Origin of the sequence: Pseudomonas sp. B21-019, assembly GCF_024749225.1 — a bacterium.
GTDB lineage: Bacteria > Pseudomonadota > Gammaproteobacteria > Pseudomonadales > Pseudomonadaceae > Aquipseudomonas.
In genome coordinates this window covers 5,273,325-5,329,410 of sequence record NZ_CP087193.1, presented here as the reverse complement: position 1 = coordinate 5,329,410, position 56,086 = coordinate 5,273,325, and the positions used below count along the sequence as shown (strand labels likewise).

The 56,086-nt window shown below is 59.8% G+C and carries 51 protein-coding genes and 1 pseudogene (2 of these 52 only partly in view); 28 read left to right on the top strand and 24 right to left on the bottom strand.

The window, feature by feature from the left end; translation table 11 throughout:
- Positions 1-560: the 3' end of a histidinol dehydrogenase gene (gene hisD, locus LOY36_RS23845; protein WP_258671159.1), read on the top strand. 766 nt of this gene lie to the left of the window's left edge; the window shows 560 of its 1,326 coding nt (coding positions 767-1,326); the start codon falls outside the window, past its left edge; it ends in the stop codon at positions 558-560.
- Positions 561-562: 2 nt separating this feature from the next.
- Positions 563-1,615 (top strand): histidinol-phosphate transaminase, encoded by a 1,053-nt coding sequence (gene hisC / locus LOY36_RS23840; protein WP_258671158.1) that lies wholly within the window; start codon positions 563-565, stop codon positions 1,613-1,615.
- 49 nt (positions 1,616-1,664) lie between these two features.
- Here the strand turns inward: hisC and LOY36_RS23835 are convergent, their stop codons facing one another.
- From LOY36_RS23835 to algW, 3 genes are all read right to left on the bottom strand, one after another.
- On the bottom strand, positions 1,665-2,393 hold the full coding sequence (locus tag LOY36_RS23835) for a DUF4198 domain-containing protein (RefSeq protein ID WP_258671157.1): 729 nt from the start codon (positions 2,391-2,393) through the stop codon (positions 1,665-1,667).
- 14 nt (positions 2,394-2,407) lie between these two features.
- Positions 2,408-4,513, bottom strand: coding sequence for a TonB-dependent siderophore receptor (locus tag LOY36_RS23830; RefSeq protein ID WP_258671156.1), 2,106 nt, complete (start codon positions 4,511-4,513; stop codon positions 2,408-2,410).
- A gap of 143 nt (positions 4,514-4,656) precedes the next feature.
- Positions 4,657-5,817: a Do family serine endopeptidase AlgW gene (gene algW / locus LOY36_RS23825; protein ID WP_258671155.1), complete on the bottom strand. Its 1,161-nt coding sequence runs from the start codon at positions 5,815-5,817 to the stop codon at positions 4,657-4,659.
- A gap of 102 nt (positions 5,818-5,919) precedes the next feature.
- Here algW and LOY36_RS23820 point away from each other — a divergent pair, with 102 nt between their 5' ends.
- From LOY36_RS23820 to cysN, 3 genes are all read left to right on the top strand, one after another.
- The gene (locus tag LOY36_RS23820; protein ID WP_018927191.1) at positions 5,920-6,678 is read left to right on the top strand and encodes a Nif3-like dinuclear metal center hexameric protein; all 759 of its coding nucleotides are present in this window, start codon (positions 5,920-5,922) and stop codon (positions 6,676-6,678) included.
- 146 nt (positions 6,679-6,824) lie between these two features.
- The gene (gene cysD, locus LOY36_RS23815; protein WP_007941268.1) at positions 6,825-7,742 is read left to right on the top strand and encodes a sulfate adenylyltransferase subunit CysD; all 918 of its coding nucleotides are present in this window, start codon (positions 6,825-6,827) and stop codon (positions 7,740-7,742) included.
- Positions 7,743-7,751: 9 nt separating this feature from the next.
- Positions 7,752-9,650: a sulfate adenylyltransferase subunit CysN gene (gene cysN, locus LOY36_RS23810; protein WP_018927190.1), complete on the top strand. Its 1,899-nt coding sequence runs from the start codon at positions 7,752-7,754 to the stop codon at positions 9,648-9,650.
- A 175-nt stretch (positions 9,651-9,825) separates the two neighbouring features.
- Here cysN and LOY36_RS23805 read toward each other — a convergent pair whose 3' ends face one another.
- The 3 genes from LOY36_RS23805 to LOY36_RS23795 are packed head-to-tail and all read right to left on the bottom strand — an operon-like array spanning position 9,826 to position 13,227.
- Positions 9,826-10,728 (bottom strand): acyltransferase, encoded by a 903-nt coding sequence (locus tag LOY36_RS23805; RefSeq protein ID WP_258671154.1) that lies wholly within the window; start codon positions 10,726-10,728, stop codon positions 9,826-9,828.
- Positions 10,729-12,828, bottom strand: coding sequence for a phosphate acetyltransferase (pta, locus tag LOY36_RS23800; protein WP_258671153.1), 2,100 nt, complete (start codon positions 12,826-12,828; stop codon positions 10,729-10,731).
- A 60-nt stretch (positions 12,829-12,888) separates the two neighbouring features.
- Positions 12,889-13,227: a DUF3565 domain-containing protein gene (locus tag LOY36_RS23795; protein ID WP_258671152.1), complete on the bottom strand. Its 339-nt coding sequence runs from the start codon at positions 13,225-13,227 to the stop codon at positions 12,889-12,891.
- On the opposite strand from LOY36_RS23795, the gene LOY36_RS23790 reads away from it, so the two are divergent.
- The 3 genes from LOY36_RS23790 (at position 13,196) to LOY36_RS23780 (ending at position 15,577) form a co-directional block, all read left to right on the top strand.
- The gene (locus LOY36_RS23790; RefSeq protein ID WP_007942189.1) at positions 13,196-13,681 is read left to right on the top strand and encodes a peptidylprolyl isomerase; all 486 of its coding nucleotides are present in this window, start codon (positions 13,196-13,198) and stop codon (positions 13,679-13,681) included. The two genes, LOY36_RS23795 and LOY36_RS23790, sit on opposite strands and share 32 nt — an antisense overlap.
- 124 nt (positions 13,682-13,805) lie before the next feature.
- Positions 13,806-14,288 carry a glutathione peroxidase gene (locus LOY36_RS23785; RefSeq protein ID WP_018927186.1) on the top strand — a complete coding sequence of 161 codons (483 nt, stop codon included), beginning with the start codon at positions 13,806-13,808 and terminating at the stop codon, positions 14,286-14,288.
- A gap of 185 nt (positions 14,289-14,473) precedes the next feature.
- Positions 14,474-15,577 carry an NADH:flavin oxidoreductase gene (locus LOY36_RS23780; protein WP_258671151.1) on the top strand — a complete coding sequence of 368 codons (1,104 nt, stop codon included), beginning with the start codon at positions 14,474-14,476 and terminating at the stop codon, positions 15,575-15,577.
- A 104-nt stretch (positions 15,578-15,681) separates the two neighbouring features.
- Here the strand turns inward: LOY36_RS23780 and LOY36_RS23775 are convergent, their stop codons facing one another.
- The gene (locus tag LOY36_RS23775; RefSeq protein WP_019647667.1) at positions 15,682-16,908 is read right to left on the bottom strand and encodes a glycosyltransferase family 1 protein; all 1,227 of its coding nucleotides are present in this window, start codon (positions 16,906-16,908) and stop codon (positions 15,682-15,684) included.
- 40 nt (positions 16,909-16,948) lie between these two features.
- Positions 16,949-17,704 (bottom strand): sulfate transporter CysZ, encoded by a 756-nt coding sequence (gene cysZ, locus LOY36_RS23770; protein ID WP_258671150.1) that lies wholly within the window; start codon positions 17,702-17,704, stop codon positions 16,949-16,951.
- Positions 17,705-18,018: 314 nt separating this feature from the next.
- On the opposite strand from cysZ, the gene trxB reads away from it, so the two are divergent.
- The gene (trxB, locus tag LOY36_RS23765; RefSeq protein WP_007942183.1) at positions 18,019-18,981 is read left to right on the top strand and encodes a thioredoxin-disulfide reductase; all 963 of its coding nucleotides are present in this window, start codon (positions 18,019-18,021) and stop codon (positions 18,979-18,981) included.
- Positions 18,982-19,068: 87 nt separating this feature from the next.
- On the opposite strand, the gene LOY36_RS23760 is transcribed toward trxB, so the two are convergent.
- The 7 genes from LOY36_RS23760 to LOY36_RS23730 all read right to left on the bottom strand — a co-directional run bounded on the left by LOY36_RS23760 (position 19,069) and on the right by LOY36_RS23730 (position 23,587).
- A complete protein-coding gene (locus tag LOY36_RS23760; protein WP_258671149.1) occupies positions 19,069-20,319 on the bottom strand; it encodes an aspartate aminotransferase family protein in 1,251 nt (416 codons plus the stop codon).
- A 246-nt stretch (positions 20,320-20,565) separates the two neighbouring features.
- Positions 20,566-20,904, bottom strand: a complete 339-nt coding sequence (locus LOY36_RS23755; protein ID WP_258671148.1) for a HopJ type III effector protein — start codon at positions 20,902-20,904, stop codon at positions 20,566-20,568.
- The gene (locus LOY36_RS23750; protein WP_018927179.1) at positions 20,897-21,193 is read right to left on the bottom strand and encodes a DUF1244 domain-containing protein; all 297 of its coding nucleotides are present in this window, start codon (positions 21,191-21,193) and stop codon (positions 20,897-20,899) included. Before LOY36_RS23750 ends, LOY36_RS23755 begins: the two co-directional genes overlap by 8 nt.
- 68 nt (positions 21,194-21,261) lie before the next feature.
- Positions 21,262-21,633, bottom strand: a complete 372-nt coding sequence (folX, locus tag LOY36_RS23745; protein ID WP_007942179.1) for a dihydroneopterin triphosphate 2'-epimerase — start codon at positions 21,631-21,633, stop codon at positions 21,262-21,264.
- A 2-nt stretch (positions 21,634-21,635) separates the two neighbouring features.
- Positions 21,636-22,211: a GTP cyclohydrolase I FolE gene (gene folE, locus LOY36_RS23740; RefSeq protein ID WP_019647673.1), complete on the bottom strand. Its 576-nt coding sequence runs from the start codon at positions 22,209-22,211 to the stop codon at positions 21,636-21,638.
- Between the two features lie 23 nt (positions 22,212-22,234).
- Positions 22,235-22,945, bottom strand: coding sequence for a dihydromonapterin reductase (gene folM, locus LOY36_RS23735; RefSeq protein WP_028940304.1), 711 nt, complete (start codon positions 22,943-22,945; stop codon positions 22,235-22,237).
- Positions 22,946-23,017: 72 nt separating this feature from the next.
- A complete protein-coding gene (locus LOY36_RS23730) occupies positions 23,018-23,587 on the bottom strand; it encodes an antibiotic biosynthesis monooxygenase (protein ID WP_258671147.1) in 570 nt (189 codons plus the stop codon).
- A gap of 193 nt (positions 23,588-23,780) precedes the next feature.
- Here LOY36_RS23730 and LOY36_RS23725 point away from each other — a divergent pair, with 193 nt between their 5' ends.
- Positions 23,781-24,758, top strand: a complete 978-nt coding sequence (locus LOY36_RS23725) for a MerR family transcriptional regulator (protein ID WP_258671146.1) — start codon at positions 23,781-23,783, stop codon at positions 24,756-24,758.
- Positions 24,759-24,761: 3 nt separating this feature from the next.
- Here the strand turns inward: LOY36_RS23725 and LOY36_RS23720 are convergent, their stop codons facing one another.
- Together LOY36_RS23720 and LOY36_RS23715 are read right to left on the bottom strand one after the other, a co-directional pair.
- Entirely contained in the window at positions 24,762-25,367 is a 606-nt protein-coding gene (locus LOY36_RS23720; protein ID WP_018927173.1) for a hypothetical protein, read from the bottom strand.
- Positions 25,368-25,421: 54 nt separating this feature from the next.
- Entirely contained in the window at positions 25,422-25,898 is a 477-nt protein-coding gene (locus LOY36_RS23715) for a PAS domain-containing protein (RefSeq protein WP_258671145.1), read from the bottom strand.
- A 103-nt stretch (positions 25,899-26,001) separates the two neighbouring features.
- On the opposite strand from LOY36_RS23715, the gene LOY36_RS23710 reads away from it, so the two are divergent.
- The 8 genes from LOY36_RS23710 to LOY36_RS23675 all read left to right on the top strand — a co-directional run bounded on the left by LOY36_RS23710 (position 26,002) and on the right by LOY36_RS23675 (position 38,364).
- Positions 26,002-26,457: a flavodoxin gene (locus tag LOY36_RS23710; RefSeq protein WP_258671144.1), complete on the top strand. Its 456-nt coding sequence runs from the start codon at positions 26,002-26,004 to the stop codon at positions 26,455-26,457.
- Between the two features lie 172 nt (positions 26,458-26,629).
- On the top strand, positions 26,630-27,412 hold the full coding sequence (locus tag LOY36_RS23705) for a class II aldolase/adducin family protein (protein ID WP_258671143.1): 783 nt from the start codon (positions 26,630-26,632) through the stop codon (positions 27,410-27,412).
- Positions 27,413-28,315, top strand: a complete 903-nt coding sequence (locus tag LOY36_RS23700) for an alpha/beta fold hydrolase (protein WP_019647680.1) — start codon at positions 27,413-27,415, stop codon at positions 28,313-28,315.
- Positions 28,316-28,424: 109 nt separating this feature from the next.
- Positions 28,425-29,336, top strand: coding sequence for an SDR family oxidoreductase (locus tag LOY36_RS23695; RefSeq protein ID WP_258671142.1), 912 nt, complete (start codon positions 28,425-28,427; stop codon positions 29,334-29,336).
- Between the two features lie 580 nt (positions 29,337-29,916).
- Positions 29,917-31,710: a DUF1302 domain-containing protein gene (locus tag LOY36_RS23690; RefSeq protein WP_258671141.1), complete on the top strand. Its 1,794-nt coding sequence runs from the start codon at positions 29,917-29,919 to the stop codon at positions 31,708-31,710.
- 23 nt (positions 31,711-31,733) lie between these two features.
- Complete coding sequence (locus LOY36_RS23685; RefSeq protein WP_019647684.1) at positions 31,734-33,101, top strand: DUF1329 domain-containing protein; 1,368 nt, start codon at positions 31,734-31,736, stop codon at positions 33,099-33,101.
- Between the two features lie 140 nt (positions 33,102-33,241).
- Complete coding sequence (locus LOY36_RS23680) at positions 33,242-35,803, top strand: LuxR C-terminal-related transcriptional regulator (protein WP_258671140.1); 2,562 nt, start codon at positions 33,242-33,244, stop codon at positions 35,801-35,803.
- A 167-nt stretch (positions 35,804-35,970) separates the two neighbouring features.
- A complete protein-coding gene (locus LOY36_RS23675; protein WP_258671139.1) occupies positions 35,971-38,364 on the top strand; it encodes a dermonecrotic toxin domain-containing protein in 2,394 nt (797 codons plus the stop codon).
- Positions 38,365-38,397: 33 nt separating this feature from the next.
- Here LOY36_RS23675 and LOY36_RS23670 read toward each other — a convergent pair whose 3' ends face one another.
- Positions 38,398-39,192: an IclR family transcriptional regulator gene (locus tag LOY36_RS23670; RefSeq protein ID WP_258671138.1), complete on the bottom strand. Its 795-nt coding sequence runs from the start codon at positions 39,190-39,192 to the stop codon at positions 38,398-38,400.
- 163 nt (positions 39,193-39,355) lie between these two features.
- Here LOY36_RS23670 and hmgA point away from each other — a divergent pair, with 163 nt between their 5' ends.
- The 3 genes from hmgA to maiA are packed head-to-tail and all read left to right on the top strand — an operon-like array spanning position 39,356 to position 42,619.
- Positions 39,356-40,660: a homogentisate 1,2-dioxygenase gene (gene hmgA / locus LOY36_RS23665; protein ID WP_258671137.1), complete on the top strand. Its 1,305-nt coding sequence runs from the start codon at positions 39,356-39,358 to the stop codon at positions 40,658-40,660.
- Between the two features lie 3 nt (positions 40,661-40,663).
- Complete coding sequence (gene fahA / locus LOY36_RS23660; RefSeq protein ID WP_007936384.1) at positions 40,664-41,971, top strand: fumarylacetoacetase; 1,308 nt, start codon at positions 40,664-40,666, stop codon at positions 41,969-41,971.
- Positions 41,972-41,983: 12 nt separating this feature from the next.
- The gene (gene maiA / locus LOY36_RS23655; RefSeq protein WP_258671136.1) at positions 41,984-42,619 is read left to right on the top strand and encodes a maleylacetoacetate isomerase; all 636 of its coding nucleotides are present in this window, start codon (positions 41,984-41,986) and stop codon (positions 42,617-42,619) included.
- Between the two features lie 64 nt (positions 42,620-42,683).
- On the opposite strand, the gene LOY36_RS23650 is transcribed toward maiA, so the two are convergent.
- Entirely contained in the window at positions 42,684-43,487 is an 804-nt protein-coding gene (locus LOY36_RS23650; RefSeq protein ID WP_258671135.1) for a SirB1 family protein, read from the bottom strand.
- A gap of 183 nt (positions 43,488-43,670) precedes the next feature.
- Here LOY36_RS23650 and LOY36_RS23645 point away from each other — a divergent pair, with 183 nt between their 5' ends.
- From LOY36_RS23645 to LOY36_RS23630, 4 genes are all read left to right on the top strand, one after another.
- A complete protein-coding gene (locus tag LOY36_RS23645; RefSeq protein ID WP_018927157.1) occupies positions 43,671-44,690 on the top strand; it encodes a Glu/Leu/Phe/Val dehydrogenase dimerization domain-containing protein in 1,020 nt (339 codons plus the stop codon).
- Between the two features lie 116 nt (positions 44,691-44,806).
- The gene (gene pdhA, locus LOY36_RS23640) at positions 44,807-45,901 is read left to right on the top strand and encodes a pyruvate dehydrogenase (acetyl-transferring) E1 component subunit alpha (RefSeq protein ID WP_258671134.1); all 1,095 of its coding nucleotides are present in this window, start codon (positions 44,807-44,809) and stop codon (positions 45,899-45,901) included.
- Positions 45,894-46,880, top strand: coding sequence for an alpha-ketoacid dehydrogenase subunit beta (locus LOY36_RS23635; protein WP_258671133.1), 987 nt, complete (start codon positions 45,894-45,896; stop codon positions 46,878-46,880). Before pdhA ends, LOY36_RS23635 begins: the two co-directional genes overlap by 8 nt.
- Before the next feature lie 40 nt (positions 46,881-46,920).
- Positions 46,921-48,030 (top strand): dihydrolipoamide acetyltransferase family protein, encoded by a 1,110-nt coding sequence (locus LOY36_RS23630; RefSeq protein ID WP_258671132.1) that lies wholly within the window; start codon positions 46,921-46,923, stop codon positions 48,028-48,030.
- A gap of 167 nt (positions 48,031-48,197) precedes the next feature.
- Here the strand turns inward: LOY36_RS23630 and LOY36_RS23625 are convergent.
- Positions 48,198-48,452: pseudogene (locus LOY36_RS23625) on the bottom strand (YebG family protein); the annotation flags it as partial.
- 285 nt (positions 48,453-48,737) lie between these two features.
- On the opposite strand from LOY36_RS23625, the gene LOY36_RS23620 reads away from it, so the two are divergent.
- Positions 48,738-49,238: a phosphate-starvation-inducible protein PsiE gene (locus LOY36_RS23620; protein WP_018927152.1), complete on the top strand. Its 501-nt coding sequence runs from the start codon at positions 48,738-48,740 to the stop codon at positions 49,236-49,238.
- On the opposite strand, the gene LOY36_RS23615 is transcribed toward LOY36_RS23620, so the two are convergent.
- The 3 genes from LOY36_RS23615 to LOY36_RS23605 form a co-directional block, all read right to left on the bottom strand.
- A complete protein-coding gene (locus LOY36_RS23615) occupies positions 49,235-49,552 on the bottom strand; it encodes a DUF3509 domain-containing protein (protein WP_019581133.1) in 318 nt (105 codons plus the stop codon). The genes LOY36_RS23620 and LOY36_RS23615 overlap by 4 nt on opposite strands.
- Positions 49,553-49,762: 210 nt before the next feature.
- Entirely contained in the window at positions 49,763-51,064 is a 1,302-nt protein-coding gene (locus LOY36_RS23610) for a serine/threonine transporter (protein WP_258671131.1), read from the bottom strand.
- Positions 51,065-51,267: 203 nt separating this feature from the next.
- Positions 51,268-52,644 (bottom strand): L-serine ammonia-lyase, encoded by a 1,377-nt coding sequence (locus LOY36_RS23605; protein WP_258671130.1) that lies wholly within the window; start codon positions 52,642-52,644, stop codon positions 51,268-51,270.
- Between the two features lie 135 nt (positions 52,645-52,779).
- Between LOY36_RS23605 and LOY36_RS23600 the strand changes: the two genes are divergently transcribed.
- Positions 52,780-53,742, top strand: a complete 963-nt coding sequence (locus LOY36_RS23600) for a LysR substrate-binding domain-containing protein (protein ID WP_258671129.1) — start codon at positions 52,780-52,782, stop codon at positions 53,740-53,742.
- 199 nt (positions 53,743-53,941) lie between these two features.
- Positions 53,942-54,352: an HPF/RaiA family ribosome-associated protein gene (locus LOY36_RS23595; protein WP_007936360.1), complete on the top strand. Its 411-nt coding sequence runs from the start codon at positions 53,942-53,944 to the stop codon at positions 54,350-54,352.
- Between the two features lie 279 nt (positions 54,353-54,631).
- Here the strand turns inward: LOY36_RS23595 and fecA are convergent, their stop codons facing one another.
- A protein-coding gene (gene fecA / locus LOY36_RS23590) for a TonB-dependent Fe(3+) dicitrate receptor FecA (protein ID WP_258671128.1) crosses the window boundary here: on the bottom strand, positions 54,632-56,086 show its 3' portion. It continues 879 nt past the right edge of the window; only the last 1,455 of its 2,334 coding nucleotides appear in the window; its start codon lies beyond the right edge, outside the window; the stop codon is at positions 54,632-54,634.

Below are 56,086 nucleotides of genomic sequence, written 5' to 3'. Positions count from 1 at the left end.
ACTGGATCGCCATGGACCTGTTCTCCCAGGCCGAGCACGACGAAGATGCCCAGGCGATTCTGGTCAGCCCGGACGCCGAGTTCCTCGACAAGGTCGCGGCAAGCATCGCCAAACTGCTGCCAACCATGGAACGCGCCGAGATCATCGAAACCTCGATCAATGGCCGTGGTGCGCTGATCAAGGTTCGCGACATGGAACAGGCCATCGAAGTGGCCAACCGCATTGCCCCGGAGCACCTGGAGCTGTCGGTCGCCGATCCGCAGGCCTGGCTGCCGCAGATCCGTCACGCCGGCGCGATCTTCATGGGCCGCCACACTTCCGAGGCCCTGGGCGACTACTGCGCAGGTCCGAACCACGTATTGCCGACCTCCGGCACTGCGCGCTTCTCCTCGCCGCTGGGTGTTTACGACTTCCAGAAACGTTCGTCGATCATCTTCTGCTCCGAGCAGGGTGCCTCCGAACTGGGCAAGACCGCCTCCGTACTGGCCCGTGGCGAATCGCTGAGCGCTCACGCCCGCAGTGCTGAATACCGCATTCTTGATGACAAGCAGGGGAACTGAGCATGAGTAAATTCTGGAGCCCGTTCGTCAAGAATCTGGTGCCTTATGTGCCGGGCGAACAGCCGAAACTGGCAAAGCTGGTGAAGCTCAACACCAACGAAAACCCGTACGGTCCATCGCCAAAAGCCCTGGCGGCGATGCAGACCGAACTGAACGACAACCTGCGTCTGTACCCGGACCCGAACAGCGACCTGCTCAAGCAAGCTGTTGCCAAGTACTACGGCGTGCAGGGCAATCAGGTGTTCCTCGGTAACGGTTCCGATGAAGTCCTGGCGCACATCTTTCACGGTTTGCTGCAGCACGATAAACCGCTGCTGTTCCCGGACATCAGCTACAGCTTCTACCCGGTTTACTGCGGGTTGTATGGCATCAAGTTCGATGCGGTTGCGCTGGACGAGCAGTTCCAGATCAACCCGGCGGACTATGCCAAGCCGAACGGCGGGATCATCTTCCCGAACCCGAATGCGCCGACCGGTTGCCTGTTGGCGCTGGACGCTGTTGAGCGAATCCTCAAGGCCAGCCCGGATTCGGTGGTCGTGGTGGATGAGGCTTACATCGACTTCGGCGGTGAAACGGCGATCACGCTGGTGGACCGTTATCCGAACCTGTTGGTGACGCAGACCCTGTCCAAATCCCGTTCCCTGGCCGGCCTGCGGGTTGGCCTGGCCGTGGGGCACCCGGACCTGATCGAGGCACTGGAGCGGATCAAGAACAGCTTCAACTCCTACCCGCTGGATCGCCTGGCGATTGTGGGGGCTGCGGCGGCGTTCGAAGATCGCGAGTATTTCGACAAGACTTGCCGGTTGGTCATCGAGAGTCGCGAGCAAGTGGTCGCGCAACTGGAGGCGAAGGGGTTTGAAGTGTTGCCGTCGGCGGCGAACTTCATTTTCGCCCGTCACCCGAAGCACGATGCGGCGGGGCTGGCGGCGAAGTTGCGTGAGCAGGGCGTGATCGTTCGGCACTTCAAGCAGGAGCGGATTGCCCAGTTCCTGCGGATTTCCATCGGCGCGCCGGAGCAGAATCAGGCACTGATCGACGGCCTCGGCGATCTCTAAACTGATCCAGTAGGAGCGAGCAACGCTCGCTCCTACTGGGTTTGGTGTGTTACTCGTGATGCGGTTCGCCGAGGAACGTCAACGAGCTGAAGAGCCCACGCGTCGCCACATCAGCATTGTCCTTTAGCGGGATTTCCACCTGCGCCGCAATCACATTCAACCCTTCATTACGCACCAATACTTGCGCCCGGCCATCTGCGTCGGTCTCGGTGCTCAAGGTATCCGGCGCGCTGCGATAGTCGCCCACCAACTTCACACCCGCCGCTGGTTTGCCATCGAGTAGCACTCGAACCGGCAACGATTTCCCCGGCCCGACGGTCAGCGGATCAACCTCCGGCAGAATCAGCAGTTTTATCTGATCGAGCTTCGGCAGCTTCGCCCCCGGCTGGTAAATCGCCAGGCTGTATTTGAAGGTCTGGGTCGACTCGATCGCCCCAGGCACTTTGCTGCGTCCTTCGTTGATCCATTTTTTATCGGCGGTCTGCGACCACATGCCATTGTTCAGCGCCACGGCCATCACCGCCGGCGATTTCAACGGTTGCAGGCGGGCGTGGTCGGCCAGGCGTAGCACGCTCACCGGGATCATTTTGCCGCTGGCGTCATAGGCCCAGGCGCCGCTGATTTTCTGCGCCTTGAAGGCGTTGTCTTCGGCGCCGTGGCCGTAGATGACTTCGATGTTGCCGCGACGTTGTTCGGTCCACAGGCCGTGGGCCGAGACGTGAGAGGCGAACATCGCGCCGAACAGACCCAGCAGAACCAGTGATTTAGCGTGTTGCATGGTGATTTTTCCCTTTACAGATTGAGTGTCAGGCTGACAGTGAAATTGCGCGGCTCGCCGGGGTTGACCCAGTAGTTGCTGTAGGAGCGCTCGAAGTATTTCTCGTCGAAAAGGTTGTTCAGGTTCAGGCCCACGGTGACGTTTTCGCTGGCCTTGTAATGGGCCAGCAGGTCGACGGTGTGGTAGGCGGGCAGTTCGAAATCGCTGCCGGCTTCACCCGAGCGATCACCGACATAGGTGAACGCGGCGCCGAGGTCCGAGCCGCGCAGATGGCCATCCTGAAACTCATAAACCCCCAGCAAACTGCCGCTGCGTTTGGCTACGCCGAGAATTCGGCTGCCGGTGGGAGTCACCTTGTCGCCTTGGGTGACTTCGGCATCGATGTAAGCAAAGGCACCAATCACTCTCACGGCGTCGGTGACTTGCCCGGTGACTTGCAGGTCGACACCCTGACTGCGGGCCTTGCCCATGGCCCGGCTGGAGTCGGTGCTCGGGTCGAGGGCCAGGACGTTTTCCTTGTCGATATGAAAGGCGGCGAGGGTGCTGCTCAAGCGATCGTCAAACAGCTCGCTCTTGATCCCGACTTCGTAGCCGACACCTTCTTCCGGGTCGAAGGACTTACCGGCAGCGTCCAGGCCATTGTTCGGTTTGAACGAAGTGGAGGCGTTGGCGAACAGTCCCACTTCGGGCGTCAGTTGGTAGAGCAGGCCAGCCCGTTGAGTCAGCGCGTCGTGGCGCTGGTGGCTGGTCGTGCCGCGGCTGTGATCGTCGATGCGCTGTTCGAAATGTTCGAAGCGCACACCGAGCATGCCGCGCAGTTTGTCGGTGAAGACGATCTGGTCCTGCAGGTTCAGCGCCTGGCTTTCGACGTGCTCGAAGAAGTCGGTCCCGGAGCGCGCACCATCGGGTTTCGGCTGGCCGTAGATCGGCCGATAGATATCGATGGCGTAGGGGCCGCCGGCAATGGTCGTGACCCGTTCGTTCTTGCGGAAGTTTTCGTACTCGCTGCCGATCAGCAGTTCGTGTTGCCAACTGCCGATGTCGAACAGGCCGCGCAGTTCGAGTTGGGTGATGCTGTCGTGCCAGTTGGTGTCGCGCTCGCGGTAGCGACGGTTGATGGTATGGCCGTCGGCGTTCAATGGCCGATTTTCGGAGGCGAAGCCCCAGAGCTTGCCTTCCTTGTAATGGCTGGCCAGGCGCAGTTTCCAGCGGTCGTTGAGTTGGTGTTCGAGGGTGGCTTGCAGCAGGTTGTTGTGGTTGTCGATGTTGCCGTCGTTGGGTTCGCCGAGGAAGGTCGAGCGGGAGACGCCGCTCCACTTATTGTTCGGCGCGACGACGCCGCGATCGAATGTCGAACTGTGGCGGACCAACTCGCTCTCCACCAACAGGCTGGTGTCCGGATTCAGCTGCCAGCTGAACGACGGAGCAACGAACACACGCTGGCTGTCGACGTGATCGCGAAAGCTGTGGTTGTCCTCGACGGCCAGGTTCACCCGGGACAGAACGTTGCCGGCATCATCCAGCGGCGTGTTGACGTCCACGGCGGTGCGATAACGATCCCAGCTGCCGGCGCTGGTCTGCAGGGTGGTGAAGGCTTCGGGCTGGGGTTTCTTGGTGACAATGTTCACCGTGCCGCCCGGATCGCCACGCCCATAGAGGCTGGCGGCCGGGCCTTTGAGCACTTCGATGCGTTCGATGTTGGCCACGTCCGGCGTGCTCGGATAGCCGCGGTTGGCGCTGAAACCGTCCTTGTAGAACTCCGAGGTGGTGAAGCCGCGCACGCTGTATTCGTAAAGCGTCAGGCCGCCAAAGTTGTTCTGCTTCGACACCCCGCCGGCAAAATCCAGGGCGCGCTCGACGCTGGTGCTGCCCAAATCCTTGAGCACACTGACAGGAATCACGCTGATCGATTGCGGGATGTCGCGAAGGGCGGTGTCGGTTTTGGTCGCGCTGGAAGAACGTGTCGCGCGATAGCCCTTGACCGAGCCGGTGGGGGATTCGTAGTCGGAGGTGACGCTGATGGCGTCCAGTTCAACGGTTTGGGGTTCTTCGGCGAAGACCGGATCTCCCAGCAGACCGAGGGCCAGGCCTGCGAGGGAAGCCATTGTTCGAGACGACATGTTATGTTGTTCCAATAGTGATATTGAAACAATATAACATGCCTAATGAGAATGTCTGCCGTTAACGGCTTTGGAGCGGTGGAGCTTTCGAGGGCGTAAAAGATCGTCCGAACGCGGCCCGAACCTTCGGCAGCTCCTACGGCTTACTGTTCTTCTTTTTCCTGGACCGGTGCCGGTGGCGGACGCAGACCGATTTCTGCGGTGAGCTTGAGCTCTTTGCCGTTGCGCATGACCTGGATCGTGACCTTGTCGGTTGGCTTGATGCGCGCCACCTGGTTCATTGACTTGCGACCATCGCCAGCCGGTTCACCATCGATGCTGAGGATCACGTCGCCCAGTTGCAGGCCGGCCTTCTGCGCTGGGCCGTCACGGAAAATCCCCGCGACCACAATGCCCGGGCGTCCCGACAGGCCAAACGACTCCGCCAGTTCCTGACTCAACGGTTGCACTTCGATGCCGAGCCAGCCGCGAATCACCTGGCCGTGTTCGATGATCGACTTCATCACTTCCATCGCCAGTTTGACCGGGATCGCGAAGCCGATGCCTTGCGAGCCGCCGGACTTGGAGAAGATCGCCGTGTTGATGCCGGTCAGGTTGCCGTTGGCGTCCACCAGCGCACCACCGGAGTTGCCGGGGTTGATCGCGGCGTCGGTCTGGATGAAGTCTTCGTAGTTGTTCAGGCCCAACTGATTGCGCCCGGTGGCACTGATGATCCCCATGGTCACGGTCTGGCCGACGCCGAACGGGTTGCCGATGGCCAGGGCCACGTCGCCGATGCGCAGGTTGTCGGAACGGCCGACGGTGATCGACGGCAGGTTTTTCAGGTCGATCTTCAATACCGCGAGGTCGGTTTCCGGGTCGCTGCCGATGACCCGGGCCAGGGTTTCACGACCATCCTTGAGCGCCACCACGATCTGGTCGGCACCGCTGGTCACGTGGTTGTTGGTCAGCAGGTAACCTTCCGGGCTCATGATCACGCCCGAACCGAGGCTCGACTCCATGCGCTTCTGCTTGGGCGAGTTGTCGCCGAAGAAGCGGCGGAACTGCGGGTCTTCAAACAGCGGATGGCTCGGTTTGTTGACCACTTTGGTGGTGTAAAGGTTGACCACCGACGGCGCAGCCGTGGTCACCGCATCGGCATAGGACACCGGGCCCTGCTGCACACCAAGGGTTTGCGGGGCTTGTTGCAGATTGACGTCGAGGCTTGGCAGCCCGACCCACTGCGGGTAACGCTGAATAATCAGTAGAGCGACAAGCACGCCGGCCAACAGCGGCCAGCCGGAAAAACGCAGCGCCTTGAGCATTAAGCACGTCCTGAGAGGTTGCAGGCGGTATGAGACCGCCCATAATGTCGCGCATTATACGAGGCCGCGCGCGCCTCTGAACGGGATATTTAGGAGTCTTTTATGGCCGTCGCCCTGAGCACCCTGGTCGAAGAAGCCGACCGTTACCTGGCAAGTGCGAAGATCGCCGATTACTGCCCCAACGGCTTGCAGGTCGAAGGCCGGCCGCAAGTAATGCGCATCGTCAGCGGTGTCACCGCCAGCCAGGCGTTGCTGGACGCCGCGGTGGAGGCCCAGGCCGATCTGGTGCTGGTGCATCACGGCTATTTCTGGAAAGGCGAGAACCCGTGCATCACCGGCATGAAGCAGCGCCGGTTGAAAACCCTGCTCAAGCACGACATCAGCCTGCTGTCTTATCACTTGCCGCTGGACCTGCACCCGGAAGTCGGCAACAACGTACAGCTTGCCCGACAATTGGACATCACCGTCGAAGGCCCACTGGATCCGGATAACCTGAAAATCGTCGGGTTGGTCGGCTCGTTGAGCGAACCGATGACTCCCCGCGATTTTGCCCGTCGGGTACAGGAAGTCATGGGGCGCGAGCCGCTGCTGATCGAAGGCAGCGAGATGATTCGTCGGGTCGGCTGGTGCACCGGTGGCGGGCAGGGTTACATTGACCAGGCGGTGTTGGCCGGTGTCGATCTGTACCTCAGCGGCGAGGCCTCCGAGCAGACGTTCCACAGCGCCCGGGAAAACGATATCAGTTTCATCGCCGCCGGCCACCATGCCACCGAGCGTTACGGTGTGCAGGCTTTGGGTGATTACCTGGCGCGACGTTTCGCCCTCGAGCACATCTTCATCGATTGCCCGAACCCGATTTGACTACAGGGCTGGAGCCCAAACGAGGGGGTATATTCATATACCCTTTCGATCTAGCCGCCGTCCTGATTAGAAGAGGGCGCTGTGCTAGGATTCCCCGCTCGAACACGGCCCGCAGGCCGTCCATAAGATCGTTTTCGTGAGTAGCCATGGTCGACAAACTGACGCATCTGAAACAGCTGGAGGCCGAAAGCATCCACATCATCCGCGAGGTCGCCGCCGAGTTCGATAACCCGGTGATGCTGTACTCCGTCGGTAAAGACTCCGCCGTGATGCTGCACCTTGCGCGCAAGGCATTCTTCCCGGGCAAACTTCCGTTTCCGGTGATGCACGTCGACACCCAGTGGAAGTTCAAGGAAATGTACGCGTTCCGCGACCGCATGGTCGAAGAGCTCGGCCTGGACCTGCTGGTACACGTCAACCCCGAGGGTGTTGCGCAGGGTATCAACCCGCTGACCCACGGCAGTGCCAAGCACACCGACATCATGAAGACCGAAGGCCTCAAGCAGGCCCTCGACAAGTACGGCTTCGACGCCGCATTCGGTGGCGCCCGTCGCGACGAAGAGAAGTCCCGTGCCAAAGAGCGCGTGTATTCGTTCCGTGACAGCAAGCACCGCTGGGACCCGAAAAACCAGCGCCCGGAGCTGTGGAACGTCTACAACGGCAAGGTCAACAAGGGTGAATCGATCCGCGTATTCCCGTTGTCGAACTGGACCGAACTGGACATCTGGCAGTACATCTACCTGGAAGGCATCCCGATCGTGCCGCTGTATTTCGCAGCCGAACGTGATGTCATCGAGATGAACGGCACCTGGATCATGATCGACGACGAACGCCTGCTCAATCACCTGAGCGACGAAGACAAGGCGCGCATCGTCAAGAAGAAGGTCCGTTTCCGTACACTGGGCGACTACCCGTTGACCGGTGCTGTCGAGTCTGAGGCCACCAGCCTGACCGACATCATTCAGGAAATGCTCCTGACGCGAACTTCCGAACGCCAGGGCCGAGTCATCGATCACGATGGCGCCGGTTCCATGGAAGAAAAGAAACGTCAGGGTTATTTCTAAGGGGTTGTCATGTCGCACGCATCTGATTTGATCAGCGAGGACATCCTCGCCTACCTGGGCCAGCATGAACGCAAGGAAATGCTGCGCTTTCTGACTTGTGGCAACGTCGACGACGGCAAGAGCACCCTGATCGGGCGCCTGCTGCACGACTCCAAAATGATCTACGAAGATCATCTGGAAGCCATTACCCGCGACTCGAAAAAAGTCGGCACCACCGGCGAAGACATCGACCTGGCGTTGCTGGTCGACGGCTTGCAGGCCGAGCGTGAGCAGGGCATCACCATCGATGTCGCCTACCGCTATTTCTCTACCGCCAAGCGCAAATTCATCATCGCCGATACCCCCGGCCATGAGCAGTACACCCGCAACATGGCCACCGGTGCATCCACCTGTGACCTGGCGATCATCCTGGTCGACGCCCGTTACGGCGTGCAGACCCAGACCCGTCGCCACAGCTTTATCGCCTCGTTGCTGGGCATCAAGCACATCGTGGTCGCCATCAACAAGATGGACCTCAACGGCTTCGACGAAAGCGTATTTGAGTCGATCAAGGCCGATTACCTGAAGTTCGCCGAAGGCATCGCGTTCAAGCCGAGCACCATGGCATTCGTGCCGATGTCCGCGCTCAAGGGCGACAACGTGGTGAACAAGTCCGAGCGCTCGCCGTGGTACACCGGCCAGTCGCTGATGGAAATCCTCGAAACCGTCGAAATCGCCAGCGACCGCAACTACACCGACCTGCGTTTCCCGGTGCAGTACGTCAACCGTCCGAACCTGAACTTCCGTGGTTTCGCCGGCACCCTGGCCAGCGGCATCGTGCACAAGGGCGACGAAGTCGTCGTGTTGCCGTCGGGCAAGAGCAGCCGCGTGAAATCCATTGTCACCTTCGAAGGTGAGCTGGAGCATGCAGGCCCTGGTCAAGCGGTGACGCTGACCATGGAAGACGAGATCGACATTTCCCGTGGCGACTTGCTGGTGCACGCCGATAACCAGCCGCAAGTGACCGACGCCTTCGACGCCATGCTGGTGTGGATGGCCGAAGAGCCGATGCTGCCGGGCAAGAAGTACGACATCAAGCGCGCCACGACTTACGTGCCGGGCTCGATCACCAGCATCGTCAATCGCGTGGACGTGAACACCTTGGCCGAAGGCCCTGCCAGCTCGTTGCAGCTGAACGAGATCGGTCGGGTCAAGATCAGCCTCGACGCGGCCATTGCGCTGGACGGTTACGACAGCAACCGCACCACGGGTTCGTTCATCGTCATCGACCGTTTGACCAACGGCACGGTCGCGGCCGGCATGATCATCGCTCAGCCGCTGGCGCATGGCAGCAGCTCCCACCACGGCAAACTGGCCCATGTAGCCACCGAAGAACGCGCTCAGCGCTTCGGTCAGCAACCGGCCACCGTGTTGTTCAGCGGCCTGTCGGGCGCTGGCAAAAGCACCCTGGCGTATGCGGTTGAACGCAAGCTGTTCGACATGGGGCGCGCGGTGTTTGTACTCGATGGCCAGAACCTGCGTCATGACCTGAACAAAGGTCTGCCGCAGGATCGCGCCGGGCGCACCGAGAATTGGCGTCGTGCGGCGCACGTTGCGCGTCAGTTCAACGAAGCCGGCCTGCTGACACTGGCGGCGTTCGTTGCCCCGAGTGCCGAAGGTCGTGAGCAGGCCAAGGACCTGATCGGCAAGGAGCGTCTGCTGACGGTCTACGTCCAGGCCTCGCCGACGGTCTGCGCCGAGCGTGATCCGCAAGGTCTGTACGCGGCGGGTGGCGACAACATCCCGGGCGAATCCTTCCCGTACGACGTGCCGCTGGATGCCGATCTGGTGATCGACACCCAGTCGCTGTCGCTGGAAGAAAGCGTCAAGCAAGTGCTGGATCTGCTGCGCAAGCGTGGCGCGATCTAAGCGTTAGCTGAAAACAAAAAGCCCGCAGATGAGTGATCATCTGCGGGCTTTTTTGTGTACTTTTGATCGTCAAGATCGCAGCCTGCGGCAGCTCCTACAGGGAAGATGCACACCCGATTAATCGCGGTTGTACTCGGTCTGTGTAGGAGCTGCCGAAGGCTGCGATCTTTTGATCTTAGGTCACTGGATACTCACGGTGCATCTGCCCCAGCAACGCATCCTTGTCCTGCCACAATTGATTGATCCAGCCCTGAAACTCCAGGCGATACACCCCGTCCTGGTCGTAGTTCTTGCCAACGAACTGCGGTGGAATCTTCAGCTCCTGAAAGTGCACCACCACGTCCTTCACATTACCGCAGAGCAAATCCCAGTAACCCGGACGCCCGGCCGGGTAGTGGATGGTCACGTTGACGATGGCTTCCAGCTGGTCGCCCATGGCATCCAGCACGAATGCAATGCCGCCCGCTTTCGGTTTGAGAAGGTAGCGGAACGGTGAGCCCTGCTGGGTGTGCTTGCCCTCGGTGAAGCGCGTGCCTTCGACGAAGTTGAAAATCCCCACCGGGTTATTGCGGAACTTGTCGCAGGTCTTGCGGGTGGTCTCCAGGTCTTTGCCCTTCTTCTGCGGATGCTTTTCCAGATAGGCCTTGGAGTAACGCTTCATGAACGGAAAACCCAACGCCCACCACGCCAGGCCAATCACCGGTACCCAGATCAGTTCCTGTTTGAGGAAGAACTTCAGCGGGCGGATGCGACGGTTGAGCACGTACTGCAACACCATGATGTCGACCCAGCTCTGGTGGTTGCTGGTGATCAGATAGGAGTGCCGATAGTCCAGGTCTTGCAAGCCGCTGAGGTGCCAGCGTGTGCGGCAAACCAGATTCATCCAGCCCTTGTTGTTACTGATCCACGCTTCGTGGGTATGACTCATCAGCCAGCGCGCGAAACGTTGGGTGAGGGTGAACGGCAACACTTTGAACAGCGCCACACAGAACAGAAACGAGCAGAGCAGAATCGTATTCAGCGCCAACAGCAGCGAGGCGATCACGCCGCGCACGGGTGCAGGTAGAAAATCCAGCATTTAAATATCCATAGGTCGGTTGGCCGCTTGAATCGCGGTCAACGCGATGGTGTACACGATGTCGTCGACTTGCGCGCCACGCGGCAGGTCGTTCACCGGTTTGCGCAGGCCTTGCAGCATCGGCCCGAGGCTGACGCAGTCGGCGCTGCGTTGCACGGCTTTGTGGGTGGTGTTGCCGGTGTTCAGGTCGGGGAACACAAACACCGTGGCACGACCGGCCACCTGACTGTTCGGCGCCAGTTGCCGGGCCACGGTTTCGTTGGCGGCGGCGTCGTATTGCAACGGGCCGTCGATCAACAGTGAGTGTTGCTGTTCGTGGGCGAGCAAGGTGGCCTCGCGAACCTTCTCGACTTCTTCGCCACTGGCCGATTCTCCGCTGGAGTAGCTGATCATCGCCACTCGCGGAGTGATGCCGAACGCCGCTGCCGAATCGGCGCTTTGCAAGGCAATCTCGGCCAGTTCGCTGGCGCTTGGGTGCGGGTTCATCACGCAGTCGCCATAGACCAGCACTTCTTCGGGGAACAGCATGAAGAACACCGACGACACCAGGGTGCAACCCGGCGCGGTCTTGATCAGTTGCAGGGCCGGGCGGATGGTGTTGGCGGTGGAGTGAATGACCCCGGACACCAGCCCGTCGACTTCATCCAGCGCCAGCATCATGGTGCCGATCACCACGGTGTCTTCCAGTTGCTGCTCGGCCATCGGCGCGTTGAGGCTTTTGGTCTTGCGCAGCGCAACCATCGGCTCGACATAACGCTCGCGGATCAGGTCCGGGTCGAGGATTTCCAGCCCCGGTGGCAACTCGATGCCTTGGGCGCGGGCGACCGCCTCGACGTCTGCCGGCTTGGCCAGCAACACGCAACGGGCGATGCCCCGTGCCTGGCAGATCGCGGCGGCCTGCACGGTCAACGGCTCGCTGCCCTCGGGCAACACGATGCGCTTGTTGGCGATCTGGGCGCGCTGGATCAGTTGATAGCGGAACACCGCAGGCGACAGGCGCATTTCCCGTGGCGTGCCGCAGCGCTGGTGCAGCCAGTTGGCGTCGAGGTGGCTGGCGACGAAATCGGTGATGATCTCCGCGCGCTCGCGGTCGTCGATCGGGATTTCCTTGTTCAAACCGTTCAACTGGTTGGCGGTGTCGTAGGAGCCGGTACTCACCGACAACACCGGCAGGCCGGCCTGCAAGGCGCCACGGCACAGCTCCATGATGCGCGGGTCGGGCAGGGTGTCGCTGGTCAGCAGCAGACCGGCCAGAGGCACACCGTTCATCGCCGCGAGGCTGACCGCGAGGATGATGTCGTCGCGATCGCCGGGGGTCACCACCAGCACGCCGGGCTTGAGCAGCTCCACGGTGTTGCGCACGGTGCGGGCGCAAATGATGATTTTGGTCATGCGCCGGGTTTCGTAGTCACCGGCATTGAGCACCTGAGCGCCCATCAGCTCGGCCACGTCACGGGTGCGCGGCGCGTTCAGCTCCGGTTGAAACGGGATGCAGCCGAGCAGACGGAAGTCGCCACTGCGCAGCAACGGCGAGTGCTCTCTCAGGCGCGAGGCGAAGACGTCCATGCTTTCGTCGGTCTTGACCTTGTTGAGGATCACGCCCAGCACTTTCGGGTCTTTCGGCCCGCCGAACAATTGCGCCTGCAATTCCACCCGGCCGGACAATTCGGTCAGCACTTCGTTTTCCGGCGCCGAAACCAGAATCACGTCGGCGTCGAGGCTCTTGGCCAAGTGCAGGTTGACCCGCGCGGCGTAGCTGGCGCTGCGGGTCGGGACCATGCCTTCGACAATCAGCACGTCCTTGCCGATAGCGGCTTGCTGGTAAAGGGTGATGATTTCTTCGAGCAACTCGTCCAGCTGACCGTCGCCGAGCATCCGCTCGACATGGGCCAGGCCCAGCGGCTGAGGCGGTTTCAAGCCGTGGGTGCGGGCCACCAGTTCGGTGGAGCGTTCAGGGCCGGTGTCGCCCGGGTGCGGTTGGGCAATCGGTTTGAAAAAGCCGACTTTGAGGCCGGCCCGCTCAAGGGTACGCACCAGCCCGAGGCTGATGGAGGTCAGACCCACACCAAAATCGGTGGGCGCGATAAAAAAAGTTTGCATGCGGATTCTCTAAGGGTGCATGGCAATGGTGAACGCCTATGGCTGGCGTTCTACCGATATTCAGTGGTCAAGGTTATCGCTAACCGAGCCTTGTGCGCACCAACCGCAATCAAAGGGCAGGCCTATTTTTTCATTGCGCAGCACAGGGTCCAGCACCCAGGCCCGGGATTGCCACGGCGGCTGGTGCCGCAGGTGTTGGGTATGGCCGCAGGACAGCTCGGCCACCCAGTGCCCGTCCTCGTCCCGATGGAAACCTGTAATGGTCGAGGCTTTCATCGCACCCCGTTTGTCCGGGTTGTGTTCGCTTTCGGGCGATTGCTTCGCTAAACTTGGACATTCATCATTCTTATGCAAAAGGTCTCGCCCCATGCTGATCGCCGCCAATAAGGCTGTCTCCATCGACTATACCCTGACCAACGACGCTGGTGAGGTCATCGACAGCTCCGCCGGCGGCGCGCCGCTGGTCTACCTGCAAGGCGCAGGTAACATCATTCCGGGCCTGGAAAAGGCGCTGGAAGGCAAAGCAGTCGGTGACGAACTGACCGTTGCCGTAGAACCTGAAGATGCCTACGGCGAATACGCTGCCGAACTGGTCAGCACCCTGAGCCGCAGCATGTTCGAAGGCGTCGACGAACTGGAAGTGGGCATGCAGTTCCACGCTTCCGCTCCGGACGGCCAGATGCAGATCGTCACCATTCGCGATCTGGACGGCGACGATGTCACCGTCGACGGCAACCACCCGCTGGCCGGTCAGCGCCTGAATTTCCAGGTCAAGATCGTTGCCATCCGTGATGCCAGCCAGGAAGAAATCGCTCATGGTCACGTCCATGGCGAAGGTGGCCATCACCACTGATTTTCTGCGCTAAGCTTTCGAGAACTGGAGAGGCGCCCGAGGGCGCCTTTTTAGTCCGCGGCTGTCCTTGGCGACATGACCAAGTGGCTGTTTCGAGAAGAACACGGGAAATTTGGAGTCCGTCATGAGTGCTTTTCACGACCTTACATTGAAAACTTTGGATGGCCAGGAGTTACCTCTGGCGCCCTTCAAAGGGCACGTCGTGCTGGTGGTCAACGTCGCCTCCAAATGTGGCTTGACCCCACAGTACGCTGCTCTGGAAAACCTCTACCAGCAATACAAGGGCAAGGGTTTCAGCGTGCTGGGCTTGCCGTGCAACCAGTTTGCCGGGCAGGAACCGGGTACCGAGCAGGAGATCCAGGCGTTCTGCAGCCTCAACTATGGCGTGACCTTTCCGTTGTCCAGCAAGCTGGAAGTCAACGGTCACGAACGTCATCAGCTGTACCGCCTGCTGGCGGGCGAGGGCGCGGAGTTTCCGGGCGACATCACCTGGAACTTCGAAAAATTCCTGTTGGGCAAGGACGGTCGCGTATTGGCGCGATTCTCGCCGCGTACGGCGCCGGATGATCCTTCTGTTATCCAGGCTATCGAAAAAGCGTTGAGCTGAAATAAAGATCAAAAGATCGCAGCCTTCGGCAGCTCCTACAGGTGTTCACATTCCTCCGTAGGAGCTGCCGAAGGCTGCGATCTTTTCGTTTCTAATCCTTAATCACTTAAATCAATAGTGCTGTTCAATACTTGGCTCTCCCCATATTATCGCCGTCATAAAGTCTATGTTCCGTGGAGCGTCCAATGCCTGTCAAAGCCCTGTTCAAGCCTTTTCACCTCGGCGCTCTCGAACTGCCGACCCGCGTCGTCATGGCGCCGATGACCCGCTCGTTTTCGCCGGGCGGCGTGCCCAACTCCAAAGTGATTGAATACTACCGTCGCCGCGCTGCCGCCGGAGTTGGCCTGATCATCACCGAAGGCACCACTGTCGGTCACAAGGCCTCCAACGGTTACCCGAACGTGCCGCACTTCTACGGTGAAGCCGCACTGGCCGGCTGGAAAAAAGTCGTCGATGCAGTGCATGCCGAGGGCGGCAAGATCGTTCCGCAGCTGTGGCATGTGGGCAGCGTGCGCCGCATCGGCACCGAGCCGGATGCCAGCGTGCCGGGTTATGGTCCGTCGGAAAAACTGAAAGACGGACAGGTCGTGGTTCACGGCATGACCCAGCAGGATATCCAGGAGGTGATCGCTGCGTTCGCCCAAGCCGCCAAAGACGCCCAGAGCATCGGCATGGACGGCGTGGAAATCCACGGTGCCCATGGTTATCTGGTGGACCAGTTCTTCTGGGAAGGCAGCAACCAGCGCACCGACGAATACGGTGGCAGCGTGGCCAACCGTTCGCGCTTTGCCATCGAACTGATTCAGGCGGTGCGCGCAGCGGTTGGCGAGGGCTTCCCGATCATCTTCCGTTTCTCCCAGTGGAAGCAGCAGGACTACACCGCGCGTCTGGTGCAGACGCCAGAGGCGTTGAGCGAATTTCTCAAGCCGTTGTCCGACGCCGGCGTGGATATTTTCCACTGCTCGACACGCCGTTTCTGGGAGCCGGAGTTCGACGGTTCCGAACTGAACCTGGCCGGCTGGACCCGCAAGCTCACCGGCAAGCCGACCATCACCGTTGGCAGCGTCGGTCTGGATGGCGAGTTCCTGCAATTCATGGTCAACACCGACAAGATCGCACAGCCGGCCAGCCTGGAAAAACTGCTGGAACGTTTGAATAACGATGAGTTCGACCTGGTGGCGGTGGGTCGTGCGTTGTTGGTGGACCCGGACTGGGCGCAGAAAGTGCGTGACGGTCGTGAGCAGGACATCCTGCCGTTCAGCCGTGATGCGTTGATGACGCTGGTTTAATGTGGCGAGGGGGCTCGTCGGAACGCCGCACCGCCCCGTTGGGCCGCGAAGCGGCCCTGAAACCTGAAAATGTTTTTCATCAGATACACCAGCGTGCGCTGGGTTTACGACTGCTTCGCAGCCGAACGGGGCGATGCGGCGTTCCGACAAGCCCCCTCGCCACGAGGATCGCGGCAAGCCCCGCGCAACTGCCCCTCGAACTGCTCGATAATCGCCGCCCAGCCCTGACGGCTTGCATGCTGGCGGGCATTGAGCCGCACGCAGCGCAAGGTTTCGCGCTCCTCCAGCAGCCAACGTGCCGCATCGCAGAACGCCTGTTCATCCCCGGGCATGGCCAATACGCCGTTGTAGCCATGGCGAATATGCTGAGCCGCCGCAGCCTGATCGTACGCCACCACCCCCAGCCCTGAGGCCAATGCCTCAAGCACCACATTGCCGAAGGTTTCGGTCAGGCTCGGAAACAGAAACACATCCCCCGAGGCATAGTGACTGGCCAGCGCTTCGCCGCGTTGTGAGCCGCAAAAAATCGCCTCGGGCAATTCCTTTTCCAGCGTCGCTCGTTGCGGACCGTCGCCGACCACAATCAATTTCATGTTCCGCTGTGGATAAGTGGTTTTCAGCGTGTCGAAACTGCGCTTGAGCAGACCAAGATTCTTCTCCTGGGCCAAACGTCCTACGTGGATGAAGGCGATGTCATCCTCGGCCAGTCCCCATTGCTCACGCAGTGATTTCAGTCGTCTGGCCGGATGGAACAACTGGCTGTCGACGCCTCGAGAGAGCAGCGCCAGGCGCTCGAAACTGCGGCGCTCCAGCTCCAGTCGCTGGCTGGCGCTGGGCACCAGGGTCAGGGTCGAGCGATTGTGAAACCAGCGCAGGTAGTGGGTCAGCAAACGCGTCAGCAACCCGAGCCCGTACTGGTTGGAGTACTGCTGAAAATTGGTATGAAAGCCGCTGACCACCGAAATCCCCAAACGCCGTGCCGCGCGCAACGCCGACAACCCCAGCGGTCCTTCGGTGGCGATGTACAGCACATCCGGGCGATGGCGCTTCCAGCGCCGCAGCAACTTGTGCATCGACGACTGCCCCCATTGCAGGCCGGGATAACCCGGCAGCGGCCAGCCCCGACACAGCAGCAACTCATCATTGCTGCCCATCAGCGGGTCGCCGCCCTGACGTGGCCGCACCAACTCGACCTGATGCCCGCGCGCACGCAAACCGTCGAACAATCGGCCAAGGGTATTGGCCACGCCGTTGATTTCCGGGGGGAAGGTTTCGGTGATCAGGGTGATATGCAGAGCTGTCGTCATGACCTCAGTGTCGGCTGAGGCCATGTCGTCATTGTGACGGTGGGATGATGGATATGTGACGCGATTAACGGCGCTCTGCCACCAGATTCTCCGCGCCACGCTCACGCACCCAGAACAACGTCGCTCCGGCCACCGCCGCCGGCATCATCAGGATATTCACCACCGGAATCAGCAGCACCAGATAAACGATCCCGCCGAAGCTCATGCTCTGCCAGCGCTTCTTGCGCAGCCAGGCGAGCATCTCGTTCCAGCCCAGCTTGTGGTTGTCCGCCGGGTAGTCGATGTACTGGATCGCCATCATCCACACCCCGAACAGCAGCCACAGCGGTGCGGCAATAATGTTGACCACCGGGATGAACGACAGGATGAACAGCCCGATGGCCCTTGGCAGGAAGTAGCCGAGCTTGCGCATTTCCCGGGTCAGGGTACGGGGGATCATGGCGATCAGTTCGCCCCAGCTGAAGGTCGGGAAATCGTCGGTGCCGCGCACCACCACTTCGACTTTCTCCGCGAGGAAGCCGTTGAATGGCGCGGCGATGACGTTGGCGAGCAGGGTGAAGGTGAAGAACACCATCAACACCACCAACACCACGAATATCGGCCAGAGGATATAGCTGAGGAAGCTCAGCCAATCGGGCAGGGACGGCATCAGCGTATCGACCCATAGGCTGAACTGATGGCCGGCCAGATAGATCAATCCGACGAACAGCACCAGGTTGATCGCCAGCGGCAACAACACGAACAGACGCAGACTCGGGCTCAGGACCAATTTGAGGCCCTCGCGCAAATATTGTGGGCCGGACAGAACAGGGGCGGGCATAACGTGCTCCGAGCAAGGGGTAAACGCGCCGACCTTACCGGCTTTGCCTGGTGGGTGAAAGCGCGGTAGCGGCATCGACATTAACTGTAACAAAGGCGTCTATACATTCACTGCAACGGAATAGAGACCGCCTATGAGCTGGATTGTTAAACCGTATTTCCTTAATCTTCGCCCCCTCGATACGCTGCACCCATTCTTTTACAGGACTGTCGAGCCCAAGCCTTCCCCAAGTGCTTTCAACGGTCCTTTTTTATTCCCGCCGGCAATCCGGCGTTCCGCGCCCAGTGTTTCGGGCCGGTCAACAGGAGCAGGTCATGTCTGAAGTCCGTCATTCGCGAGTGATTATTCTCGGTTCCGGCCCTGCCGGTTACAGCGCCGCGGTCTACGCCGCCCGTGCCAACCTCAAGCCTCTGCTGATCACCGGCATGCAGGCAGGCGGTCAACTGACCACCACCACCGAAGTCGACAACTGGCCAGGCGACGTCCACGGCCTGACCGGCCCGGCGCTGATGGAACGGATGAAAGAGCACGCCGAGCGCTTTGAAACCGAGATCGTGTTTGATCATATCAATGCCGTGGACTTCGCTGCCAAGCCGTACACCCTGATTGGCGACAGCGCGACTTACACTTGCGATGCACTGATCATCGCTACCGGTGCCAGCGCTCGTTACCTGGGCCTGCCGTCGGAAGAAACGTTCATGGGCAAAGGCGTTTCGGCCTGCGCGACCTGTGACGGTTTCTTCTATCGCAACAAGCCAGTGGCTGTGGTCGGTGGCGGTAATACCGCTGTCGAAGAAGCGCTGTACCTGGCCAACATCGCCAGCACCGTGACCCTGATTCACCGTCGCGAAACGTTCCGCGCCGAGAAGATCCTGATCGACAAGCTCAATGCCCGGGTTGCCGAAGGCAAGATCATCCTGAAGCTGAACGCGACCCTGGACGAAGTGCTGGGCGACAACATGGGTGTGACCGGTGCTCGCCTGAAGAACAACGATGGCAGCTTCGACGAAATCAAAGTCGACGGCGTGTTCATCGCCATCGGCCACACCCCGAACACGTCGTTGTTCGAAGGTCAGCTGACGTTGAAAGACGGCTACCTGGTTGTACAGGGCGGCCGTGACGGCAACGCCACTGCCACCAGCGTCGAAGGTATCTTTGCTGCCGGTGACGTGGCCGACCACGTTTATCGTCAAGCCATCACCTCGGCCGGCGCCGGCTGCATGGCGGCACTGGACACCGAGCGTTACCTCGACGGCCTTCAGAACGCTTCGTTCTGATTCCGCAGGACGCAAAAAACCGGCCTCGGCCGGTTTTTTTGCGCCTTCAGAAAAATGCAGTAAACCTGTGGGAGCGGGCTTAAATGCTCAAGCCAGTTTCTGTAGACACGCCTCAAGAATATCCAGCCCTTCTTCCAGCACGGCGGCCTCAGTGGTCAATGGCGCGAGCAGCCGAATGATGTGGCGCGACTTGCCGCTGGGCATCAGCAGCAAGCCCGACTCTCGCGCCAAGGCCAGCAGTTGTGTCAGTTGCGCCGAAGCCGGTGTGCCGTCGGCATTGATCAACTCAATGCCGCGCATCGCACCCACGCCGGTCAAACGGCCCAGATACGGTGACAGTCCGCGTGCTCGCCAGGCTTCGTAGCGGCTGACAATCGCTTCTTCCTGCTGCGAGCCCCAAGCGTGCAGATGTGCATCACTCATTTCATCCAGGGTCGCCAACGCGGCGGCGCAGGCGATGGGATTTCCTGAGTAGGTGCCGCCCAGTCCGCCCTTGGGCAAGTTGTCGACTAGCGACTTGCGCCCGACAACCGCACCCAGCGGCACGCCGCCGGCAATGCTTTTGCCCAGCAGGATCAGGTCCGGCTCAATGCCCAGTCGCGAAAACGCAAACCGCTGGCCGGTGCGGCCGAAGCCGGACTGGATTTCATCGGCGATCAGCAGAATGCCTTTGTCATCACAGAAACGCCGCAGCGCCTGGGCGAATTCCACATCCATCGCCAGAAAACCGCCTTCGCCCTGCACCGGCTCGACGATAAAACAGGCCACGTCATTCACGTCGATCTCGACGCTGAACAGCCGATCCATTGCCTTCAGGGCCTCGGCGCAGGTCACGTCATTGTCTTTGCTGGGGAAGGGCAGGTGGTACACCGGCCCCGGCAGCACGCCGACTTTCTGCTTGTAGGGCGCGACCTTGCCGTTGAGGTTGAGGGTGGCCAGCGTGCGGCCGTGGAAGGCGCCGTCAAAGGCAATGATCGCGGTGCGGCCGGTGGCGCCACGGACGATCTTCAGGGCGTTTTCCGCCGCTTCCGCGCCGCTGTTGGTGAGCATGCCACTGACCGGGTAATCCACCGGAATAAACGCAGCCAGGCGATCCATCAGTTCGATGTAAGGCACATGGGGAGCCGCATTGAACGCGTAGTGGGTCAGGCGGGTGGCTTGTTCACGAATGGCCTCGACGATGCGCGGATGGCAATGGCCGAGGTTCAGTACGCCGATTCCCCCGACGAAGTCGATGTAGCGCTTGCCATCGGTGTCCCAGACTTCGGCATTTTTGCCGTGGCTGAGACTGATGGGGTGAACAATGGAAATCGATTGACTGATGGTTTCGCGGCGCATGGATGGCTGACTCTGAAGAAGGGATACTTCTTTTTATCTAAGCCGCGAGCAGAGGTGCCCGGCAAACGAAATAAAGTTGCCGGGTCAATCTTAAAAGTCGGGATGTGCGGTAAGAGATGAATGGCAAAAGATCAAAAGATCGCAGCCTTCGGCAGCTCCTACAGGGATTGCGCGTTATTCAAGATTTGCGCAAATACCGTAGGAGCTGCCGAAGGCTGCGATCTTTTGATGTTGATCTTTCGCGAATCAGCGGCGTGTCAGTGGCTGCTGAGCGAACTTCACACCGGCCAGGCCATGGGCAATCAGAGCCCGAATGTTACCGTGGTCGCTGCCTTCGGGCGTGGCCACCACCGAACGATAATGCTCGCCAAACGCCAACAACGCTTCTTCATTGCTCAGACCTTCCAGCAGCGCCAGGCCCAGGGTCTTGCACGAGCCTTCGTTCTGCCCGGCTGCGTTTTCCACGCCACCGTTGTTGAAAGCCTGGGGCTGGTAGTCATAAACGGCGGCAATGAACGCCAGGGTGTCGGCGAAAACGTGTTCGCCGCTGTTGAGGCTGGCGCGCAGGGTGTTCAAATCACTCATTGGGTTTTCCTTTGGCGAACGCCGCTTGTTGGTCGGCGCTGGCTTCTTTCTGGTATTGGGCTTTCCACTCGGCGTACGGCATGCCGTAAACCACTTCGCGGGCTTCATCGAGGCTGACGTCGATCTGGCGTTCGTCGGCCGCGGCCTTGTACCACTTGGACAGGCAGTTGCGGCAGAAACCCGAGAGGTTCATCAGGTCGATGTTCTGCACGTCCTTGCGGCTGTCCAGGTGGGCAACCAGCCGGCGAAAGGCGGCGGCTTCAAGTTCCAGGCGTTGTTGATCGTTCATGATGGGCTCTGTGCAATCAAATCGTGGCGCGGATGATAAAAGCCTGGCGAGCGATGCGCCAGACGCGGTCAGCGGCTTGCGGCCAGGGTAATCGACACCGACTCGGCGAAGCGCAGGGCGTGGGGCTTGTCGACTTCGACTTCGGCATACAGCACCGACTCATTGGCCATGATCAGGTCCAGCAGCTCCTGGGTCAGGCGCTCGAGCAGGGCAAAGCGATTGCCTTCCACGTGGGCAATGATCGCCTTGGTGATGGTGCGGTAGTTCAGCGCGTGATCGATGTCGTTGTCACGCACGGCGTCCTGGGCGGCATACAGGATGGTCAGGTTGATCAGCACATCCTGCTTGTTGAGGATTTCGTCCTCGTTGATCCCGATGAAAGTTCGCAAACACAGGTCCTTGACCCGGATGCGTGCCATTCCTGGTTGAAGTTGTGGCATTGCTACTTGCTCCGTCCAATCAATTGCAGGAACTCCTGGCGGGTGTTGCTCGACTCGCGGAAGGCGCCGAGCATCACCGAGGTGTTCATGGTCGAATTCTGTTTCTCGACGCCGCGCATCATCATGCACATGTGCTGGGCTTCGATGACCACCGCGACACCGGCGGCATCGGTCACTTGCTGCACGGCTTCGGCGATTTGCCGGGTGAGGTTTTCCTGGATTTGCAGGCGGCGGGCGAACATATCCACAAGCCGTGCAATCTTCGACAGGCCCAGCACCTTGCCCGTTGGAATATAAGCCACATGCGCCTTGCCGATGAAGGGCAGCATGTGATGTTCACACAGCGAGTACAACTCGATGTTGTCGACAATGATCATTTCATCGTTGTCAGAGGCGAACAGTGCGCCGTTGACGATCTCTTCGACACTCTGTTCGTAACCGTGACACAGGTATTGCATGGCCTTGGCGGCGCGCAACGGGGTGTCTTGCAGCCCTTCGCGGTCGGGGTTTTCACCGAGGCCGATGAGGATCTCGCGATAGCTCTGGGACAGGGCGTTGTGGGGCAGGGATAACGTCATGGGGACATCCTCGCGGGGGCGGCTTATTTGACGTGCCGTCCGCCATTGACGGTCAGGGTCGTGCCGGTGACATAAGGGTTGTCGAGCAAATAGCGCAGGCTCTGGTAGATCACTTCGCTGCCGGGTTCGATGCCCAGTGCGGATTTGGCCAGGACCCTGGCGCGGTACGCCGCGTCGTCGTCGGGATTGAACAGTAGCAGGGCTGGCGCGATACCGTTGACCTTGATGTCTGGCGCGTACTTGGCGGCAAAGGACAGGGTCAGGCTGTCGAGCCCGGCTTTGCTGGCGCAGTAGCCGATGTGCTTGCTGCTGCCCTTGCGGGTCACGTCATCGCTGATGTGCACGATGTCGGCGGGGCTTGAGCGTCTGAGTAAATCGGCACAGTGCAGGTTGATCAGGTAGGGCGCCAGCATGTGCACGCTGAACATGCGGGTGAAGGCTTCGACTTCGGCGCCCGGGGTTTCGGCCAGCCATTCGGAGGCGTTGTGGACTATCGCCCGCAGGCTGTCGGTGTGGTTCTTCAGTTCACCGATGAACGCGAGAATTCCGGCCTCGCTGGAAAAGTCCGCGAACACCGCGGTCGCTCCCAGATCGCGCAGGGTCTTTACGCCGGGGCGTTCGCTGCGGTAACTGAAAATGACCGGATGGCCGTCTTCGAGCAAACGCTGCGCGCAGTGCAAGCCGACACGCTGGCCGGCACCGGTGATGAGGATGGGGGCTGCGGAAGAGGTCATGAACGGCTCGCGTCGCGGTTAGAGCAAAACTATACCAGCGACGGGAGTCGTGCACCTACGCTCCTGCAAGAGTTACTGATTTTGGGTAGTAGGCGTTGCGGGCAACGGTTGTTGCGGTGCGGTGTTCAGCCAGCCGGCCAACAGATGGGTCGACAATGGAATGAAGAAATAGACCATCAGCGGCGTCAGGCACAGGGTGCTGACGAACACCCGGGCCAGTAATCCTGTTTCGGCCAATAACGGTCCCAGTACAAAGTTGAACAGCAGGGACACGGGAAAGAACGCCAGCCAGATCGCCACGGCCTGCTTCCAGCGTGGCGGGCGTTGCCCTACCGCACCGAACCAGCCATCGATGCCACTGACCCGATGCTCCGAAGGATGGGCAAACAGATTGCTGCCGCGTCCCAGCCAGGCAGTACGCGAGGCGGAATGCTCCCAGGCATGCAGGGTCTGCTCGTCGGCGAAGCGGAAAATAATCTGGAATTCGTCATCGTCGGGTGGCGGAGCGAGCACGCCAGAGCCGAGGTAACCGGGGAAGTCGGTGGCCAATTGTTCGCCTTCGCGCAACCAGGCCATCAGGTCCTGATAACGCCCGTCGGCGACGCGACGCGCAACCATCAGCGTGACGGGGGAAGTAGACATTGTGTATCTCCATATGACAAACGCGTCGCTCCGGATAAGAGCTTCGCCAGACACAGCGCCGGGGTGGTGGGCTGCGTCTCGGGACAAGCAAGGATTATTCCTGATTACGTCATGGACGTCAGTACCAACTTCTTTCAACTACGTGTTGAAAGCTACCGGGGCAGGAGAGTTAGAATGGGATCCAATATTTTACATGGACGTAAATCCAAAGATGCCTGCGCTGACCGACGTTACGCCTGGCTTGTCCTCTGGTATCTCCCTGATTCGAGAAGAGCTGTTCCCGATTCGTGAGGTCGCGCGCATGACAGGAGTCAACCCGGTCACGCTTCGAGCCTGGGAGCGACGCTACGGGCTGATACAGCCCACCCGCACCGAAAGCGGGCACCGTTTGTATTCGATGATCGATATCGAGCGTGTCCGCAGCATCCTCGGCTGGATCGAGCGCGGTGTCGCGGTCAGCAAGGTTGGCAAGATACTGGCCAAGACCGAACCGCTCCAGGCGCTGGAGCGGATCATTCCCGACGAGCTCGTTCAAGCCGACTACGGCCAATGGCAGCAGCAGGTCAAGGCGGCGGTGAGTGTTTTTGACGAAGTTCAGCTGGAACACATCTACGGTCAGATTTTTTCCAGTTATCCGCTGACAGTTGTATTCCAGGACATTCTGATTCCGATCTGGAAGCTATTGCTACAACGCCAAGATGCGTTCGGTCAGACCAGCGAGTGGCTTTTTCTGGATGGCTTTCTGCGTTCTCGAGTATTGCAACGCCTGCTGCTGGTGCGTGTCATGCAACCGCGACGAGTGATTGTCTGCGCCTTGGCCGACCAATGTCGTGAACTCGAAGTGTTGGTCACGGCGCTGTATCTGAGCAGCATCGATTCGGCTATTCAGTTGTTGGCGATCGGGCAGCCCTTCGACGAGTTGATCCTGGTCTGTGAGAAGATCAAGCCCAGGGCGCTGGTGTTGATTTCCAATCACGCGCCGACTGCCGAACTGCCTCGACGTTTGAACCGTCTGGCCATGGGGCTGGAATGTCAGCTGTTTCTGGCCGGGGATGCGTCCGACCTGGCGCAAGAGAGTCTGGCCGGGTCGTCGGTGGGTTGCCTTGGAAACGAAGGGGGGGTGATGCGCCAGCGTCTGAAACAGTTCCTGGCGGGAAACCTGGATACCTGAGATTCAAATATGCAAAGCAGGATGGGTCAGGCGATGTTGCTGAAGGATGTACTGACGCAGACGCTCGGTTTCGTCCTTGTCACTCTGGCTCAACTCGTAGGCGTAGAAACCTTGCTCGGTCTCACGCTCCAGGGTGCCGCGCAATGCAATCCGCTCATAGCCTGACGGGCTGAACCACAGCGCGAAGTGCTTTGGCGCCTTGGTCTTGTTGCGAACTTCCAGCAAAACCCCTTTGAACGATATTTCGTGCACCCACATCGTGCCGGGTTGCCCCTTGGCATTTTCCAGCGCCACTGGCTCTTCGAGCGCCAGGCGCCATGGCCGAATCATTGGCCCGTCTTCATAAATGCTGGGGACACCGAGGCGTAGATGCATTGCGTGAAACTCATCTTCCACCAGGTGCAGCGGGAAGGTCATTTGCTGATTTTCGAAAGTGGCCTGGATGGTGACTTGCTCATGGGCGGCCAGGCGTGTGAGCAAATCACGGATCTGCGAGCCGCCGTTGACCAGCAAACTCGACGTCGCATCCCGCACATTGAGTTGCGGGTTGTGTTGCATGGTCTGGATAAAGTCCAGCTCATCCTGGGTCAGGAGTGCGTCGCGCTGCATGATTTGCTCGAAAGAAATAATTACAAAGTCATCGGTGATTGTAGTAAATGACCACTAATTCTCAGATTGGTTTGATCCGTTCGTCGACTTGAGATCAGCAAGTTCTGCCTGTACCTCAGCCAATTGCGCTTCCAGCTGTGCAACTCGCTGCTGTGCCTTGACCTGAACCGTGACGTCTTTCTGCACCCCGACAAAATAGGTTTGTCCGTCGTGCGGGTTTTTTACCGTGGAAAGCGACAGTTCGTTCCAGAACGGGGTGCCGTCCTTGCGGTAATTCCTGAGAATTTCCCGGCAGGAAGCGCCATTGTCCAGCGCTTGGCGAATCAATGCGAGGGCGGGCTGATCCCGGTCTCCTGCCTGCAAAAAACGGCAATCCTGATAGAGGATTTCTTCGCTCGTATAGCCCGTCAGGCGTTCGAACGCCGGGTTTACGTAAATCAGGATGTTGTCCTGCTCGCCTTCCTTTTCGGCAATCACGATGCCGTCGTTGGACGCGTCGATCACCATTTGCAGCAGTGAGGCATTGATCATCGCAGAGTCCTTTGCGTATTGATGGGTACGCTGCATTCTAAAAGATCAATGAGGGCTGTGCTGTTAATATCTCGGCCTTTTACTCAGCTTCAGGATCAGATTGATGAAAGTCGCCATCCTTTCCGGCTCGGTGTACGGCACGGCCGAAGAAGTCGCCCGCCACGCCGCAAGCCTATTGAACGCCGCCGGTTTTGAAACCTGGCACAACCCGCGCGCGACACTTGCCGATGTTCAGGCTTTTGGCCCGGAAGCATTTCTGGCGGTGACTTCGACCACCGGCATGGGTGAGTTGCCGGACAACCTGCAACCGTTGTATTCGACGATTCGCGATCAATTGCCCGCCGCCTGGCGTGGCTTGCCGGGTGCCGTTATCGGGTTGGGCGACTCGAGTTACGGCGATACGTTCTGCGGTGGCGGTGAGCAAATGCGTGAGTTGTTCGGCGAACTGGGCGTGCATGAAGTGCTGCCGATGTTGCGTCTGGACGCCAGTGAAACGGTAACGCCGGAAACCGACGCCGAGCCTTGGCTGGCGGACCTGGTCAGCGCTCTGCGGGGCTGACCGGCTTTTATTGGCGGCAGTGTTCTGACATGGATCCAGGCTCCCCCGCGCACTGACTCGCTCGGCCACCAAGCTGGCTGCCAATGCAACTAGCCGATCTCCGGGGGCTGACTAGACTGCTGTAACGTCAGTGAACATTAAGAACCCAGAACAATAAAAAGAGATCCTTGCCGTGAGCGTAACTCCCTTCCAGTCGCTACACAGTCTCCAGGATAAAGTCAGTGCCGCCGAGTGGCAGACCCGCGTCGACCTGGCGGCCTGTTATCGTCTGGTCGCCCTCCACGGCTGGGACGATCTGATCTTCACGCACATTTCAGCCAAGGTGCCAGGCACTGAAGACTTCCTGATCAACCCGTTCGGGATGATGTTCCATGAAATCACCGCGTCGAGCCTGGTCAAGGTCGATCAGGCCGGCAACAAATTGATGGACAGCCCCTACGAGATCAACCCGGCGGGTTACACCATCCACAGCGCGGTGCATGAAGTCCGGCATGACGTCGTGAGTGTACTGCATACCCACACGGCGGCGGGCGTGGCGGTATCGGCTCAGAAACAGGGCATTTTGCCGATCAGTCAGCAGTCATTGTTCGTCCTGTCCAGCCTGGCTTATCACGCCTACGAAGGCGTGGCACTGAACCATGAGGAGAAGGCGCGGCTGCAAGCCGACCTGGGTGAAAACAATTTTCTGATGCTGCACAACCACGGTCTGCTGACCTGTGGCGGCACCATCGCCGACACGTTCCTGATGATGTTTACCTTTCAGCGCGCCTGCGAGATTCAGGTGCTGGCGCAGAACGGTGGCGCGGAGCTGATCGCCATCGAACCGCAGATTCTGGCGGGCGCCAAGGCGATGATCGCCGGCGTCACCAAAAGTGCTCAAGGGATGGGTGGCGCGCTGGCCTGGCCGGCGCTGCTGCGCAAACTCGATAAACAAGACCCGGGTTATAAACTCTAAATGGCACTCGCCGAAATTCCTCTGTGTGTCTGGCGTAAACGCGGCCAGACGTTCGTCTTCCGCGGTCAGACTATCCGCTATTGGGCAGCGGGACAGGGCGAGCCGCTGTTGCTGATCCATGGCTTCCCGACCGCCAGCTGGGACTGGCATTACCTGTGGCAGCCGCTGGCGCAGCGCTATCGGGTGATTGCCTGCGACATGCTCGGCTTCGGCGATTCGGCCAAACCGGTGAACCACCATTACAGCCTGCTGGAACAGGCCGATCTGCAACAGGCGTTACTGGCGCACTTGAACGTCGAGCAACCTGTTCACGTGTTGGCACACGATTATGGCGACAGCGTTGCCCAGGAGCTCTTGGCCCGGCACTACGAAGCACGCGCTCATATCGCCAGTTGCGTGTTCCTCAATGGTGGATTGTTTCCCGAAACCCATCGCCCGGTGTTGATGCAAAAACTCCTGCTAAGCCCCTTGGGCTGGATGATCGGGCTAGCTTTTACCCGTGACGCTCTGGTGAAGAGTTTCAAGCAGATTTTCGGTCCGCAGACCCGGCCCACCGAAAGTGAGCTGGATGATTTCTGGAGCCTGGTCGACAGCAATCACGGGCAGCGGATCATGCATAAACTGATCGGTTATATCCCGCAGCGACGGGTCCAGCGTGAGCGTTGGGTCAGCGCCATGCAGCGTGGCGAGATACCGCTGCGATTTATCAATGGCGAGGTCGACCCGGTTTCCGGCGCGCACATGGTGGCGCGCTATCGGCAACTGATTCCCGCCCCGGACACTGTCCTGCTGTCCGAGATCGGCCATTACCCACAGATCGAAGCGCCGGCGCAGGTGCTCAAGCACTATCTGGAATTTCGCGATCAGTTGATTTCACCGCCGCTCAAGTTGGCGTGTTCCTGACTATCCCGCTGCCTTATCGCGCACCATTCAGCCGCCCCCGTGTTCATTGTGACCGGCAGCTCTGTGCCTGACACTCACACTAATAGTCCCTGGCCTGCTGGAGTTCCCCATGAATGAGTCTGTGCGCTTCGAAGATAAAGTCGTGATCGTCACCGGTGCGGGCGGCGGCTTGGGGCGAGCGCATGCATTGCTGTTCGCAAAGCAGGGCGCCAAAGTGCTGGTCAATGATCTCGGCGGCTCGGCTCAGGGTGAAGGCGCCAATGCATCGGCGGCCGATCGGGTGGTGGCGGAAATTCGTGAAGCGGGCGGCATTGCCGAGGCAAACCATGACTCCGTCACCGACGGTGACAAAATCGTCCAGCACGCCCTCGATACGTTCGGTCGTATCGATGTCGTGGTGAACAACGCCGGCATCCTGCGCGACAAGACCTTTCACAAAATGGACGACAGCGATTGGGACCTGGTTTACCGCGTTCACGTCGAAGGCGCCTACAAGGTCACTCGCGCCGCCTGGCCACACATGCGTGAGCAAAACTATGGCCGCGTGATCTTCACCGCGTCGACCTCGGGCATCTATGGCAACTTCGGCCAGTCCAACTATGGCATGGCCAAACTCGGCCTCTACGGCCTGACCCGCACACTGGCTATCGAGGGCCGCAAGAACAACATCCTGGTCAACGCCATCGCCCCTACCGGCGGCACCCGCATGACTGAAGGCCTGATCCCGCCGCAAGTATTCGAGCAACTCAAACCGGAACTGGTCAGCCCATTGGTGGTGTACCTGGCCAGCGAGCAATGCCAGGAAACGTCGGGGCTGTTCGAGGTCGGTGGCGGCTGGATGGGCAAGGTGCGCTGGGAGCGCAGCCTGGGGGCCGGGTTCGATCCGCGGGTCGGTTTCTCGCCGGAGGATGTGGCGGCGCATTGGCAGCAGATCTGCGATTTCGAAGGCGCGGCGCATCCGAAGGACAACATTGAGGCGCTGAAGGAAATGATGGAGAACTTGCAGAAGCATTCCCTCTGATTGCGCGACATCTGGCGGGGCTTGCCTGAGTCCCGTCATCTCCCCCCGATTGCTTCCTGCCTGAAAACCTTTCGCCCATAAAAAAGGCCGCTGCAAACGCAGCGGCCAAAGTAAGACGTGGATCCAGGAGCTACAAATCAACGTCAGTGAACACAGGGCGATGAGTCGAAAAAATACGCTTCAAATCATCTGGATTCTGTCGCCAACGGGGTGGTCTATCATCCCCGTTCTTTGTGCTTTCGGGCCGTTTTCCGTGAAAGCCGGACAAGAATAAGATATTGATCACAAAGGAAAAATAGCGATTTCAGACATGCACTGTTACAGTCTTGGCAACAGTCTTCGGCTGACCTTTTGTAACAGCTGCCGTTAGCTGCGCCAGCTGTTACACATCCAACTTCAATCATGTCCCATGCACTGCACTGATAACCCTCCATCCAGCCCATCCATACCCCGCGCAAAACCCCGCCCCATGCGGGGCTTCATCCTTTGGAGGTACATCGCGAATACCTCCTTGGTGCGCTTATCGCTCCCGGCGAGCGGCAGTAGGGTGGGGCCTTCTGTCACTCACCGGGGAAGACGCATGACAAAAACAACAATGCGCGCCATCTTCAAGCCGCAAGCGCTGGCCGCTGCGGTGGCCTTGGGCTGCTGTGCCCAGGCGCAGGCCGTTTCATTCAACATCGGCGAAATCGAGGGGCAGTTCGATTCCTCGTTGTCCGTCGGCGCGAGCTGGGGCATGCGCGATGCCGACAAGTCGCTGGTGGGTACCGTCAATGGTGGGACAGGCCAATCCTCGACCGGTGATGACGGACGCCTGAACTTCAAGAAAGGTGAAACCTTCTCCAAGATCTTCAAGGGCATCCACGACCTCGAATTGAAGTACGGCGACACCGGCGTGTTCGTCCGTGGCAAGTACTGGTACGACTTCGAGCTGAAGGATGAAGACCGCGAGTTCAAGCAGATCAGCGACAGCGGTCGCAAGGAAGGCGCCAAGTCTTCCGGGGCGGAGCTTCTCGATGCCTTCGTTTATCACAACTATTCCATCGCCGATCTGCCGGGCACCGTACGTGCCGGTAAACAGGTGGTCAGCTGGGGTGAAAGCACTTTCATCGGCAATTCGATCAACAGCATCAACCCGGTCGACGTTTCGGCGTTCCGGCGTCCCGGCGCGGAGATCAAGGAAGGCCTGATTCCGGTCAACATGCTGTTCGCTTCCCAGGGCTTGACCGATCAACTCACGGTGGAAGGTTTCTACCAACTGGAGTGGGATCAGACGGTTCTCGACAACTGTGGCACCTTCTTCGGTAACGACGTGGTGGCGGACGGTTGCAACAACAACTACACCGTCGGCAGCCCGGCGATTGCTCCGTTGGCACCGCTGGCGGCAGCCTTTGGCCAACCTATCCAGGTCACCCGTGAGGGCGTGATCGTGCCCCGTGGCGGTGACCGTGACGCACGGGATTCGGGGCAGTGGGGCGCGGCTTTGCGCTGGCTCGGTGACGACACCGAATACGGCCTCTACTTCATGAACTACCACAGTCGCACACCGACCGTCGGCACCACCACCGCCGGGCTGTCGACACTGGCCAGACTGCCGGGCATGGTCAGCGCCGCCAACCGTCTGGCTCCGGGCAGCGGTGCGGGCCTGGCCCAAAGCGTGATGCTCGGGCGCGGCCAGTATTACCTCGAATACCCGGAAGACATTCGCCTGTACGGTGCGAGTTTCTCCACCACGTTGCCCACCGGTACTGCCTGGACTGGCGAAATCAGCTATCGGCCTAACGCTCCGGTGCAGGTCAACACCAACGACCTGACCCTGGCGTTGCTCAACCCGATCGCCGGCGGCGCGGCATCGCCTGTAGCGACCCGGCCTGGCGCCGACAATACCGGTTACCGCCGCAAGGAAGTGACCCAGGTGCAAAGCACCCTGACGCATTTCTTCGATCAAGTGCTGGGCGCCCAACGGCTGACCCTGGTCGGTGAAGCGGCGATGGTCCATGTCGGTGGTCTGGAGCCGCGGAGCAAGCTGCGTTACGGCCGTGATTCGGTCTACGGCCAGTACGGTTTCGGTGGCGATACCGACGGCTTCGTCACCTCGACCTCCTGGGGCTACCGTGCCCGGGCGATCCTCGATTACGCCAACGTGATCGGCGGGATCAACCTCAAGCCCAACCTGTCCTGGTCCCATGATGTCGCCGGCTACGGCCCCAACGGGCTGTTCAACGAAGGCGCCAAGGCGATTAGCGTCGGTGTCGATGCCGACTACCGCAACACCTATACCGCAAGCTTGAGTTACACCGACTTTTTCGGCGGGAATTACAACACCCTGACCGACCGCGACTTCCTGGCGCTGAGCTTCGGCGTGAACTTCTGATCTGGCTGAGAAGGATGATGTTAATGCGCAAGATGATTCTGCAATGCGGCGCCCTGGCACTGAGTCTGTTGGCCGCCAACGTGATGGCTGCGGTCTCGCCGGAAGAGGCCAATAAGCTCGGCACCACCCTCACGCCGCTGGGCGCCGAGAAGGCCGGCAACGCCGATGGTTCGATCCCGGCCTGGACCGGTGGCATCCCGAAAAACGCTGGCGCGGTCGACAGCAAAGGCTTCCTGGCTGACCCGTTCGCCAGTGAAAAGCCGCTGTTCACCATCACCGCTGCAACGGTCGACAAGTACAAGGACAAGCTTTCGGACGGGCAGGTGGCGATGTTCAAGCGCTACCCGGAAACCTACAAGATTCCGGTCTACCCAACCCACCGTACTGTGGCCGTGCCGCCGGAAATCTACGAGTCGGCCAAGCGCAGCGCGCTGAACGTAACCAGCATCAACGACGGTAACGGTCTGGCCAATTTCACCGGCAATCGCTACTACGCGTTCCCGATTCCGAAGAATGGCGTCGAGGTGCTGTGGAACCACATCACCCGTTACCACGGCGGAAATCTGCGACGGATCATCACCCAGGTGACGCCGCAGACCAACGGCAGCTACACACCGATCCGCTTTGAGGAAGAGATCGCCGTACCGCAATTGATGAAGGACCTGGACCCGGAAAAAGCCGCTAACGTGCTGACGTTCTTCAAGCAGTCGGTGACCGCGCCGGCACGGCTGGCGGGTAACGTGCTGCTGGTGCATGAAACCCTCGACCAGGTGAAAGAGCCGCGACTGGCGTGGATCTACAACGCCGGTCAACGTCGCGTGCGCCGTGCACCGCAAGTGGCCTACGACGGACCGGGCACCGCCGCTGACGGCCTGCGGACTTCGGATAACTTCGACATGTTCTCCGGTGCGCCAGATCGCTACGACTGGAAACTGATCGGCAAAAAGGAAATGTACATTCCCTACAACAGCTACAAACTCGACTCGCCGAGCCTCAAGTACGATGACGTGGTGAAAGCCGGGCACATCAACCAGGACCTGACCCGCTACGAGTTGCACCGGGTCTGGGAAGTGGTCGGTACGGTCAAGCCAAGTGAGCGGCACATCTACGCCAAACGCCACATGTATCTCGACGAAGACAGCTGGCAAGTGGCGCTGGTGGACCACTACGACGGTCGCGGCCAACTGTGGCGAGTGGCCGAAGGTCACGCCCAGTACTACTACGATCACCAGACTCCGGCCTACACCCTCGAGGCGCTCTACGACATCATTGCTGGCCGATACATTGCCCTGGGAATGAAGAACGAAGAGAAGCACAGTTTCATATTTGGCTTTGACGCCAAGGCTGCCGACTACACACCGTCGGCTCTGCGCGCCGAGGGCGTTCGGTAAGGGTTTTGATACATTGGCATCACAAAAGGCGACCGGTGGGTCGCCTTTTTTATGGGCGCCAATCAGCGCGCTGAATACCTCTCAACAAGCGGGTTGGAGAGGGTTAGGGTTGTCGGACAATTATAAAAAGGCACGCTGCAATGACCGCCATGACCCTGTGTCTGGACCGTTCTGGATTCCTGCCCCGCCTGTCCTCTCATCACCTGTCGCGGGCTCGCTTGACCGAGCCGCTACTGACCTCAACGGCCCGGGTGAAATTACTCTGCGCCCCCGCCGGCAGCGGCAAGAGTGCGCTGCTCGCCGAGTGCCTGTTGCGGGCGCCATCCCAGTGCCGGGTGCATTGGCTGCCCTTGTCTGGTGGGGTGTCGAGCGTGGCCGATTTTCGTCATCGTCTGGCTGAGGCGCTGGGGTTGGCCTCGTCGGGCGAAACCGAATTGCTGAGCAATCTGGCGCGATTGCAGACGCCGACCTGGCTGTTCCTCGATGACTACTGCCGTCTGCCGAGCCCGGAGCTGGACTCGTTGCTGGATCGCATGTTGGCGATCGGCAGCCCGATGCTGACCTGGTGGCTCGGCACTCGCCGCCGGCCGCAATGCAACTGGCCAAGGTTGCTGCTCGATGATGAGTTGTATGAGTGCGAGAGCGCTTCGCTGGCTTTTACTACAGGTGAAGTGGAGCAGCTGTTGCGTCCCTGGGTGCCGGATCAGGCCAACAAGGTGGCCAGTCGGGTCATCCAGCGCACCGGCGGCTGGTGTGCCGGTGTGCGGATCGCGCTGTTGCAGAAGTGCGACTGGTCGCGTCAGGACAACCTCCAGGGACGGGCGGACACCTTGCTCGATTATCTGGAGCACGAGTTGTTCAGCTCGCTGACGCCTGAGTTGAGTGAGGCCTGGCGCGTGCTGGCCCACTTGCCACGTTTCAATGCCCGACTGTGTGATCACCTGTTTGGGGCCGGGGAGGGCGCGCAGTACCTGAAGACCTTGCAAGTACTGGGTTGTTTTATCGAACCCTGGCGCGACTCCACCGACTGGCTGCAGGTGTTCACCCCGTTCACCCAATTGCTGCGCGATGAGCAATGGCCGGCCGGACGCTCCTGGCATCGGCGGGCCTGCCAGTGGTTCTGCGCCGAGCAGGACTGGAAGTCAGCCTTCGAACAGGCATTGCTTGCCGAGGAATACGAAGTGGCGGTCAGCCTGTTGCAGCACTTCAGTTTCGAGCATCTGTTCGAGGAGCAGACAGTGGTGCTGTTGTTGCGTCTGCATGAGCAACAAGGCGAGGAGCTGATGCTCGGCTCGCCGCAATTGATCGGGTTGATCACGGCGGCATCGTTGTTTGCGGGGCGGTTTGAGCAAGCGGCCGATTGCATCGAACACCTGTCGCGCTTTACCCCTCAACCGTCGGCGTTCTTGCAGCGGCAACTGATTGCCCGCTGGCAGGCTCAGCAAGGCTGGTTACTGCACTTGCAAGGGCGTATGGAGAGCTCGCGCGCGCATTTTCTCGACGCCCTGAGCGAGCTCGGTCCTGACTTCTGGACCGTACGCTTGATGTGCCTGTCGGGTTTGACTCAACAGGCACTGCTCCGGGGCGAGCTTGATGTCGCGCAGTCGCTGAACCGTGAGGCGCTGTGTCTGGCGCGAGCACAAGGCTCGCTGGTGCTAGAAGGGCTGCTGGAGCTTGATCATGCGCAATTGCTGGAGCAGCGCGGAGCTCCCCTGCGCGCGGAAAGCCTGCTCGCCAATATCCATGAGCTGCTGTGTCAGCGTTCTGAGCGGCCGGTCCCGTTGCTGGGGCGAATCGCGTTGCGTCGGGGTCGGCTGGCCCTTTGCCGGGGGCAAGATGAGCGTGCCGCCGAATTCTTCCAGGCCGGGCTGGAGGATTGCCTGCGCAGCCATGACAAACGTGTGCTTTACGGGTTTCTCGGTCAAGCACAACTGGCGGCCAATCAGGGGGACTATGGGCAAGCCTTTGTCCGGCTGCGCGATGCCGAGCGATTGATGCAACAGCGGCAGATTCCAGACACTGTTTACCGTGGCGTACTGTTACAAGTCAGCAGTCATTTCTGGTTGCAACAGGGGCGTGCCGAACTGGCATGCGAGGCCTTGAGCCGAGTGCTCAATCACTATCGCGGGCCGCAAGCGCGACAGGCCCCCCCGGCCACTCTGGAGCTGATTCCGCGCATTGAATATTTGTTGATCATTGCCAGGCACCGGGCAGAGCCGGATGCCATCGATGCTGCACCACAACTTGAGTCGTTGATAAAACAGGTGCAGGCGCGCGGAATGTTCGCGCTCGCCACCGAATTACAACTGGCCCTGGCCGAAGTGCTGTGGTGTGAGGGTCACACTACGAAGGCCATTGATGTGTTGCAGGAGGGCCTTCGCAACGTTGCGCGGTATGAGGCACTTCAAGTGCTAAGTGAGTTGCGCCAGCGTCAGCCGTCATTGTTACACGACGCGCAGGCTTCCCTCTTGTCTTGTGATCAACTTTGCAATCGTGCGGATGCAACAGAAATATTAAGCCAGCGTGAACTGCAAGTGCTGAAGCTGATTGCACTCGGTCATTCCAATCAAGAAATTGCCGACTCATTGTTTATTTCATTACATACCGTTAAAACCCACACTCGGCGCATACACGGAAAATTGCGGGTCGAACGCAGGACGCAGGCGGTGGCTAAGGCCAAGCTGTTAGGGTTGTGGGATTGAATCTGAAAATAAGGTGGTCAGTAAAATTGCTATGGAAGTTTCGGTGTTACATTGGGTTTAAGTTGTAAATAGTTGGTATTGCTTAACTGCTTTGGTGTGTTGTTGTCTTGGACTACTTTTGCTGACGTAAATTTTTCTACGTTATTCAAAACACCAAGGGCAACAAAATGAATATGATGAATAAATATCTGCCTATTGATGTCGGCAGTCGTCCGCAATGGCTTGAGCGTGCCAGCGTTAATGAACAACTGCACTTTGGCGAGCTGGAACAACAGTTAATCGCAAGTCAAGCCGATCTGGACAAACAACTGGGAAGTCATGCCAGTGTGCAGGCTTACGCAAAAAATGTGGCCAGCCAACTGTTGCAGTTGGAGCTTGGCAGCACGCTGGACCCCGACAACCTGATGACCATCAGCCGTTACGTCTTCGATGTGGCCGGGAAGCGAATCACGCAAGAAGACAGGCGTTCTCTGACGGATTTGCTGCTGTGTGGCCTGCACGAGGAGGGGCGGCGGGGATCGATCACGTTTGAAGGTGAAAGTCTTCCTTCCGGATTAAACCAGCAATGGTTGGAGGAAGTGATGAACGAAGACGTGCGTGCCGCCTACGGTGCTGCATACCGGTCTGTGTTCCAGCGCAGTGAGGTGGTCACCACCATGGTCCGTATCACCCGGGATCAATTGTTGCTGAGTGCCTTTGGCGCGAAGCTACAGGGGCATCTCGACGACACCAGTCTCCAACGGGTGCAACAGGCGGTGGACGGGAATGCGAACCTGGTGATCGCGCCCTTACAGCTGCGTGACGATACTCGCCCACTCCTGGAACTGGTTGCCATTGGCAGCCGCAGCCCCAGCCTGGACGACTGGCTGCTGTATGCTCCCGATTCGCCTGGCGGTCAGGATTGGTATCAATTGCCCTCCCTTAGGCAATTGAGCTTTGAAATCGGTGGTTGGACGGCAACGTCCGAGGGGAGCGACTATCTGCTATGGCATTCCCACGCGCTGGATCGTGAGGCCATCAGCGGTTACATGAACCAGATTTCCAAACTGCCCAATCTGTGGCGTGGCGTGGCTCTTGCGCCTACCCCTTACACTGGGGCCGAAGTGCTGAACTCCGTTGTTTTCAATCATCGGGCCTGGCTCGTGGCCCAGGAAGAAAGCCACACCCCCTATGGTTATCGGACCGCTACACAGCAGCAGCGCCAGCACCTCACCCGGATGAACTGTGAACTGCGGGCAATGAAAACCATTGAAGTGCGTGAAGGCGGGTTCATCAGTTATGAGCGTTTTTGCCATCAACTGATCAAACAGCAGATTGAAGAAGTTCTGCTGTCCAGAGGTGAAAAAGTCGCTATCAACCCTGACCGGATTTTCGTGGAATACGAACGGGGTCAACAGATAACCCTGACCCGACTGATCGCCGACGAGGTACATTTTTATTCTGACAACGCGGCCCGGGATGGCGTCCCGCGTTTCACGGAGGCCACTGACCATCCACCCCTCACCAAACTCTCCATTCACGACATTGCCGCTTGGTCGCGAACGTTGCGCCCGGGTGAAAAGTACATCGACATGTTGCGTGCAACGCACATCGACCGTCCCAAAGGCTTTTTCAAGCAGCGGTTATACACGGGGATCATGCAGCGCCAGATGAGTGTGGCAATCCTGCAGGCGCTATTCACAGGCCGTCTGGTTCGGGAGCACTTCGATGAGTTGATGAAAGTTGTCACGGCGTTTGACTCTCCGCAACCGGACTGGCCTGTGGGCGAATCGCCTGCCAACGTGCGACACAGTGCTTTGTTCAAACTCCATCTCAAGGGGCACCTGATTGTCGGTGCGTTCGTTTTCAGGCTGCACGTTGCCGGGAAGATCGAGGAATATCTGTATACCCCGGATGCACCGGATGGACGTGAGCTGCGGCCGTTCAAGGATTTCGTGAGTGCGGTGAAAACCCGTGGCCTCGGTGATTACTTCTATAATCGGGCATTTGGGAAATACCAGCCGCAGGTCGGTACTTACCTGACGGATCTCGAGCAGGTCGCCAACTTCACCGAGGCGCCAATATTGGAGAAGAACAGTCGGGTCACGGATTTGTATTGGTGCTATTACGACGTGTTGACCAAGGTCATCTCTGACGTCGACGAGAAAACGCAAAGTCTTGAAGAGATCATCATCAGCCTGGTGAACAGCGCCGTCGTTTCGGCAGTGAGTGTCATCTCTATTGTCTATGCCCCCGTCGGTATCGCATTGAGCGTCGCCTTGTTTACTCAGAATCTGGTGCAAGGTGTTCATGCCTATACCGAGGGCAATCGGACCAAGGCCCTGAAGCATTACGTCAAGGCGGTGATTGAGTTGGCCTCCCTGGCTAAGGGAGTTCGAGGACTGTCGCAGGTTACCAAGTTGCAGAAAGACCTGATCGGTCTGCTGGGTGATGTGTATACCGTGGAAAAAATGTTTGCCGAAATATCCGGGCAGCCTCGATTGCATGAGCGGGCGCTGGAGGTCATTCAGGAGGTTCTCGACGACCCAGAGAGCATCACGAGCAAAACCACGATCGGGTAAGGACAATGGCTGAGCACAGGTATCGCGTCTGATTCAGCGACTGACATCGGCGGGCTGATACCCCATCCGCCAACTCACGGCCCGCGTCGCTGCCAGCAATCGCTGCGCCGCCGGACCGTTTTCGTCAGCGTGAAACAGTGAGGTCGGACCGACGATGGTCATGACCGCCGCTACGTTCCCTGCTGCGTTGAATACCGGTGCCGACAACGCATCCACACCCGGCATTAGCAACCCATGCACATGATGCAGGCCGCGTACGCGGATCTGTTCGCATAAGGCCGCATAGGTCTGATCGTCCGCCAAGACGTGTCCAGTGGCGTCGTGAAGTTCCTGATCGCGCAAGTCCACGGTTTCCCGCTTTGGTAGGTAAGCGCCAAATACCAGGCCAGTGGATGAACTGAGCAACGGCAATACCGAGCCCAATTGCGTGACCACCGTCACCGACCGCACCGCCGGCTCGATGTGCACGACCGTCGCGCCCTGATTACCCCACACCGCCAAAAAACAGGTTTCGTTCAGATCATCGCGCAGTTCGGCCAAGGGCAGGGCGGCGACTTTCAGCACGTCCATACTGTTCAGAGCAGCCAGGCCGACCCTAAGCGCTTCACGACCGAGGCCGTAATGGTTGGTGGCGGTGTTCTGCTCGGCAAAACCGCTGGCGATCAGCGCCTGGAGATAACGGTGAACCTTGCTCGCCGGCATCTGCACGTGTTCGGCCAGGCGCGACAAAGAGGTCGAGGGCGACAGCTCGGCGAGGGCCTTGAGGATGTCAGTACCGACCTCGGCCGAGCGGACTTTCTGTTTATCGTTGTTGCGCGGCGTTTCCATGAAGGCGGTCTGATCCCGGGACGAATGGGCGTCTTTATAGCTTGACGGTCAATACCAATCAAATTACGTTATGCGTAATTGGATTACGATAAAAATAACCCGGGCGTGCCAATACCTCATCGCAGAGCAATTGGCCATTGCCTACTCCCGTTCAGGAGGCTCCATGAACCTCGATTCAACGGCGCCAGCGCTGGCTTATCAGTCAGGCTTTGGCAACGAATTCAGCAGCGAAGCGTTGCCCGGCGCACTGCCTGTCGGCCAGAACTCCCCGCAAAAAGCTCCTTACGGCCTGTACACCGAACTGTTCTCCGGCACCGCGTTCACCATGGCCCGCAGCGAAGCACGCCGGACCTGGATGTACCGCATTCAGCCGTCGGCCAATCACCCGGCATTCGTCAAACTGGATCGGCAACTGGCCGGTGGTCCGTTGGGTGAAGTGACCCCCAATCGCCTGCGCTGGAACCCCTTGGACATCCCGACCGAGCCCACCGATTTCATCGACGGGCTGGTGAGCATGGCCGCCAATTCGGGCGCGGATAAACCGGCCGGGATCAGCATTTATAACTACCGCGCCAACCGTTCCATGGAGCGGGTGTTCTTCAACGCCGACGGCGAACTGCTGCTGGTACCGGAACTGGGCCGCCTGCGCATCGCCACCGAACTGGGCGTGCTGGAGCTGGAACCGCTGGAAATCGCCGTGCTGCCGCGCGGGCTGAAATTCCGCATCGAACTGCTCGACCCGCAAGCGCGGGGCTACGTGGCCGAAAACCATGGCGCTCCACTGCGCCTGCCGGATCTGGGGCCGATCGGCAGCAACGGCCTGGCCAACCCCCGCGATTTCCTGACCCCGGTGGCGCATTACGAAAACCTCAAGCAACCGACCACCCTGGTGCAGAAATTCCTCGGCCAGTTGTGGGGCTGCGAGCTTGATCATTCGCCGCTGAACGTGGTCGCCTGGCACGGCAATAACGTGCCGTACAAATATGACCTGCGTCGCTTCAACACCATCGGCACGGTGAGCTTCGATCATCCGGATCCGTCGATTTTCACCGTCCTGACCTCCCCGACCAGCGTGCACGGTCTGGCCAACCTCGACTTCGTGATCTTCCCGCCACGCTGGATGGTGGCCGAGAAAACCTTCCGTCCCCCGTGGTTCCACCGCAACCTGATGAACGAATACATGGGCCTGATCAAGGGTGAGTACGACGCCAAGGCCGAAGGTTTCGTGCCGGGCGGCGCCTCGTTGCACAGCTGCATGAGCGCCCACGGCCCCGATGGCGAGACCTGCACCAAGGCAATCAACGCTGAACTGGCGCCGGCTAAAATCGACAACACCATGGCTTTCATGTTCGAGACCAGCCAGGTGCTGCGCCCGAGCCGATTCGCCCTGGATTGCCCGCAACTGCAAAACAATTACGACGCCTGCTGGGCCTCGCTGCCCGCCACTTTCGACCCGACCCGGAGATAACCCATGACTCAGACTTCCATCACTCGTAGCTGGGTTGCCTCCGCCAACGGCCACGCGGATTTCCCGTTGCAAAACCTGCCGCTGGGCGTGTTCAGCGTGAAGGGCGGCGCGCCGCGCAGTGGCGTGGCGATCGGCGACCATATCTTTGATCTGGGCGCGGCACTCGATGCCGGGCTGTTCGACGACGGTGCCGCGCGGACCGCCGTCGAAGCCACCCGTGGCGGCCAGCTGAATGCGTTTTTCGAGCTGGGTCGCGAGGCACGCGTCGCCCTGCGTGAACGCTTGATCGAGTTGTTTAAAGAAGGCAGCACCCTGCATGGCAAGATCGAAGCCCAAGGCGCAAAACTGCTGCCACTGGCGGCGGATTGCCAGATGCACCTGCCGGCGAAGATCAACGACTACACCGACTTCTACGTCGGCATCGAGCACGCGCAGAATGTCGGCAAACTGTTCCGCCCGGACAACCCGTTGCTGCCGAACTACAAGTACGTGCCGATCGGTTACCACGGCCGCGCCTCGACCATTCGTCCGTCCGGCACCGACGTGCGTCGACCGAAAGGCCAGACCCTGCCGGCCGGCCAGACCGAGCCGACGTTTGGCCCGTGCGCCCGTCTGGACTACGAGCTGGAATTGGGCATCTGGATCGGCCAGGGCAACGCAATGGGCGACTCGATTGCTATCGGTGACGCCGCCGATCACATCGCCGGTTTCTGCCTGCTCAACGATTGGTCGGCGCGGGATATCCAGGCCTGGGAATACCAGCCGCTGGGGCCGTTCCTGTCCAAGAGTTTCATCACCAGCATTTCGCCGTGGGTGGTGACGGCCGAAGCGCTGGAACCGTTCCGTCGTGCGCAGCCGGCGCGCCCTGAAGGCGACCCGCAGCCGCTGCCTTACCTGTTCGACAAACGCGATCAGGCGGCCGGTGCCTTCGACATCGAACTCGAAGTGCTGCTGCTGACCGAATCGATGCGAGAACAGAATCTGCCGGCCCATCGCCTGACCCTCAGCAATACCCAACACATGTACTGGACCGTTGCGCAGATGGTGGCGCATCACAGCGTCAACGGCTGCCAGTTGCAGGCCGGCGACCTGTTCGGTTCGGGCACGCTGTCCGGCCCTGAAAGCGGTCAGTTCGGCAGCCTGCTGGAAATCACCGAGGGCGGTAAAAAACCGATCGAACTGGCCTCGGGTGAGGTGCGTAAATTCCTCGAGGATGGCGACGAAATCATCCTGCGGGCACGTTGCAGCCGTGAGGGTTTTGCTTCCATCGGTTTCGGCGAATGCCGCGGCAAAGTGCTGCCGGCGCGCTAAGAGGATCGGCCCATGGAACTCTATACCTATTACCGTTCGACCTCGTCTTTCCGGGTGCGCATTGCGCTGGCGTTGAAGGGGCTGGATTACCAGGCATTGCCGATCAACCTGATCGCGCCGCAGGGGGGCGAACATCGCCAGCCGGCGTATCTGGGCATCAACCCGCAAGGCCGGGTGCCGGCCTTGCGCACCGACGAAGGTGAATTGCTGATTCAGTCACCGGCGATCATCGAGTACCTGGAGGAACGTTATCCACAGGTGCCGCTGCTGTCCAAAGACCTCGCCGCCCGCGCCCACGAGCGTGGCGTGGCGGCGGTGATCGGCTGCGATGTTCACCCGCTGCATAACGTCAGCGTGCTCAATAAGCTGCGGCAGTTGGGGCACGATGAGGCGCAAGTGGTCGAGTGGATCGGTCACTGGATCAGCCAAGGGTTGGCGACGGTGGAGCAGTTGATCGGTGACGCCGGTTATTGCTTCGGCGATCAGCCAGGGCTGGCGGATGTTTATTTGATCCCGCAGCTGTATGCGGCCGAGCGCTTCAATATTGCTCTGGACGCTTACCCGCGAATTCGTCGAGTGGCAGCGTTGGCGGCGCAGCATCCGGCATTCGTCAAGGCGCACCCGGCGAATCAGCCGGACACCCCGTAAGGCAAGATCAAAAGATCGTCCGAACGCGGCCCGAGCCTTCGGACGATCTTTTGATCTTTTGCTTTTAATGCACAACCGAATTGGGCGGCAAATGCCCCAACCGTTCAGTCAGGCGAATCCGCTGGATCGGGTCGTCGCAGAGCAGCAGCGCGTGTTCCAGGTCAAAACGCTCGGCATTCGGGCAATCCAGCCGTTGATAGAGGCTGGCCCGGGCCAGGTAGTCGGAGGCGTTGGCGTTGCCCAGCTCCAGCACGCGCTCGGCGTCGATCAGGGCGTCGATGTAGTCATCGTTCGTGAGGTACAACTGGCGCAGGTTGCGTGACAGCCGTTGCAGCATCTGCGCAGGTTCGGCGGTCTGCAAATGCTCGGCGCTGAGCTGCATGTTCGGGCCGTACTGGCGTTGCAGCAGTTCACGGCAATCGTTGGGGTACAGCCGGCGCCCGCCGCACGGGTCGAGCAGGTGATCGGCGCCTTGCACCCGCAGCAGGAAATGCCCGGGGAAGTTGACCCCGACCATGGGAATCTCCAGCCTTCTGGCCAGTTCCAGCGCAATCAGGCCCAGCGCCAGCGGCTGACCGCGCCGGCGTTCCAGTACTTTATGGAGCAATGCCACTTGCGGGCGCAAGGGCGTGAAGTCGTCCTGGGCGAACCCCAGGTCATTCATGCGCCGCAACAACGGTTGCGCCAACTCATTTACCGGCAGCATCGGTAATCCGTAGCTGACCCGCTGTTGCAAGTCCTTGAAGTCCGCCAGCACAGCTTCGGGATTCAGCTCTTTATCGTGTTCGGCGGCGATCCACAACGCCGCCTCGAACAGCGCGGGCGGTGATCGTTGCAGACAGTCGAAAAAGCGTTGGCGCGGGGTCATCAAAATCTCCGGGCAATGCCTCGTTTTAGCCCCGTCGCAGGCTTTCGTCCAGTGCTGAACACAGGCTGTAGCAGGTTATGTCCGAAAACCTTTAAAGCGGCGCTGCTTATTCCTGTGCGCTTCTGCAATTTTTGTGCGCAAGCCTATACTGGCGACTACAAGAAGTGATTCGGGAGCCCTACGATGTTCGCTCTCATGCAAAGCACTCGCCTTGAATCGCTGCACCTGAGCGTCGATCCGGTCACCGGGTTGAAGGCGGTGATTGCCATCCATAACAGCCGCCTGGGACCTGCCTTGGGCGGGTGTCGTTACCTTGCCTACCCCAGCGATGAATCCGCGATCGAGGATGCTGTGCGCCTCGCCCAAGGCATGAGTTACAAGGCGGCCCTGGCTGGCCTGGCTCAGGGTGGTGGCGTTGCGGTGATTATTCGCCCGGCCCATGTGGAAAACCGCGCCGCTGTATTCGAAGCGTTCGGGCGCTGGATCAATCAGCTCGACGGTCGCTACATCACCGCCATCGACGCCGGCACCTCGGTGGCGGACATGGACTGCATCGCCCAACATACGCAATTCGTCACCAGCACCACCGCTGCGGGTGACCCAGCACCGCATGCCGCCATGGGCGTATTCGCCGGCATTCGCAGCACCGCCATGGCCCGTTTGGGCAGCGATAATCTGGAAGGGCTGCGCATTGCCGTTCAAGGCCTGGGCAATGTTGGTTATGCCCTGGCCGAACAGCTGCACGCGGCTGGCGCCGAGCTGCTGGTCAGCGACATCGATCACGGCAAAGTACAACTGGCCATGGAGCAGTTGGGCGCTCATCCGATCGCCAACGAAGCGCTGCTCAGCACCCCTTGCGACATTCTCGCGCCTTGTGGCTTGGGCGGTGTGCTTAACAGGACCAGCGTGACGCAGTTGCGCTGCTCGGCGGTCGCAGGTTCGGCAAACAACCAACTGACCCATCTGGAAGTCGCCGATCAGCTGGAACGCCGGGGCATTCTGTATGCGCCGGATTACGTGATCAACGCCGGCGGACTGATCTACGTGTCGCTCAAACACCGTGGGGAAGAGCTGACGACCATCACCGCGCACCTGTCGAAAATCAGTTCACGGCTGACCGAAGTCTTCGCCCATGCCCAGGCGGAAAAACGCTCTCCGGCCAGGGTCGCGGATGAGTTGGCGGAGAAAGTGCTGTACCGATAAAAGTTTGAATCGATAAAGGAGTGAGTGCTTATCCGGCCAACTTGCTCCCCAAGCCCTGCGCCACAAACGCCGGGCCTGACAATCGCACGCCGACCCCGCGTGCCAGGAGCCCTGTGATGCTTCACAAGGTTGAGCTGCCCTACACCCGTTTTTTATCCCCTGACGGCCAGGTGCTCTGCGATCTTCCTGCCTGGGCCGACGACTTCAATCTGTTGACGCGCCTGTATCGGCAGATGGTTCTGACCCGCCTTTTCGACCAGAAAGCCGTCGCCCTGCAACGCACCGGGCGCATCGGTACCTACGCGCCGACCCTGGGCCAGGAAGCCATTGGCGTTGCGGTCGGCAGCCTGATGCACGCCGAAGACGTGCTGATCCCGTATTACCGCGACACCGCCGTGCAGCTGATGCGTGGCGTGCGCATGGAAGAAATCCTGTTGTATTGGGGTGGCGATGAGCGTGGCAGCGACTTTGTCGACCCGGCGGTGGCGCAGGATTTCCCGATCTGTGTGCCGATCGCCACCCAGGCCCTGCATGCCTGCGGCGTCGCCAGCGCATTCAAGATCCGTGGCGAGCATCGGGTCGCCGTCACCACTTGCGGCGATGGCGGCACCAGCAAAGGTGATTTTCTCGAGGCCCTCAATGTCGCTGGCGCCTGGCAGTTGCCGGTGGTGTTCATGGTCAACAACAACCAATGGGCGATCTCGGTACCGCGACGAATTCAGTGCGGCGCTCCTACGTTGGCGCAGAAAGCCATTGGCGCCGGGTTCCACGGTGAGCAAGTCGATGGCAACGACATCCTCGCCGTGTATGACCGCGTGCAAGCGGCCCTCGAACGGGCGCGCCACGGCAAAGGCCCGGTGTTGCTCGAATGCCTGAGCTATCGCCTCGGCGATCACACCACGGCCGACGATGCCACACGCTACCGCTCGGCGGACGAGGTCAAGCAAGCCTGGCTCGAAGAACCGATCAAACGTCTGCAGCGTTTCATGGTCGGGCAGGGCGTGTGGGATGAAAGCCGCGAGCAGGCGCTGATCAGAGAATGCCAGGGGTTGGTGCAGGTTGCTGTGGATAACTTCGAAGCGGCGGGCCTGCAGGCGCCGGCATCAGTGATCGATCATGTCTACGCCCAGTGGCCACAAGCCCTGGCCGAGCAGCGTGAAGACTTCCTCGAACGGGTGGCGCGCCGGACGGGAGGTTCGGGCCATGAGTAACGGTAAGGTAACGCTGCTGGAGGCGGTGAATCTGGCGTTGCATCGGGCCATGCGCGAAGACGAGAACGTTATCGTCCTCGGTGAAGACGTCGGGGTGAACGGTGGTGTGTTTCGCGCCACGCTGGGCCTGCGCGACAGCTTTGGTTTCAAGCGGGTGATCGACTCACCGCTGGCCGAAACCATGCTCGGCGGGCTGGTAGTGGGCATGGCGGCCCAAGGCTTGAAACCGGTGGTGGAAATCCAGTTCATGGGGTTTATCTACGCCACCATGGAGCACCTGGTGTCCCACGCCAGCCGCATGCGCAATCGCACGCGCGGGCGGCTCACTTGCCCGATAGTGCTGCGCTCGCCGATGGGCGCAGGGATTCGCGCGCCGGAACATCACAGCGAAAGCACCGAAGCCCTGTTCGCGCACATTCCGGGGTTGCGGGTGGTGATCCCGTCCTCGCCGGCCCGGGCCTATGGTTTGTTGCTCGCGGCCATCGACGACCCAGACCCGGTGATCTTTCTCGAACCGACCCGACTCTATCGCATGAACCCGCAACCGTTGCTGGACGACGGTAAACGCCTGCCGCTGGACAGCTGTTTCACCCTGCGCGAAGGCAGCGACATCACCTTGATCAGTTGGGGCGCCAGTGTGATGGAAACCCTGCAAGCCGCCACGCAACTGGCCGAGCAGGGCATCTCGGCGGAAGTAATCGATGTCGCCAGTATCAAACCGTTGGACCTCGACACAATGGAGGCCTCGGTGCGCAAGACCGGTCGCTGCGTGATCGTGCATGAGGCGCCGCGCTCCTGCGGGGTCGGCGCGGAAATCGCCGCCAGTCTCTACGAACGGGTGTTGCTGGAGTTGCAGGCACCGATCCAGCGAGTCACCGCGCCGGACATCCCGCCACCGCTGTATCGACTGGAATCGCTGTATATGCCTGGCGTCGAGGACATTCTTCACGCCTGTAACACCGTGCTGCGCCACGCCTGAAGAAGCCCTTGAAGAAACGCCAGAGGCCGAGGAGGTTGCGATGAAATACTTCAAACTGCCGGATCTGGGCGAAGGCTTGCAGGAAGCGGAAATCGTCCGTTGGCATGTGAAGGTCGGCGATACCGTCAAGGCTGACCAATTGCTGGTGTCGGTGGAAACCGCCAAGGCGCTGGTGGACATTCCCGCGCCCTACGACGGCGTGGTGGCGAAAACCTTCGGCGGCGAAGGCGACATCCTGCATGTGGGTGAGCCGTTGCTCGGTTACGAAGGCGAAGCGGACGCGGGCACCGTGGTCGGATGGCTTGAGGGCGGCGGCACGAATCAGGAGGATGCGTTTTTTATCGGCACCGCACCTTCGACCCGCGAATACCTGGCGAACCGCGCCACGCCGGCGGTGCGTCAATTGGCGCGGCAACTGGGCGTTGAACTGAGCGCCTTGGTCGGCACCGGCCAGGACGGCCAGATCACCCGCAGCGATGTGGAAAGCGCAGCCCAGATGGAACGTGAACGTTTCGGCGGTGAGAAGCTGCGCGGTGTGCGACGCAGCATGGCGTTGAACATGGCCAGGTCCCATGCCGAAGTGGTGCCGGTGACGATTTTCGGCGATGCCGATCTGCATCGCTGGGGGCAGGCGCGAGAACCACTGATTCGTCTGGCCAAGGCCATGGCGGCGGCCTGCGTGGTGGAGCCGGTACTCAACAGCGCCTTCGACGGTAAAACCCTGTCGCTCAAACAACACGAACGGCTCGACCTGGGCATTGCCGTGGATACACCGGACGGCTTGTTCGTGCCGGTGCTGCGCGATGTCGGCAATCGCTCGTCGGCGGACTTGAAAGAAGGTGTGATGCGCCTGCGCGCCGATGTGCAGGCGCGCTCGATTCCGCCCAAGGAGATGATGGGCGCGACCCTGACCCTGTCGAATTTCGGCACCTTGTTCGGCCGCTACGCCAACCCGGTGGTGGTGCCACCGCAAGTGGCGATCCTTGCCGCCGGGGCGATCCGCGATGAACCGGTGGCGGTCGAGGGCGCAGTGGCGGTGCATCCGATCCTGCCGCTGTCCCTGACCTTCGATCACCGCGTAGTGACGGGCGGCGAGGCGGCGCGGTTCTTCAAGGCGCTGGTGACGGCGCTGGAACAACCCGAGGCCTGACGTTTTGCGGGCATGAAAAAGGCCCTGAGCCATTGGACTCAGGGCCTATTCAATTCGGGCATTGCTTACTTCGGCGTCTTGGCGGCTTTGGCTGGCTTGGTCGGCTCAGCGGGCGCTACTTCAACAGGTGCAGCGACTTCAACAGGTGCAGCTTTTTCAGCGACTTCAGCTGGCGCATTCAGCAGTTCGGACAGTGCGTCCGGCTGGCTCTTGAACGCCTTGGCGAACACATCGCGATTTTTCGCCATGTAGATCCCGGCTTCTTCCACTTGCTGCTCGGTCAGGGACGGAACGGCTTTTTGCAACACTTCAGCCAGCAATTCGGCCAGTTCGAGCATTTTGTCATGACGGTCAGCTTCGGCTTTATCCATGAACAAGCGCTCCAGATCTCGGCTGCTGCGGTATACCACTTCGACGGCCATTCACCACCTCACATGCCTTCACATTTAGTTGTCTTTGCGACTACTGTATCTATATACAGCGAAAAGGATAAGCGAATCCCTGCGCTTTGGGTAGTGGCTTTTTAATGTAGACCGGATTCGGGGTTTGTCAGGTGAACGGGACGGGTGCGACCAAACGCCACGGAGCGTGTTTTAAAGCACCTCGCCATCATGTGGCAGGCAACCCCTGGCCTTTTTTCTGCATGCAGAACAACCGTCACGTCCAACCCGCATCATCCGCTCGAACCGAGCTAAGGAACAATCATCGTGAAAATCAACTGGGCCGAGAACCTGCGGCAGAACGTGCACCAACTGGCCGAGTCCCTGGGCAACCTGTTCGTCGAGACCTTCCACTACCTGGCGCTGTTCGCCATCGGTGCGGTGACTGCCTGGGCGGCGGTCATGGAGTTCATCGGGATGCTGGAACAGGGGCATATCAAGATCGATGACATCCTGTTGCTGTTCATCTACCTGGAACTGGGGGCGATGGTCGGGATTTACTTCAAGACCAACCACATGCCGGTGCGGTTCCTGATCTACGTGGCGATCACCGCGCTGACACGGCTGCTGATCTCCAACGTCTCGCACCACAATCCACCGGATCTGGGGATCATCTACCTGTGCGGCGGGATCCTGCTGCTGGCGTTTTCGATTCTGGTGGTGCGTTACGCTTCGTCGCAATTTCCTTCGGTGAAGATCGAACACCCGCAGCGCAAGATCGGTGCGGGTTCCGGTGAGCATCCTGAAGTGGAGAAGGGCGAGCTTTAAAACCCGATTTCAGGTCGGGGCCGGGCTTTGGCCTGTGGCGGCGGCAGCTTACGGTTGTCGCCGTCGGTCATGGCTTCGAGGATGGCCACGGCACATTCACCCTGTTCGATGGCGATGCCGAACTGAATGCTTTGTACCAGGCGTTTGAGGCGCTTGGGGTCATTGCGTTGTTCGGCGCTGATCATCCGTTTGGCCACCACGCGGCCAGCGTTGGAGAGGGTCAGCATGATGCTGCCGTCCAGGCCCTGGATGCTCAGGTTGATTTGATAATCCGCTGCAAAGGCATCGGTAATGAGCTGAAAAGGGTTGTCCATAATGCGTCACCGCCTGATTGAACGTGCAGTTGTTGACGGCCATGATCGGGATTAGTTCGCAATACCAGACCACCGGCCTTCCATGTTCATGCGCTTTCTTCCGTGCCGCACAAGGGAGATAGCAAGGGGCATGCCGGAAAAACTGTCGGACAATGTTTACGGCAAAAAAACGGCGGGCACTCTGGCCCGCCTTCTTTTTGCCTGCCCGTTTCAGGGCATAAATGAATAGATGATCGCAGACAGTGCAATCAGACCGACCAACACCACGAACACGTTCGAGGCCTGGCCCGAGTACTGGCGCAAGGCCGGCACACGGCGGATGGCGTACATCGGCATCAGGAACAACAGGCAGGCGATGATCGGCCCGCCGAGGGTTTCGATCATGCCCAGGATGCTCGGGTTGAAGGTCGCCACGGCCCAGCAACTGAGGATCATGAACAGCGCAGTGAGGCGGTTCAGCCAACCAGCAGAGACGACTCGACCACGGCCACGCAGGCTTTTCACGATCAGGCCCTGAAAGCCTTCGCTGGCGCCGATGTAATGGCCCAGGAAGGATTTGGTGATTGCCACCAGCGCAATCAGCGGCGCGGCGTAAGCGATGACCGGTGTCTGGAAGTGGTTGGCCAGGTACGACAGGATCGAAATGTTCTGCGCCTTCGCCGCGGCCAAATCAGCCGGGGACAACGCCAGCACGCAGCTGAAGCAAAAGAACATAACCGTGACGACCATCATGGCGTGAGCGATCGCCAGAATGCCGCTGCTTTTGCGTTCGGCTTGCTTGCCGTAACGCTGCTTCTGATCGACGGCGAAGGCGGAAATGATTGGCGAATGGTTGAACGAGAACACCATCACCGGGATCGCCAGCCACAAGGTCTTGAAGAACAGCGGCAGCGGCATGCCCTCGCTGGCGGTGGCGAAGAACGCGCCGTTCCAGTTCGGGATCAGGCTGACACCGAGCAGCAGCAAGGCTGCGACGAACGGGTAAACCAGCACGCTCATGCATTTGACGATGACGCCCTGACCACAACGGACGATGGCCATCAGGCCGAGAATCAGCCCCAGTGACAGGATCGCCCGGGGCGGTGGCGTCATGTGCAACTGGTGCTCCATGAGGCTGCTCAGGGTATTGGTCAGCGCCACGCTGTACACCAGCAGAATCGGGAAAATCGCAAAGAAATACAGCAGCGTGATCAGTTTGCCGGCACCGATGCCGAAGTGTTCTTCCACCACTTCGGTGATGTCCCCGGAACGGCCGGACAACACGAAACGAGTCAGACCGCGGTGTGCAAAGAATGTCATCGGAAACGCCAGCACTGCCAGGATCAGCAGCGGCCAGAAACCACCCACACCGGCGTTGATCGGCAAAAACAGCGTGCCGGCGCCAATCGCTGTGCCATAGAGGCCAAGCATCCAGGTGGTGTCGTGTTTACTCCAGCCTTTGTGAGTTATTTCGCTACTGCGTGTGAGGTCTACAGCGGGATTATCGGCAGCAGGTGTACGTACATCGGTCATCGTTTTCGCCTCGTTATTGTTTTTGCTCGGGCTCACGGCGGGCAGACCGTTTGAAACTACTGCGCTCGACAATCCTGCGTTAAAAACAGGCTCGGAATGCTCATTTACAGCCAGTAAACTCCGCTTCCTCGCCTGTTTTTGCCTTGTCTTGTCTTCGCTCGCTACGTTTCAAACGGCCTGCCGGGACGGTCAGGAAATGCTCCTCAGCACTCCACCCAGCTAACAGCCAGGCCGCCCCGTGAAGTTTCTTTGTATTTGTCGTGCATATCGGCGCCGGTATCGCGCATGGTGCGGATCACCCGGTCCAGGGAAATGAAGTGTTTGCCGTCGCCGCGCAGGGCCATTTGCGTGGCGTTGATCGCCTTCACCGCGGCAATCGCGTTGCGCTCGATGCACGGTACTTGCACCAGGCCGCCGACCGGGTCGCAGGTCAGGCCGAGGTTGTGTTCCAGGCCGATTTCAGCGGCGTTTTCCAGTTGTTCCGGGGTGGCGCCGAGCACGTCGGCCAAGCCGGCGGCGGCCATGGCACAGGCCGAGCCGACTTCACCCTGGCAGCCGACTTCGGCGCCGGAGATCGAGGCGTTTTTCTTACAGAGAATGCCTACGGCGGCGGCACCCAAAAAGAACGCCACGACGTCATCGTCCGACGCGTCCGGGTTGAATTTCATGTAGTAGTGCAGCACGGCCGGAATGATCCCCGCCGCCCCGTTTGTAGGCGCGGTGACCATCCGTCCGCCCGCGGCGTTTTCTTCGTTCACGGCGAGGGCGAACAGGTTCACCCACTCCATGGCCGACAGGGTGGAGCTGATGACGTTCGGTTTGCCGATTTCCAACAGGCTGCGATGCAATTTCGCGGCGCGGCGCGGAACATTCAGTCCGCCGGGCAGGATGCCTTCGTGACGTAAGCCTTGCTCGACGCACTCGCGCATCACCGACCAGATGTGCAACAGGCCCTGACGGACTTCGGCTTCGCTGCGCCAGGCCAATTCATTGGCCATCATCAATTCGGACACCCGCAGACCGTGCTGTTTGCAGAGCTTGAGCAATTCGGCGGCGCTGGAAAAATCGTACGGCAGCACGACGTCGCTGGCCGGCGCAATGCCGGACTCGGCTTCGGCCGCTTCGATGATGAAACCGCCGCCCACCGAGTAGTACGTCTGCTCGAACAGCTCACCGGTTTCGCCGAAGGCTGTCAGGGACATGGCGTTAGGGTGGTAGGGCAGGCTCTCGTCGAGCAGCAGGAGATCGTGCTGCCAGTTGAAGGCGATGGTCGCTTTGCCGGCCAGGGACAGCTTGCCGGTTTCCCGCAGGTGCTGGATGCGCGAATCGATACTGGTCGGATCGATGCTGTCCGGCCATTCGCCCATCAGGCCCATGACACAGGCGCGGTCGGTGGCATGGCCGACGCCGGTGGCGGAAAGCGAGCCATAAAGGCGGATTTCTACCCGACGTACGGCGACCAGCAAATTCTGGTCAATCAGTGCTTGGGCAAAGGTCGCTGCGGCGCGCATCGGGCCGACTGTGTGGGAACTGGACGGACCGATGCCGACTTTGAAGAGATCGAAAACACTGATAGCCATGCTAAAGCCTATACAAGCAATGGAAGAGAAATCGCCGCCATTTTTGTAGGCCAAGCGCAATGTCGGCGATACTGCCTATCTCGGTCCTACGTGACCAACGAAACTTCCTAAGATAGCCTTTAGCAGGACTAAACGATGAGTCGTCAATTGCACGCCCAGACTTACGTCTGGCTGCACGTGTTTTCCTGTGCCGCGCGGCACCTGTCGTTCACCCGTTGCGCCGAAGAACTGCACATCACGCCGGGTGCGGTCAGTCAGCAAATTCGGCAACTGGAAGAGCGGCTGGGGTTTCGCCTGTTTCACCGTCGCGCCCGTGGGGTGGAGTTGAGTGCGCAAGGCCAGCGCCTGGCCATTACCGTCAACGAGGCTTACGGCAGCATCGACGCAGAATTGCGACGACTGGATGCAGGAATGATCAGCGGGATTTTGCGGGTGCGTTCGATTCCCTCGTTCCTGAGCAAATGGCTGACCCCGCGTTTGCCGCGTTTGCAGCAGCGCTTCCCGGACATTCAATTGCGCCTGGTGGCGGAGGACAGCAGCGTGCCGCTGCACGAGGGTGATTTCGACCTGGCGATCGATCTGAATGACGGCAGCTATCCCGGGTTGTTATCCACAACCTTGCTCGACGAACAGATATTCCCGGTGTGCGCCCCGAGCCTGTTGCGAGGGCGGCCGCCGCTGCACGGTCCGGCAGACTTGATGCACTTTCCGTTGTTGCACGACATTACCGCCTGGCGCGGCAGTTACGAATACGCGGAATGGGAGTTTTACCTCAATGCCATCGGCTTCGAAGGCGCGGACGTGCGGCGCGGGCACACCTTCAACCGCAATCACCTGACCATCGAAGCGGCGATTGCCGGGATGGGTGTGGCGATTGCGCGGCGAACGCTGCTTAACGATGAGCTGGAACGGGGCACGCTGATCGTGCCGTTTGGCCTGGCGGTGCCCAATCACAAGCGCTACGTGCTGCTCTATGCGCCGGGTGCGCTGAGTCATCCGGGCGTACGTGCGGTGCATGACTGGCTGGTGGAAGAGGCAGGGGTTTTTCGCAGCCAGCACCCACTGGGGGAACGGGCAGATGTGGGCAATTATGAGTGAAGAGAGGGGCAACCCAACTCCCGACATTAACAGTGCTTTTGCTCGTTGTCCGGCTTTTTTTGCGTATGAATATTTATCTTTTTTTAGGGGTTGAAATGTTCCGCGCACACACCGATTGTGTAACCAAGAGGTTGCGGTGATGACGCCCAAGGGCCAGCCGATGCGCCTCTTGCGAGCTAGCTGAAATAAGGGAAGAACTATGCAAATCCAAGTCAATAGCGATAACCATATTCAAAGCAGTAAACGACTGGAGGAGTGGGTACGTACTACCATTGAGAGCACGCTCGAACGTTATGAAGAGGACCTGACCCGCGTCGAGGTCCATCTGCGGGACGAGAACGGCGACAAGCCTGGTCCCCATGACATGCGCTGCCAGCTGGAAGCGCGGCCAAAAGGCCACCAACCGATTTCCGTTACCCATAAAGCCGCCTCCCTGGAACTGGCGATCGACGGGGCAGCCGAAAAACTTGAACATGCGCTGGAGCATATGTTTGGCAAATTGCGCGGCAAACCACGCGCCGCGGTGGTTCCGTTCGATAGGGGCGCCCATGCCGATGCACTGCTTGAAGATGAGTTTCTCGAGAACGAACAGGCTGCGCTCAACGGCTGAGGCCTGATTCACCTTTTACCTTCCTGATTAAAACGGGCCTGCGATTGCAGGCCCGTTTTTGTTTCAGTGTCCACCGGTCCCCTGCGGCAAAGGAACTTGCTGTGGTGAAGGGGCTTTCTGTGGCGAGGGGGCTTGCCCCCGTTGGACTGCGAAGCAGTCCCAAAACCATTCCCAAGAGTCGTGTCAGGCAAAACCGGATAGCAGATATTGCGACTGCTGCGCAGCCGAACGGGGGCAAGCCCCCTCGCCACAAAAATGTCCGACCTCAGGCCTCAGTAATCAAAACGCCACCGACGTCTGCACATACACCGTCCGCGGTTCTCCCACGTACTTGCCCTTGTTGTTGTCATCGAACGAGCGGGTGAAGTACTGGTGATTGAAGATGTTCTTCACCCCCACCGCCACATTCAAATCCGACAGTTTCGGCCCGAAGTCATACGCCGCGCGGCTGCTGAACAACATGTAGCCCGGAATCCTGCCGGTGCTGCCATCAGCGCTCTCTGTAGAGGTGTTGGCGTTGTCGGCGAACTGGTCACTCTGGTAGCTACTGTCCAGATTCAGTTTCCAGGCGCCTTCGGTATAGCCGACGCCGATCGTGCCTTTGTGTTTCGAGGAGAACGGCACGCGATTGCCCTTGTTCGGCCCGTCTTCGCGGATGGTCGCGTCAACATAGGCGTAAGTCGCGTACACATCGAAACCAGCCAGCGCCGGGCTCAAGTCGTCGAGGGCATAGTTGACGCTGGTCTCGATACCTTGATGACGGGTTTCGCCACGGGCGATCACCGAGTCGTTGGTTTGATTGCTTTCATACTGGTTATCGAAGTTGATCAGGAACGCGCCAATCTCGGCACGCAACGCGCCGTTGTCGTAACGGGTACCCAGCTCCCAGGTGCGGGCCTTCTCCGGTTTGACTTCACCGCTGGTCACCCGGTTGGGCATCTGACTGTATTGCACGCTGCCGAACGAGCCTTCGGTGTTGGCGTAGAGGTTCCAGCTGTCGGTCAGGTGATAGAGCACGTTCAATGCGGGCAGGGCGGTGTTGTAGTCGCCCTTGTATTTCACATTGGTCAGATTGTTGGTCTGCTGCGACTCGATCATTTCGTAGCGGATGCCCGGTGTGATCGTCCACTTGCCGATGTCGATCCGGTCGTCGACGAAGAACGCATTGGCTTCGGTACCGCCCCGTGTGTCGCGGTCGTTGCGGCTGTTGGTGGTCGGGAGCTCGTTGCTGGCGATCGGCGTGCGGTAGCGCAGTTCGTGGCCGGCCTCGTTGATGTAGCGATAGCCGACGCCGACTTCGTGACTGGTTTGGCCGAGATCGAAGCCTTGGGCGAAACGGGTTTCCAGGCCGCGCACCCAGTACTCGCGTGGCGACAGCGAGAGAAACGTGCCCTGGTCCAGATAACCGCTACGCAGGGTTTTGGTGAAGAACGTATTGGCGGTGAACTCGCGGCGATCTTCCTGATAGCGATAGCCGAAGTTGAACATTGTGCGGCGACCCCAGAACTGGTCTTTCGGGCGGGTCGACTGGTAAGGGTTGGCGTCGTAATCGGCGACGTTCAGCCCGCCGGGCATGTCCGCCTTGCCTTCGTAGTACTGGGCCATGGCGTTGAAGCTGTTGGCCTCATCGAGCTGGTATTTGCCTTTGAGGATCAGGTCGTCGATTTCGGTGTCGCTGTGTTCGCGCCAGTCGCCACCGCGGGTGCCCGAGTACAGAATCGCGCCGCCCAGGCC

What these genes read in the sequence shown, in the direction of transcription:
- LOY36_RS23730 (WP_258671147.1), bottom strand. Translation starts at nt 23,587, where the DNA reads ATGTCTACTTCCCCCGTCACGCTGATGGTTGCGCGTCGCGTCGCCGAC.
- LOY36_RS23630 (WP_258671132.1), top strand. Translation starts at nt 46,921, where the DNA reads ATGAAATACTTCAAACTGCCGGATCTGGGCGAAGGCTTGCAGGAAGCG.
- cysZ (WP_258671150.1), bottom strand. Translation starts at nt 17,704, where the DNA reads ATGCCCGCCCCTGTTCTGTCCGGCCCACAATATTTGCGCGAGGGCCTC.
- LOY36_RS23610 (WP_258671131.1), bottom strand. Translation starts at nt 51,064, where the DNA reads ATGACCGATGTACGTACACCTGCTGCCGATAATCCCGCTGTAGACCTC.
- cysN (WP_018927190.1), top strand. Translation starts at nt 7,752, where the DNA reads ATGTCGCACGCATCTGATTTGATCAGCGAGGACATCCTCGCCTACCTG.
- LOY36_RS23820 (WP_018927191.1), top strand. Translation starts at nt 5,920, where the DNA reads ATGGCCGTCGCCCTGAGCACCCTGGTCGAAGAAGCCGACCGTTACCTG.
- pta (WP_258671153.1), bottom strand. Translation starts at nt 12,828, where the DNA reads ATGCAAACTTTTTTTATCGCGCCCACCGATTTTGGTGTGGGTCTGACC.
- folM (WP_028940304.1), bottom strand. Translation starts at nt 22,945, where the DNA reads ATGACCTCTTCCGCAGCCCCCATCCTCATCACCGGTGCCGGCCAGCGT.
- LOY36_RS23790 (WP_007942189.1), top strand. Translation starts at nt 13,196, where the DNA reads ATGCTGATCGCCGCCAATAAGGCTGTCTCCATCGACTATACCCTGACC.
- LOY36_RS23830 (WP_258671156.1), bottom strand. Translation starts at nt 4,513, where the DNA reads ATGTCGTCTCGAACAATGGCTTCCCTCGCAGGCCTGGCCCTCGGTCTG.
- LOY36_RS23720 (WP_018927173.1), bottom strand. Translation starts at nt 25,367, where the DNA reads ATGCAGCGCGACGCACTCCTGACCCAGGATGAGCTGGACTTTATCCAG.
- hisC (WP_258671158.1), top strand. Translation starts at nt 563, where the DNA reads ATGAGTAAATTCTGGAGCCCGTTCGTCAAGAATCTGGTGCCTTATGTG.
- LOY36_RS23605 (WP_258671130.1), bottom strand. Translation starts at nt 52,644, where the DNA reads ATGGCTATCAGTGTTTTCGATCTCTTCAAAGTCGGCATCGGTCCGTCC.
- maiA (WP_258671136.1), top strand. Translation starts at nt 41,984, where the DNA reads ATGGAACTCTATACCTATTACCGTTCGACCTCGTCTTTCCGGGTGCGC.
- LOY36_RS23635 (WP_258671133.1), top strand. Translation starts at nt 45,894, where the DNA reads ATGAGTAACGGTAAGGTAACGCTGCTGGAGGCGGTGAATCTGGCGTTG.
- LOY36_RS23685 (WP_019647684.1), top strand. Translation starts at nt 31,734, where the DNA reads ATGCGCAAGATGATTCTGCAATGCGGCGCCCTGGCACTGAGTCTGTTG.
- LOY36_RS23650 (WP_258671135.1), bottom strand. Translation starts at nt 43,487, where the DNA reads ATGACCCCGCGCCAACGCTTTTTCGACTGTCTGCAACGATCACCGCCC.
- LOY36_RS23680 (WP_258671140.1), top strand. Translation starts at nt 33,242, where the DNA reads ATGACCGCCATGACCCTGTGTCTGGACCGTTCTGGATTCCTGCCCCGC.
- LOY36_RS23725 (WP_258671146.1), top strand. Translation starts at nt 23,781, where the DNA reads ATGGACGTAAATCCAAAGATGCCTGCGCTGACCGACGTTACGCCTGGC.
- LOY36_RS23805 (WP_258671154.1), bottom strand. Translation starts at nt 10,728, where the DNA reads ATGCTGGATTTTCTACCTGCACCCGTGCGCGGCGTGATCGCCTCGCTG.
- LOY36_RS23645 (WP_018927157.1), top strand. Translation starts at nt 43,671, where the DNA reads ATGTTCGCTCTCATGCAAAGCACTCGCCTTGAATCGCTGCACCTGAGC.
- LOY36_RS23775 (WP_019647667.1), bottom strand. Translation starts at nt 16,908, where the DNA reads ATGGCCTCAGCCGACACTGAGGTCATGACGACAGCTCTGCATATCACC.
- folE (WP_019647673.1), bottom strand. Translation starts at nt 22,211, where the DNA reads ATGACGTTATCCCTGCCCCACAACGCCCTGTCCCAGAGCTATCGCGAG.
- folX (WP_007942179.1), bottom strand. Translation starts at nt 21,633, where the DNA reads ATGCCACAACTTCAACCAGGAATGGCACGCATCCGGGTCAAGGACCTG.
- LOY36_RS23600 (WP_258671129.1), top strand. Translation starts at nt 52,780, where the DNA reads ATGAGTCGTCAATTGCACGCCCAGACTTACGTCTGGCTGCACGTGTTT.
- LOY36_RS23670 (WP_258671138.1), bottom strand. Translation starts at nt 39,192, where the DNA reads ATGGAAACGCCGCGCAACAACGATAAACAGAAAGTCCGCTCGGCCGAG.
- LOY36_RS23710 (WP_258671144.1), top strand. Translation starts at nt 26,002, where the DNA reads ATGAAAGTCGCCATCCTTTCCGGCTCGGTGTACGGCACGGCCGAAGAA.
- hmgA (WP_258671137.1), top strand. Translation starts at nt 39,356, where the DNA reads ATGAACCTCGATTCAACGGCGCCAGCGCTGGCTTATCAGTCAGGCTTT.
- LOY36_RS23695 (WP_258671142.1), top strand. Translation starts at nt 28,425, where the DNA reads ATGAATGAGTCTGTGCGCTTCGAAGATAAAGTCGTGATCGTCACCGGT.
- algW (WP_258671155.1), bottom strand. Translation starts at nt 5,817, where the DNA reads ATGCTCAAGGCGCTGCGTTTTTCCGGCTGGCCGCTGTTGGCCGGCGTG.
- LOY36_RS23795 (WP_258671152.1), bottom strand. Translation starts at nt 13,227, where the DNA reads ATGGAGACAGCCTTATTGGCGGCGATCAGCATGGGGCGAGACCTTTTG.
- LOY36_RS23760 (WP_258671149.1), bottom strand. Translation starts at nt 20,319, where the DNA reads ATGCGCCGCGAAACCATCAGTCAATCGATTTCCATTGTTCACCCCATC.
- LOY36_RS23675 (WP_258671139.1), top strand. Translation starts at nt 35,971, where the DNA reads ATGAATATGATGAATAAATATCTGCCTATTGATGTCGGCAGTCGTCCG.
- LOY36_RS23615 (WP_019581133.1), bottom strand. Translation starts at nt 49,552, where the DNA reads ATGGACAACCCTTTTCAGCTCATTACCGATGCCTTTGCAGCGGATTAT.
- LOY36_RS23595 (WP_007936360.1), top strand. Translation starts at nt 53,942, where the DNA reads ATGCAAATCCAAGTCAATAGCGATAACCATATTCAAAGCAGTAAACGA.
- pdhA (WP_258671134.1), top strand. Translation starts at nt 44,807, where the DNA reads ATGCTTCACAAGGTTGAGCTGCCCTACACCCGTTTTTTATCCCCTGAC.
- LOY36_RS23700 (WP_019647680.1), top strand. Translation starts at nt 27,413, where the DNA reads ATGGCACTCGCCGAAATTCCTCTGTGTGTCTGGCGTAAACGCGGCCAG.
- LOY36_RS23755 (WP_258671148.1), bottom strand. Translation starts at nt 20,904, where the DNA reads ATGAGTGATTTGAACACCCTGCGCGCCAGCCTCAACAGCGGCGAACAC.
- LOY36_RS23690 (WP_258671141.1), top strand. Translation starts at nt 29,917, where the DNA reads ATGACAAAAACAACAATGCGCGCCATCTTCAAGCCGCAAGCGCTGGCC.
- cysD (WP_007941268.1), top strand. Translation starts at nt 6,825, where the DNA reads ATGGTCGACAAACTGACGCATCTGAAACAGCTGGAGGCCGAAAGCATC.
- LOY36_RS23780 (WP_258671151.1), top strand. Translation starts at nt 14,474, where the DNA reads ATGCCTGTCAAAGCCCTGTTCAAGCCTTTTCACCTCGGCGCTCTCGAA.
- fahA (WP_007936384.1), top strand. Translation starts at nt 40,664, where the DNA reads ATGACTCAGACTTCCATCACTCGTAGCTGGGTTGCCTCCGCCAACGGC.
- trxB (WP_007942183.1), top strand. Translation starts at nt 18,019, where the DNA reads ATGTCTGAAGTCCGTCATTCGCGAGTGATTATTCTCGGTTCCGGCCCT.
- LOY36_RS23785 (WP_018927186.1), top strand. Translation starts at nt 13,806, where the DNA reads ATGAGTGCTTTTCACGACCTTACATTGAAAACTTTGGATGGCCAGGAG.
- LOY36_RS23835 (WP_258671157.1), bottom strand. Translation starts at nt 2,393, where the DNA reads ATGCAACACGCTAAATCACTGGTTCTGCTGGGTCTGTTCGGCGCGATG.
- LOY36_RS23715 (WP_258671145.1), bottom strand. Translation starts at nt 25,898, where the DNA reads ATGATCAATGCCTCACTGCTGCAAATGGTGATCGACGCGTCCAACGAC.
- LOY36_RS23750 (WP_018927179.1), bottom strand. Translation starts at nt 21,193, where the DNA reads ATGAACGATCAACAACGCCTGGAACTTGAAGCCGCCGCCTTTCGCCGG.